54 protein-coding genes, 1 tRNA gene and 2 rRNA genes (2 of these 57 cut by a window edge) are annotated in these 55,207 nt (G+C 62.4%); 22 read left to right on the top strand and 35 right to left on the bottom strand.

Annotation, left to right across the window (positions count from 1 at the left end; translation table 11 throughout):
• Positions 1–700: the 3' portion of a DUF599 domain-containing protein gene (locus K3752_RS17195; protein WP_260063907.1), read on the top strand. 11 nt of this gene lie to the left of the window's left edge; 700 of the gene's 711 nt are visible here — the last part of the coding sequence; the start codon falls outside the window, past its left edge; it ends in the stop codon at positions 698–700.
• Between the two features lie 35 nt (positions 701–735).
• A complete protein-coding gene (locus K3752_RS17190) occupies positions 736–1,083 on the top strand; it encodes a hypothetical protein (RefSeq protein WP_260063905.1) in 348 nt (115 codons plus the stop codon).
• Between the two features lie 3 nt (positions 1,084–1,086).
• On the opposite strand, the gene K3752_RS17185 is transcribed toward K3752_RS17190, so the two are convergent.
• From K3752_RS17185 to K3752_RS17170, 4 genes are all read right to left on the bottom strand, one after another.
• The gene (locus K3752_RS17185) at positions 1,087–1,572 is read right to left on the bottom strand and encodes a flavodoxin family protein (protein WP_260063904.1); all 486 of its coding nucleotides are present in this window, start codon (positions 1,570–1,572) and stop codon (positions 1,087–1,089) included.
• A gap of 5 nt (positions 1,573–1,577) precedes the next feature.
• On the bottom strand, positions 1,578–2,048 hold the full coding sequence (gene rlmH, locus K3752_RS17180; protein WP_170343173.1) for a 23S rRNA (pseudouridine(1915)-N(3))-methyltransferase RlmH: 471 nt from the start codon (positions 2,046–2,048) through the stop codon (positions 1,578–1,580).
• Positions 2,049–2,092: 44 nt separating this feature from the next.
• On the bottom strand, positions 2,093–2,452 hold the full coding sequence (gene rsfS / locus K3752_RS17175; protein ID WP_093963679.1) for a ribosome silencing factor: 360 nt from the start codon (positions 2,450–2,452) through the stop codon (positions 2,093–2,095).
• 164 nt (positions 2,453–2,616) lie between these two features.
• The gene (locus K3752_RS17170; protein ID WP_170343174.1) at positions 2,617–3,978 is read right to left on the bottom strand and encodes a mechanosensitive ion channel family protein; all 1,362 of its coding nucleotides are present in this window, start codon (positions 3,976–3,978) and stop codon (positions 2,617–2,619) included.
• 116 nt (positions 3,979–4,094) lie between these two features.
• Between K3752_RS17170 and K3752_RS17165 the strand changes: the two genes are divergently transcribed.
• From K3752_RS17165 to K3752_RS17140, 6 genes are all read left to right on the top strand, one after another.
• Positions 4,095–4,193, top strand: a complete 99-nt coding sequence (locus tag K3752_RS17165; RefSeq protein WP_141138497.1) for an isopropylmalate isomerase — start codon at positions 4,095–4,097, stop codon at positions 4,191–4,193.
• A gap of 51 nt (positions 4,194–4,244) precedes the next feature.
• Entirely contained in the window at positions 4,245–5,648 is a 1,404-nt protein-coding gene (gene leuC / locus K3752_RS17160; protein WP_170343175.1) for a 3-isopropylmalate dehydratase large subunit, read from the top strand.
• Positions 5,649–5,686: 38 nt separating this feature from the next.
• Positions 5,687–6,241 carry an HdeD family acid-resistance protein gene (locus K3752_RS17155; protein ID WP_170343176.1) on the top strand — a complete coding sequence of 185 codons (555 nt, stop codon included), beginning with the start codon at positions 5,687–5,689 and terminating at the stop codon, positions 6,239–6,241.
• A 43-nt stretch (positions 6,242–6,284) separates the two neighbouring features.
• Positions 6,285–6,890, top strand: a complete 606-nt coding sequence (gene leuD / locus K3752_RS17150) for a 3-isopropylmalate dehydratase small subunit (RefSeq protein ID WP_170343177.1) — start codon at positions 6,285–6,287, stop codon at positions 6,888–6,890.
• Positions 6,891–7,222: 332 nt separating this feature from the next.
• A complete protein-coding gene (locus tag K3752_RS17145; protein WP_260063903.1) occupies positions 7,223–8,053 on the top strand; it encodes a hypothetical protein in 831 nt (276 codons plus the stop codon).
• Positions 8,050–9,096, top strand: a complete 1,047-nt coding sequence (locus K3752_RS17140) for an endonuclease/exonuclease/phosphatase family protein (protein ID WP_260063902.1) — start codon at positions 8,050–8,052, stop codon at positions 9,094–9,096. Before K3752_RS17145 ends, K3752_RS17140 begins: the two co-directional genes overlap by 4 nt.
• On the opposite strand, the gene K3752_RS17135 is transcribed toward K3752_RS17140, so the two are convergent.
• Complete coding sequence (locus K3752_RS17135) at positions 9,091–10,002, bottom strand: sugar nucleotide-binding protein (protein WP_260063901.1); 912 nt, start codon at positions 10,000–10,002, stop codon at positions 9,091–9,093. The two genes, K3752_RS17140 and K3752_RS17135, sit on opposite strands and share 6 nt — an antisense overlap.
• 95 nt (positions 10,003–10,097) lie before the next feature.
• On the opposite strand from K3752_RS17135, the gene K3752_RS17130 reads away from it, so the two are divergent.
• Positions 10,098–10,991 (top strand): LysR family transcriptional regulator, encoded by an 894-nt coding sequence (locus tag K3752_RS17130; protein ID WP_260063900.1) that lies wholly within the window; start codon positions 10,098–10,100, stop codon positions 10,989–10,991.
• A 143-nt stretch (positions 10,992–11,134) separates the two neighbouring features.
• A complete protein-coding gene (leuB, locus tag K3752_RS17125) occupies positions 11,135–12,238 on the top strand; it encodes a 3-isopropylmalate dehydrogenase (RefSeq protein WP_260063899.1) in 1,104 nt (367 codons plus the stop codon).
• Between the two features lie 48 nt (positions 12,239–12,286).
• Here leuB and K3752_RS17120 read toward each other — a convergent pair whose 3' ends face one another.
• Positions 12,287–14,473 (bottom strand): transglycosylase domain-containing protein, encoded by a 2,187-nt coding sequence (locus tag K3752_RS17120; protein WP_260063898.1) that lies wholly within the window; start codon positions 14,471–14,473, stop codon positions 12,287–12,289.
• A 255-nt stretch (positions 14,474–14,728) separates the two neighbouring features.
• On the opposite strand from K3752_RS17120, the gene K3752_RS17115 reads away from it, so the two are divergent.
• Together K3752_RS17115 and K3752_RS17110 are read left to right on the top strand one after the other, a co-directional pair.
• Positions 14,729–15,067: a P-II family nitrogen regulator gene (locus K3752_RS17115; RefSeq protein WP_093963790.1), complete on the top strand. Its 339-nt coding sequence runs from the start codon at positions 14,729–14,731 to the stop codon at positions 15,065–15,067.
• Positions 15,068–15,101: 34 nt separating this feature from the next.
• The gene (locus tag K3752_RS17110; protein ID WP_170359834.1) at positions 15,102–16,430 is read left to right on the top strand and encodes an ammonium transporter; all 1,329 of its coding nucleotides are present in this window, start codon (positions 15,102–15,104) and stop codon (positions 16,428–16,430) included.
• 68 nt (positions 16,431–16,498) lie between these two features.
• On the opposite strand, the gene K3752_RS17105 is transcribed toward K3752_RS17110, so the two are convergent.
• The 4 genes from K3752_RS17105 to K3752_RS17090 form a co-directional block, all read right to left on the bottom strand.
• Positions 16,499–17,683, bottom strand: a complete 1,185-nt coding sequence (locus tag K3752_RS17105) for an amino acid aminotransferase (RefSeq protein WP_260063896.1) — start codon at positions 17,681–17,683, stop codon at positions 16,499–16,501.
• Positions 17,683–18,537: a 3-mercaptopyruvate sulfurtransferase gene (gene sseA, locus K3752_RS17100; RefSeq protein ID WP_170365657.1), complete on the bottom strand. Its 855-nt coding sequence runs from the start codon at positions 18,535–18,537 to the stop codon at positions 17,683–17,685. The genes K3752_RS17105 and sseA overlap by 1 nt, the downstream gene beginning before the upstream one ends.
• Before the next feature lie 80 nt (positions 18,538–18,617).
• The gene (locus K3752_RS17095; RefSeq protein WP_005979445.1) at positions 18,618–18,887 is read right to left on the bottom strand and encodes a CBU_0592 family membrane protein; all 270 of its coding nucleotides are present in this window, start codon (positions 18,885–18,887) and stop codon (positions 18,618–18,620) included.
• Between the two features lie 22 nt (positions 18,888–18,909).
• Entirely contained in the window at positions 18,910–19,473 is a 564-nt protein-coding gene (locus K3752_RS17090; RefSeq protein WP_222458078.1) for a helix-turn-helix domain-containing protein, read from the bottom strand.
• A gap of 105 nt (positions 19,474–19,578) precedes the next feature.
• On the opposite strand from K3752_RS17090, the gene ilvD reads away from it, so the two are divergent.
• Positions 19,579–21,411: a dihydroxy-acid dehydratase gene (ilvD, locus tag K3752_RS17085; RefSeq protein WP_170436372.1), complete on the top strand. Its 1,833-nt coding sequence runs from the start codon at positions 19,579–19,581 to the stop codon at positions 21,409–21,411.
• Between the two features lie 199 nt (positions 21,412–21,610).
• Here the strand turns inward: ilvD and K3752_RS17080 are convergent, their stop codons facing one another.
• On the bottom strand, positions 21,611–22,429 hold the full coding sequence (locus K3752_RS17080; protein WP_170359822.1) for a sulfotransferase family protein: 819 nt from the start codon (positions 22,427–22,429) through the stop codon (positions 21,611–21,613).
• Positions 22,430–22,572: 143 nt separating this feature from the next.
• On the opposite strand from K3752_RS17080, the gene K3752_RS17075 reads away from it, so the two are divergent.
• Complete coding sequence (locus tag K3752_RS17075; RefSeq protein WP_260063895.1) at positions 22,573–24,150, top strand: beta-1,6-N-acetylglucosaminyltransferase; 1,578 nt, start codon at positions 22,573–22,575, stop codon at positions 24,148–24,150.
• A 44-nt stretch (positions 24,151–24,194) separates the two neighbouring features.
• Here the strand turns inward: K3752_RS17075 and K3752_RS17070 are convergent, their stop codons facing one another.
• Positions 24,195–25,694: an aldehyde dehydrogenase family protein gene (locus tag K3752_RS17070; protein ID WP_409233622.1), complete on the bottom strand. Its 1,500-nt coding sequence runs from the start codon at positions 25,692–25,694 to the stop codon at positions 24,195–24,197.
• 17 nt (positions 25,695–25,711) lie between these two features.
• Positions 25,712–26,818, bottom strand: coding sequence for a saccharopine dehydrogenase family protein (locus tag K3752_RS17065; protein WP_260063893.1), 1,107 nt, complete (start codon positions 26,816–26,818; stop codon positions 25,712–25,714).
• Between the two features lie 245 nt (positions 26,819–27,063).
• On the opposite strand from K3752_RS17065, the gene K3752_RS17060 reads away from it, so the two are divergent.
• Positions 27,064–28,062 (top strand): LacI family DNA-binding transcriptional regulator, encoded by a 999-nt coding sequence (locus tag K3752_RS17060; protein ID WP_260063892.1) that lies wholly within the window; start codon positions 27,064–27,066, stop codon positions 28,060–28,062.
• Here K3752_RS17060 and K3752_RS17055 read toward each other — a convergent pair whose 3' ends face one another.
• Both K3752_RS17055 and K3752_RS17050 read right to left on the bottom strand, forming a co-directional pair.
• Positions 28,063–29,196, bottom strand: coding sequence for a Gfo/Idh/MocA family protein (locus K3752_RS17055; protein ID WP_170589220.1), 1,134 nt, complete (start codon positions 29,194–29,196; stop codon positions 28,063–28,065).
• A 43-nt stretch (positions 29,197–29,239) separates the two neighbouring features.
• Complete coding sequence (locus K3752_RS17050; RefSeq protein ID WP_260063890.1) at positions 29,240–30,343, bottom strand: Gfo/Idh/MocA family protein; 1,104 nt, start codon at positions 30,341–30,343, stop codon at positions 29,240–29,242.
• A gap of 96 nt (positions 30,344–30,439) precedes the next feature.
• Here K3752_RS17050 and K3752_RS17045 point away from each other — a divergent pair, with 96 nt between their 5' ends.
• The 3 genes from K3752_RS17045 to K3752_RS17035 are packed head-to-tail and all read left to right on the top strand — an operon-like array spanning position 30,440 to position 33,126.
• Positions 30,440–31,444: a PfkB family carbohydrate kinase gene (locus tag K3752_RS17045; RefSeq protein WP_260063889.1), complete on the top strand. Its 1,005-nt coding sequence runs from the start codon at positions 30,440–30,442 to the stop codon at positions 31,442–31,444.
• A 9-nt stretch (positions 31,445–31,453) separates the two neighbouring features.
• A complete protein-coding gene (locus K3752_RS17040; RefSeq protein WP_260063888.1) occupies positions 31,454–32,290 on the top strand; it encodes a 5-deoxy-glucuronate isomerase in 837 nt (278 codons plus the stop codon).
• The gene (locus K3752_RS17035; RefSeq protein ID WP_260063887.1) at positions 32,287–33,126 is read left to right on the top strand and encodes a class II fructose-bisphosphate aldolase; all 840 of its coding nucleotides are present in this window, start codon (positions 32,287–32,289) and stop codon (positions 33,124–33,126) included. The genes K3752_RS17040 and K3752_RS17035 overlap by 4 nt, the downstream gene beginning before the upstream one ends.
• 42 nt (positions 33,127–33,168) lie before the next feature.
• Here the strand turns inward: K3752_RS17035 and K3752_RS17030 are convergent, their stop codons facing one another.
• The 10 genes from K3752_RS17030 to iolG form a co-directional block, all read right to left on the bottom strand.
• On the bottom strand, positions 33,169–33,585 hold the full coding sequence (locus tag K3752_RS17030; RefSeq protein ID WP_260063886.1) for a VOC family protein: 417 nt from the start codon (positions 33,583–33,585) through the stop codon (positions 33,169–33,171).
• Positions 33,586–33,675: 90 nt separating this feature from the next.
• Complete coding sequence (locus tag K3752_RS17025) at positions 33,676–34,434, bottom strand: SDR family NAD(P)-dependent oxidoreductase (protein ID WP_260063885.1); 759 nt, start codon at positions 34,432–34,434, stop codon at positions 33,676–33,678.
• On the bottom strand, positions 34,431–35,237 hold the full coding sequence (gene iolB / locus K3752_RS17020; RefSeq protein ID WP_260063884.1) for a 5-deoxy-glucuronate isomerase: 807 nt from the start codon (positions 35,235–35,237) through the stop codon (positions 34,431–34,433). The genes K3752_RS17025 and iolB overlap by 4 nt, the downstream gene beginning before the upstream one ends.
• A gap of 43 nt (positions 35,238–35,280) precedes the next feature.
• The gene (locus K3752_RS17015) at positions 35,281–36,462 is read right to left on the bottom strand and encodes a phytanoyl-CoA dioxygenase family protein (RefSeq protein WP_260063883.1); all 1,182 of its coding nucleotides are present in this window, start codon (positions 36,460–36,462) and stop codon (positions 35,281–35,283) included.
• Between the two features lie 42 nt (positions 36,463–36,504).
• Positions 36,505–37,404 carry a myo-inosose-2 dehydratase gene (iolE, locus tag K3752_RS17010; RefSeq protein ID WP_260063882.1) on the bottom strand — a complete coding sequence of 300 codons (900 nt, stop codon included), beginning with the start codon at positions 37,402–37,404 and terminating at the stop codon, positions 36,505–36,507.
• Positions 37,401–39,233 (bottom strand): 3D-(3,5/4)-trihydroxycyclohexane-1,2-dione acylhydrolase (decyclizing), encoded by a 1,833-nt coding sequence (iolD, locus tag K3752_RS17005; protein WP_260063881.1) that lies wholly within the window; start codon positions 39,231–39,233, stop codon positions 37,401–37,403. Before iolD ends, iolE begins: the two co-directional genes overlap by 4 nt.
• A 158-nt stretch (positions 39,234–39,391) precedes the next feature.
• Positions 39,392–40,213: an ATP-binding cassette domain-containing protein gene (locus K3752_RS17000; RefSeq protein ID WP_093963708.1), complete on the bottom strand. Its 822-nt coding sequence runs from the start codon at positions 40,211–40,213 to the stop codon at positions 39,392–39,394.
• 1 nt (position 40,214) lies between these two features.
• Positions 40,215–41,321, bottom strand: a complete 1,107-nt coding sequence (locus K3752_RS16995; protein ID WP_170365688.1) for an ABC transporter permease — start codon at positions 41,319–41,321, stop codon at positions 40,215–40,217.
• 62 nt (positions 41,322–41,383) lie between these two features.
• Positions 41,384–42,304 (bottom strand): sugar ABC transporter substrate-binding protein, encoded by a 921-nt coding sequence (locus K3752_RS16990; protein ID WP_170343203.1) that lies wholly within the window; start codon positions 42,302–42,304, stop codon positions 41,384–41,386.
• A gap of 122 nt (positions 42,305–42,426) precedes the next feature.
• Positions 42,427–43,440: an inositol 2-dehydrogenase gene (gene iolG, locus K3752_RS16985; RefSeq protein WP_170359791.1), complete on the bottom strand. Its 1,014-nt coding sequence runs from the start codon at positions 43,438–43,440 to the stop codon at positions 42,427–42,429.
• A gap of 300 nt (positions 43,441–43,740) precedes the next feature.
• On the opposite strand from iolG, the gene K3752_RS16980 reads away from it, so the two are divergent.
• Genes K3752_RS16980 through K3752_RS16970 form a run of 3 tightly spaced genes read left to right on the top strand, consistent with a single transcriptional unit; the run spans position 43,741 to position 46,768 of the window.
• Complete coding sequence (locus K3752_RS16980; RefSeq protein WP_254429954.1) at positions 43,741–44,703, top strand: HlyD family secretion protein; 963 nt, start codon at positions 43,741–43,743, stop codon at positions 44,701–44,703.
• On the top strand, positions 44,700–45,626 hold the full coding sequence (locus K3752_RS16975) for an ABC transporter ATP-binding protein (protein ID WP_260063879.1): 927 nt from the start codon (positions 44,700–44,702) through the stop codon (positions 45,624–45,626). The genes K3752_RS16980 and K3752_RS16975 overlap by 4 nt, the downstream gene beginning before the upstream one ends.
• The gene (locus K3752_RS16970) at positions 45,623–46,768 is read left to right on the top strand and encodes an ABC transporter permease (RefSeq protein ID WP_260063878.1); all 1,146 of its coding nucleotides are present in this window, start codon (positions 45,623–45,625) and stop codon (positions 46,766–46,768) included. The genes K3752_RS16975 and K3752_RS16970 overlap by 4 nt, the downstream gene beginning before the upstream one ends.
• 64 nt (positions 46,769–46,832) lie before the next feature.
• Here the strand turns inward: K3752_RS16970 and K3752_RS16965 are convergent, their stop codons facing one another.
• Genes K3752_RS16965 through mgtE form a run of 4 tightly spaced genes read right to left on the bottom strand, consistent with a single transcriptional unit; the run spans position 46,833 to position 50,644 of the window.
• Positions 46,833–47,876, bottom strand: coding sequence for a succinylglutamate desuccinylase/aspartoacylase family protein (locus tag K3752_RS16965; protein WP_170343207.1), 1,044 nt, complete (start codon positions 47,874–47,876; stop codon positions 46,833–46,835).
• Between the two features lie 4 nt (positions 47,877–47,880).
• Entirely contained in the window at positions 47,881–48,786 is a 906-nt protein-coding gene (rimK, locus tag K3752_RS16960) for a 30S ribosomal protein S6--L-glutamate ligase (RefSeq protein WP_170436414.1), read from the bottom strand.
• Entirely contained in the window at positions 48,783–49,268 is a 486-nt protein-coding gene (locus tag K3752_RS16955; protein ID WP_170343208.1) for a RimK/LysX family protein, read from the bottom strand. The genes rimK and K3752_RS16955 overlap by 4 nt, the downstream gene beginning before the upstream one ends.
• Before the next feature lie 2 nt (positions 49,269–49,270).
• Complete coding sequence (mgtE, locus tag K3752_RS16950) at positions 49,271–50,644, bottom strand: magnesium transporter (RefSeq protein WP_170343209.1); 1,374 nt, start codon at positions 50,642–50,644, stop codon at positions 49,271–49,273.
• A gap of 82 nt (positions 50,645–50,726) precedes the next feature.
• Here mgtE and K3752_RS16945 point away from each other — a divergent pair, with 82 nt between their 5' ends.
• The gene (locus K3752_RS16945; RefSeq protein WP_170343210.1) at positions 50,727–51,014 is read left to right on the top strand and encodes a hypothetical protein; all 288 of its coding nucleotides are present in this window, start codon (positions 50,727–50,729) and stop codon (positions 51,012–51,014) included.
• Between the two features lie 48 nt (positions 51,015–51,062).
• On the opposite strand, the gene K3752_RS16940 is transcribed toward K3752_RS16945, so the two are convergent.
• The 6 genes from K3752_RS16940 to K3752_RS16915 all read right to left on the bottom strand — a co-directional run.
• Positions 51,063–52,292, bottom strand: coding sequence for an RNA polymerase sigma factor (locus K3752_RS16940; RefSeq protein WP_260063877.1), 1,230 nt, complete (start codon positions 52,290–52,292; stop codon positions 51,063–51,065).
• Positions 52,293–52,412: 120 nt separating this feature from the next.
• A complete protein-coding gene (locus K3752_RS16935) occupies positions 52,413–52,655 on the bottom strand; it encodes a YciI family protein (RefSeq protein ID WP_254432984.1) in 243 nt (80 codons plus the stop codon).
• 28 nt (positions 52,656–52,683) lie between these two features.
• Positions 52,684–53,076, bottom strand: a complete 393-nt coding sequence (locus tag K3752_RS16930; RefSeq protein WP_260063876.1) for an MAPEG family protein — start codon at positions 53,074–53,076, stop codon at positions 52,684–52,686.
• 222 nt (positions 53,077–53,298) lie between these two features.
• A tRNA-Met gene (locus tag K3752_RS16925) sits at positions 53,299–53,375 on the bottom strand.
• Positions 53,376–53,460: 85 nt separating this feature from the next.
• Positions 53,461–53,575, bottom strand: a 5S ribosomal RNA gene (gene rrf / locus K3752_RS16920).
• Positions 53,576–53,762: 187 nt separating this feature from the next.
• A 23S ribosomal RNA gene (locus tag K3752_RS16915) occupies positions 53,763–55,207 on the bottom strand; it runs 1,382 nt beyond the window's last position.

Genomic DNA, 55,207 nt, shown 5'->3' with positions numbered 1-55,207 from the left:
CGAACGCACCCTGCTGTTTTCGCCCCTGGACTACGCCGCCGTCCTGCTGTTGCTGATCGCCTGGCAATGGATCGGATGGCGGATCGAGAACCCCGCGCCGGGCAAGCGTTCGGTCGCGGTGATGATGGACGAATTCCGCCGCTGCTGGATGCGCGAAATGGTGACCCGTCAGCCCCGCATGTTCGACGCCCAGGTCGTGGGCACGATGCGTCAGGGCAGCACGTTCTTTGCCTCGACCACGATGATCGCCATCGGGGGCGGGCTGGCCCTTTTGGGCAATACCGAGCGGCTGTCGGGCGTCGCCAAGGATCTGGCCATCGGCAGCGCACCCGCCATGGTGTGGGAGGTCAAGATCCTGATCGTGCTGCTGTTTCTGTCGAATGCCTTTCTGAAATACGTCTGGGCGCATCGGCTGTTCGGCTACTGCGCGGTGCTGATGGCGGCGGTGCCCAACGAGCCCGAGGATCCGCAGGCCTATCCCCGCGCAGCGCAGGCGGCCGAGATCTGCGTGACCGCCGCGCGCAGCTTCAATCGTGCCCTGCGCGCCACCTATTTCGCGCTGGCGTCGCTGGCGTGGATACTGGGCCCGATCACTTTGATCATCGGCACGCTTTTGACATTGGGGGTTCTTTATCGGCGCGAGTTTGCCTCGCATTCCCGCGCGATCCTGCTGAGCCTGCCGCCGGACACGCAGACGTGATCGCGCCCCGCCCGATCAGACCCTAGACTGGCGCAATGCGACACCTGATCCCCTACCTGTTTCTGGCCGCCCCGGCCCTCGCCGACCCGCCGACGGTCGAAAATGTCACCGCGACGCGCACGGGCGAGACCTGGCGATTCGACGTGACCATCCGCCATCCCGATACCGGGTGGGACCATTATGCCGATGGCTGGCGCGTTCTGGCGATGGACGGGACCGAGCTGGGGATGCGGGTGCTGCATCACCCGCACGAGACCGAGCAGCCCTTTACCCGGTCGCTGGGCGGGGTCGCGATCCCCGAAGGCGCGAGTCAGGTTCAGGTGCAGGCCCGGTGCAGTGTCGACAGCTGGAACGCGGACACTACGCTTGTGACGCTAGACTGATCGTCAGAACACGCCCAGCGACAGCCCGGCACCCAGCGCCGCGCCGATCTCGCGGCATTTGTCCAGTTCATCCTCGGGGATGGTCTTTTCCGCCAGTATCGCCTCGGACGTCTGCGCGTGGGTGCAGACGATGAGGGGCGGCTGCACCTCTTTCAGGCGCCAACCGGTGGCGATGCGCGCCAGTTGCCGCGCCGCGTTCTGACCGTCGGACCCGGCGCAGATCATCTGCGCGTAGGGCCGCCCCTCGATCCGGCCCAGAACCGGGTAATAGCAGCGATCGAAGAAGTCCTTCATGACGCCTGACAGCGCCGCGAGGTTCTCGGGCGCGCAAAAGATGTATCCGTCGGCCGCCAGCAGATCGTCGGGCCCCGCCTGCTCGGCGGGTTTCAGGCTGACCTCGGCCTCGGCGCTGGCCGCCTGTGCGGCCGCATCTGCCATCTGCCGGCTGCCGCCGGTACGCGAATGATAGACGATCAGCAGACGGGCCATGGTGGTCAGGCCCGGTGATACGGGCCGCCCGACAGGATCGTCGCGGCGCGATAGAGTTGTTCGGACAGCATCACCCGGACCAGCATATGCGGCCAGACCATCGCGCCGAAAGAAATCGAAAAATCAGCCTCGGCCCGCAGCGCCGGGTCGATCCCGTCGGCGCCACCGATGACAAAGGCCAGATCCTGCCGGCCCATGTCTCGCCACCCGGCCAGCTTCCGCGCGAAATCGGGGGAAGCAATCACCTTTCCCCGCTCGTCCAATGTGCAGATCACCGCGCCAGCGGGCAGCGCCTTGCGCAGCAAGCCGGCCTCGGCGCCCATACCGGCGTTTTTCTTGTCTTCGACCTCGATCACGCGCGCAGGCCCAAGGCCCAGGCCGCGGCCGGTCCGGTCGAAGCGGGTCAGATAGTCGTCAAGCAGGGTCTTCTCCGGTCCGGCACGCAATCGCCCGACCGCACAAATGCTGATACGCATGTCGCTCTCGCCGCCGGCCCTTTAATACGGGCCGGGATGGCGCCTCAGTTCGCCGAAGCGCTGCCGCCCTGAGGCAGCCACATCTTTTCCAGCTGGTAGAATTCGCGCACTTCGGGGCGGAAGATATGGACGATCACATCGCCCGTATCGATCAGCACCCAGTCACCGGCATCCTTGCCTTCGACCTTCGAGGTGAAACCGAATTCCTGCTTGATGCGATCCGTCAGCTTTTCTGCCATCGCCGACACCTGACGCGTCGACCGGCCCGAAGCGATGACCATGTAGTCGGCCACCGAAGACTTGCCCTGCAGGTTGATCTGCACAACATCTTCGGCCTTGTCATCGGAAAGTGAGGAAAGGATGCGTTCAAGCAGCTTGTCGCTGATTGACTGAGAGCGGGCCATCACAGCGGCCCCTTCATCGGCGGGCAAACCCGCCTGTGTGTGTAGAGACAGGACATGGTCCTCCTTGCTAAAGCGCCGTGTAACCCCGGCGCCGGGGTACTATTAAGGTAGCAAGGCAATTGCAACATTTCAATGAACGGCAACCGCTGATGGCACGGGGTTGATCAATCCGTGTCCAGATGTGGCACAGCGGTGTCGGTGGCACCCTGCCCCAGCAGGCGCACTTCGCGCTGCGGGAAGGGGATCGAGATGCCCTCGGCCTGGAATGCATCCCACAGCGCCAGATAGACATTGCCGCGGATGTTGGTCAGGCCGGCCGTCGGGTCCCGGATCCAGAACCGCAGCACGTAATCGACGCTGCTGTCTCCGAACCCGGTGATATGGCAGACCGGTTCGTGCTTGCCGCCGCTCAGAACGCGTTTGACTGATTTCACCGTTCGCACGGCGGTCTCGCGCACCTTGTGCGGGTCGTCGCCGTAGCTGGTGCCGAAGGTCAGATCTAGGCGGACGAACTCGTCGGAATGGGACCAGTTCACCACCTGCCCGGTAATCAGATCCTCGTTCGGGATCAGGTATTCGCGCCCGTCGCGGGTGACGACCGAGACGTAGCGGGCGCCCAGCGCGTTGATCCAACCGAACGTGTCGCCCAGCGAGATCACGTCGCCCGGCTTGATCGACCGGTCCATCAGGATGATGATCCCCGAGATCAGGTTCGACACGACCTTCTGCAGGCCGAAGCCGATACCGACGCCAACCGCACCGGACAACAGCGCGATCCCGGTCAGGTCGAATCCCAGCGTCCGGATCCCGACCAGAAAGACCAGCCCGTAAAACGCGACCTGGATCCCCTTGGCCAGCAGCACCTGCATCGAGGGCGAGATGTCGTCATTGCTTTTCAGCCCGCGTTCAGCCGCCCGGGTACCAAGCCGCGCCAGCACCAACAACGTGCCGATCAGCAGAATGGCCTTGAGAATCCCCAATGCCGAGATGTGAAGGCTGCCGATCGAAATCGCCACGCCGTCCAGAAACTCGGCGACGTCATCGGTCAGACTCAGCGCGACCAGCGTGGCGTAGATCCACATCGACCAGCGGAAGATGCGCCGAATCGTCCGGTTGCGGACCAGTCGCGAAATCAGCGCGATCGCCAGCCACGCGGTTGCCAGCGTTGCCAGAACACCGATGATGTAACTGCGCGATGGCCAGGTGACCTGCTGCATCACCAGATAAACGCCCCAAGCCAGCACGACGAAGTAGACCAGCGTCATCCGCTGCATCAGCTGAACCAGAACCCGCAACCGCCATTTGGGCCATCCGCTGCGCGCCCGCGCCCAGGCTTCCCACCGGCCTTTTGTCAGCAGAGTCAAAAGGAAGGACAGCGCCACCAGCCCCAGGATGATGGCGATCTGATACTGCCGCCACCCCGGAGTCACGATCAGCTCGACCAGGTTCCCAAGCTGCAACAGAAAGGCCTCGGCCATGTTGTCGAACAGCTCTGAAATCGAACTTGGTATCAAATCATTGTCCATGCGCGTCTCCTGCCGCCAGATTGAACAGCAATGTGGCGGCTTGCAAGGCCCACCGACCTGTCGCGGGACGCGGATTGAGCCTTGATTGACGAGGGGGCGCGATATATCTGGATCGCATGAGATTCCATCAGGCCCCTGCTCCCAACCTGCAAGACCGCGCGCGCCTGCGTGAACGGTTCTTCGGGGCCGCCCGCACGGTTCTGGCCCGCCTATAATCGGCGCCCAGCCACTCGCCAGCATTTCTCAATACAGACGGGAGAGGACCGATGTCCCCCAAAACACTCTATGACAAGATCTGGGATGCCCATGTCGTGCACGAAGCCGACGATGGCACCTGCCTGCTTTATATCGACCGCCACCTGGTGCACGAAGTCACCAGCCCGCAGGCGTTCGAAGGCCTGCGCATGGCAGGCCGCAAGGTGCGCGCGCCGGAAAAGACCATCGCCGTGCCGGACCACAACGTACCCACCACGCCCGACCGCGTGAACGGGATCGAAAACCCCGAGTCGCGCATTCAGGTCGAAGCGCTGGACAAAAACGCCCGCGAATTCGGCATTCACTACTACCCGGTGAATGATATCCGTCAGGGCATCGTCCACATCGTCGGCCCCGAACAGGGCTGGACCCTGCCGGGCATGACCGTGGTCTGCGGCGACAGCCACACCGCCACCCACGGCGCGTTCGGCGCGCTGGCCCACGGCATCGGCACCTCCGAGGTCGAGCATGTTCTGGCCACCCAGACGCTGATCCAGAAGAAGTCCAAGAACATGAAGGTCGAGATCACCGGCAAACTGCAGCCGGGCGTGACCGCCAAGGACATCACTCTGGCCGTAATCGGCGAAACCGGCACCGCCGGCGGCACCGGCTATGTGATCGAATATTGCGGCGAAGCGATCCGCGACCTGTCGATGGAAGGCCGCATGACCGTCTGCAACATGGCCATCGAGGGCGGCGCCCGCGCCGGCCTGATCGCGCCAGACGAAAAGACGTTCGAATACGTCAAGGGCCGCCCGCATGCCCCCAAGGGCGCGCAGTGGGAGGCCGCCCTGGCCTGGTGGAAGACGCTCTATTCCGATGACGACGCCCATTGGGACAAGGTCGTCACCATCCGCGGCGAAGAAATCGCCCCCGTGGTTACCTGGGGCACCAGCCCCGAAGACGTTCTGCCGATCACCGCGACCGTGCCCAACCCCGAGGATTTCGAGGGCGGCAAGGTCGAGGCCGCGCGCCGCTCGATCGAATACATGGGGCTCAAGCCGGGCCAGAAACTGAGCGACATCGAGATCGACACGGTCTTCATCGGCTCCTGCACCAACGGCCGGATCGAGGACCTGCGCGCCGCTGCCGAGATACTGAAGGGCAAAAAGATCAAGGACGGCATCCGCGCCATGGTCGTGCCCGGCTCGGGCCTTGTCCGCGCGCAGGCCGAAGAGGAAGGCATCGCCGACATCTTCAAGCAGGCCGGCTTCGAATGGCGCCTTGCGGGCTGTTCGATGTGCCTGGCCATGAACCCCGACCAGCTGACCCCGGGCGAGCGTTGCGCCGCCACCTCGAACCGCAATTTCGAGGGTCGTCAGGGCCGCGGCGGACGCACCCATCTGCTGAGCCCTGCGATGGCTGCCGCTGCGGCAATCACGGGAAAGCTGACAGATGTGCGCGAATTGATGTAAGGTCCCCTCATATCTAGATATTTGAGGGAGAGACTGAAATGAGTGAATGGGTCAAATGGCTCCTGATGGGGCTTCTATCGATAGTGTTCGGCATCTTCGTGCTGGGCGCACCAGTCGTGGCATCCGTGGCAGTGACCGTGGTCACCGGCGTCCTTTTGCTGGTATCCGGCGTTCTGCAGGTTGTCGGCGGTTTCACCGTCGAAGGAACCGGCAACAAGATCCTGGCCTTCATCATGGGTGCGGTCATGCTGTTCCTGGGCTGGTCGTTTCTGGACCATCCGCTGGCAGGCACTCTGACGCTGGCAACAGTGGTGCTTATCCTGTTCATGGCAGGCGGGATCGCACGGATCATTCTCTCGTTTCAGATGCGAGGCACGTCATTTTTCTGGCCAACCCTGATCTCGGGCATCTTGTCGATCATCCTGGCAGGCATCATCTGGTCTTATGCAAGCTCGGAACCGGCGGTGCTGTTCCAGTTGCTGGGCATCCTGCTGGGCATCGAGATGCTGTTCAACGGGTTCGGGTTGGTCTTCATGGCGTTCTTCGTCAAGAACGCGCCCAAAGACGAAACTACAGAAGCTCAACAAGCTTGAAACGCGGGGCATGGGGCCTGACCTCTCCCGCAGGAGTGTGAACATGGAAAAGTTTGAAAAAGTCCACGGTGTGGCAGCCCCCATGCCCCTGATCAATATCGACACCGATATGATCATTCCCAAGGTGCATCTGAAAACGATCAAACGGTCCGGCCTCGGCGTCGTCCTGTTCGACGAGATGCGATATCACGATGACGGGCGCGAGAACGAAGAGTTCGTCCTGAACAAACCCGCTTATCGCAACGCCGAGATTTTGGTGGCTGGCGACAACTTCGGGTGCGGCTCATCTCGGGAACACGCGCCCTGGGCGATCAAGGATTTTGGTATCAAGGTGGTCATCTCGACCAGCTTCGCCGACATCTTCTTCAACAACTGCTTCAAGAACGGCATCCTGCCCATCGTCGTCGAAGAACACCACCACGTCATTCTGATGGAGGATGCCCACAAGGGCGAGAACGCGCGCATGACCGTTCACCTGGAAGATCAGCAGATCGTCACCTCTGACGGAGTCGTGATCGAGTTTGATATCGACCCCCACCGCAAGCATTGCCTGCTGAACGGTCTGGACGATATCGGCCTGACGATGGAAAAAGATCACCACATCGACACGTTCGAATCCCATGCCGGACAGGCGCGCCCTTGGGTGTGATTCTGGGGATGAACCTGTGGACACTCAACCTGACGGGGTCGCCGAGGCGGCCCCGCTCGCATTCTTGGGGTTAAAGTCAAAGCAACCACAACATGTAGAGAACCATTTCCATTACACGTCGAATTTGCGACGTGAATGATGCAAAGCCGCACCAGTTTCGCCATCTTTTTGCCCGAAATCACGTGTTTTCTGCACCTCGGCTTGAGCGAAATGCCGCTTATCGCCAATGATGGCGCTAAAGGGGCATCCGCCAAATATCGAGATTGGCGGGCATCAAGTTGGAACCAAGTCGGCAAAGAATCGACTGGTCCGGTTTGGAAAGGGTTCGGATAGTGATTGCTCGCACAACAGGGGCTGCGATACGGGGATTGTTGGTGGCACTTCTGGTGCTGACACCCGCATTGTATCTGCCCGCATCAACGTCCAACGGGACCGAGATCGTTGTCTTTCTGGCAATCCTCGCATTCATCCTGACCTTCGCCGAATACAACTCGGCCTTTCCCAGCTTTATCGAATTCCGCGATGCGCCGCCCGTGAACAGACTGCGCTTTGTCGGCCTGATGTCGATGATCTCGTTCCTGACCTTGATCTGCAAGAACGCCTATGCGCCGACGGAACTGACCAGCACCGTGTATTCGGTCGGTTGGGTTGTTTCCGACGTTCTAGACTTTCCCTACTCGCCTGTCCGCCTGGTGGTATTGATGCTGCCCGCCGACGCGAGCCAGAACCTTGTTGAGTTGGTCCGAGTGTCCGCAAGCATCGCTTATGTCGCCGCGTTGGTAACTGTTGCCAGCTTTGCGTATGCGGTCAAACTGCGCAAATGGCCGACTGGCAACGGGGCGTTCAATGTCTGGACAAACCTGCCCCTGTTCGACCCCACCAAGGGCGGAGACGTGGTGACTCGCCTGCAGCGCGACGGTCGGTTGAACATCTCGGTCGGCGTTCTGCTGCCGTTCCTGATTCCGGCCCTGATCAAGCTGCTCACGGATTTCATTGATCCGCTGTCGTTGTCCAATCCGCAGACGTTGATCTGGACCATGAGCGCGTGGGCCTTCCTGCCGGCCAGCATGATCATGCGCGGGATGGCAACCCTGCGCATTGCCGGGCTGATCGTGGAAAAACGCCGCGCCTACTCGACCACCGAGACGACCCAAACCGCATGATCCGTATTCTTGTTCTGCTGTTGCTGCCGTTTGTGGCGCAGGCAGAGCCAGTGCGCGTTGCCAGCTTCAATGCTGAGCTGGGCCGGAAAGGTCCGGGCCTGCTGCTGCGGGATATTCGGCATGATGATCCCCAGGTGCAGGCCGTGATTGACGTTCTGACCGCCACTGCCCCCGATGTTCTGGCCCTGCAAGGCATCGACTGGGACCATGACAACCTGGCCCTGTCCGCTCTGGCTGATCGGTTGCGCGCGGCAGGGCTGGATTACCCGCATCTCTTCGCTGGTCAGCCCAACTCGGGGCTGATGACGTCGCTTGATCTGGACGGAGACGGAGAACGGGGCGGACCCGGAGATGCCCAGGGATGGGGCCGTTTCACCGGAAATGGCGGGCTGGCCGTGCTGTCCCGTTATCCGATCGCAAAGGATGAGGTTCGTGACCTCTCGGCGCTGCTGTGGAAGGATCTGCCCGGCGCGACGCTACCCACCCGTGGCGGGTTGCCTTTCCCGTCCGAACAGGCCCACGCTGTTCAGCGCCTGTCGTCGACCGCCCATTGGATCGTGCCGGTGGAGACACCTCAAGGCCGCCTGAACCTGATGACCTTTCACGCCACCCCTCCTGTCTTCGACGGGCCTGAGGATCGCAACGGATTGCGCAATCGCGATGAGATCCGGCTGTGGTCGGTGTTGCTTGACGGCGGGCTGGGTCCAGCCCCGAAAAGTCGTTTCATCATTGCCGGTGACGCCAATCTTGACCCGAGCCTGGGCGAGGGGCGCAATGAAGCCATCCGCGATCTGTTACAGCACCCCAGCCTGCAGGATCCGCGACCCGTGGATGGCGCAGGCTCGGCTGTAACGGTGGTCTGGAAGGCGGTGGGTGAACGGCGTGTTGACTATCTGCTGCCATCGGTCGACTGGGTGGTTGAAAACGCCGGCATCCGCTGGACTGACGCCAAAGGCGCGCCCCTTGCCGCGGCCCGCAAGGCCAGCCGACATCGCCTGATTTGGGTTGACTTGTCACACCCTGACATGCCGCCGGGCCTATGACAGGCCCTGAACTCGATCCACGTCTGTGGTTCGCGGGCTATCATGCGACAGGTCAGACACAGCGGTTTTCAATGCCTCGTGCAGCGGCGTGGATGCGAAATCGCTGATCAACGAGTCGAAGAACGAGCCATCCAAGCGGTGCGGCGTGTCCCACAGATAGCGCATCTCAAGCAGATGCGGGGCCAGTTTCCAGAACGGCTGGGCCAGAACAATTGGCCACCAGTTCATCTGCTTCAGGCGCACCGGAGCCCCGGTCACTTCCGACAAGGCCTGTGCCAATTGGCGGCCGGTCAACGTGTATCCGGCAAAAGGAATGTCGCAATAGCGCGGCAAGTCATGCCGCATCCCGGCCAACTGAACCGCAGCGCGGGCCAGATCCGGCAGGTAGGCCCAGGCATGGGCAATGTCAGGGTCACCGGGATAGACGAAACGCCCTTTGGCCAGGGGCTTGATCATGATCTGGTCGAACCAATTGCCGGAGGCTTGCGTGTCAAGGAAATCCCCGGCGCGCAGGATCACGGTGCGCACGCCCGACGACCGATAGGCCTCCTCCATACGGATCCGAATCTGGCCCAGAGGGTTGGTTGCAAGATGCGGCGTATCTGCCGCCCACGGCCCGGGCGTGTCGGCCCCAAAAACATAAACGTTACCGGGCACGATCACGGTCGCGCCGGTTGCCTTCGCCGCACCGATGACCTGAGCGTGCAAATCCGGCACCTGCCGCGCCCACTCTGTATATGGCGGGTTCCAGCCATTCACGATGGCATCCGCACCCCGGGCTGCGGTGGACAGATCATCCCTCGCGCGGTCAAATCCCCGCACCGTCCATCCGGCCGTTTGAAACGCGTCTGCGGCATTGCGGCCAAAACGCCCCGAAGATCCCAGGATCAGCACCTTTCCCGTCATCACAACTCCTGTCAGCCCTGGCGGTTGAACAAAAGATATCCATTCACTCACCTTTGGGAATTGCCGAAAAACGCAGAGCATGTATTCATCTGCGAATGGATAAAACCTTGGCACTTTCTGATTGGTCTTTGGTGCAGAGCTTTCTGGCAGTTGCGGAAACGGGATCGTTGTCGGCGGCTGCGCGGGAACTGGGGCGCAGTCAGCCGACGCTTGGTCGCCAGGTGCAGGCGCTCGAGACGGATTTGGGCGTGTCGCTGTTCGATCGCCATGCGCGAGGCCTCAAGCTCAGCGCAGCCGGCCAGCAATTGCTGCCGATGGCGCAACAGATGCACGCGGCCATGCGTCAGCTGAGCCTGGCCGCCGCCGGGCAGTCGCAACAGCTGAGCGGTACGGTCCGCATCACCGCGTCGGTCTTCGCATCGCACCATATCCTGCCGTCCATTCTGGCGGACATCCGCAGGCAAGAACCTTCAATCCAGCTAGAACTGGTCGCCACCGACACCAGCGAAAACCTGCTGTTCCGCGAAGCTGATATCGCAGTTCGCATGTATCGCCCCGAGCAGGTCGATATCGTGACCCGGCATCTGGGCGACGTACCGTTGTGTTTCTGCGCAGCCCGGTCATATCTGGACCGCGCCGGTCGGCCCACCACCCCCGAAGAGTTGTTTCGGCATGACTTGGTGGGTTTCGACTCCAACGACCTGATCATCTCTAAAATGCAGGCCAAGGGTTGGCCTGCCAGCAAGGAAAACTTTGCCACCCGTTGCGATCTTCAAAGCGCCTATTGGGAGTTGATCCGTGCGGGTTGCGGCATCGGTTTTAGCCAGGTTCAAGTGGCCGAGGCTGATCCTGCGGTCGAAATTCTGCCGTTGGATGTGGACATCCCGGTCCTGCCGGTCTGGCTGGCTGCGCCGCAGGCCATGCGGCAGACACCGCGCATTCGCCGGGTCTGGGACCTTCTGGCAGAAGGGCTGAAAGCCAGCCTGTGACCCAGATCGGGTGCCCGGCGCATGTTCAGCGGCGTTTTTCGCGCTGTACGGCCCTGATTCCGCGCATTTTGACCAGAACGCCTCATTGACCAGATGCACCGCAAACGCTAGGCCCGATGCTGAAAAACGCAAGGAGACCGTTCATGTCCAACCCCTCGCTCCTCATCCTGCCCGGAGACGGAATTGGCCCCGAAGTTATGGCCGAAGTGCGCAAGATCATCGGCTGGTTCGGCGCCAAGCGCGGCCTTGAATTCGACGTGAGCGAGGATCTGGTCGGCGGTGCCGCCTATGACGTGCACGGCAAGCCCCTGTCGGACGAGACGATGGCCAAGGCGCAAGAGGTCGACGCTGTTCTGCTGGGCGCGGTGGGCGGCCCGAAATACGACGATCTGGATTTCAGCGTGAAGCCCGAGCGCGGCCTGCTGCGCCTGCGCAAGGAGATGGACCTGTACTCGAACCTGCGCCCGGCCCAGTGCTTTGACGCGCTGGCCGATTTCTCGTCGCTGAAAAAGGACGTGGTTGCCGGCCTCGACATAATGATCGTGCGCGAACTGACCTCGGGCGTCTATTTCGGCGAGCCGCGCGGCATTTTCGAGGAAGGCAACGAGCGCGTGGGCATCAACACCCAGCGCTACACCGAATCCGAGATCGAACGCGCCGCGCGCTCGGCCTTCGAGCTGGCGATGCGCCGCAACAAGAAGCTGTGCTCGATGGAAAAGGCCAACGTGATGGAATCGGGCATCCTGTGGCGCGAAGTCGTGACCCGCGTGGGCAAGGACTATCCCGAGGTCGACCTGAGCCACATGTATGCCGACAACGGCGCCATGCAGCTGGTGCGCGCGCCCAAGCAGTTCGACGTGATCCTGACCGACAACCTGTTCGGCGATATCCTGTCGGACTGCGCGGCGATGCTGACCGGCTCGCTGGGCATGCTGCCCTCGGCCTCGCTGGGCGCGCCGATGGCCAATGGCCGACCCAAGGCGCTGTATGAACCCGTCCACGGCTCGGCCCCCGACATCGCCGGTCAGGGCAAGGCCAACCCGATCGCCTGTATCCTCAGCTTTGCGATGGCGCTGCGCTACAGCTTTGACCAAGGCGCCGAGGCCGATCGTCTGGAAGCCGCGGTCGAAAAGGTTCTGGCCGATGGTGTCCGCACGGCTGATCTGCTGGCCGAAGAAGGCGTTCAGCCGGTTTCGACCAGCGAAATGGGCGATGCGATCGTCGCCGCGCTGGACGAAAGCCTGTAACGACCGATCCGGGCGGCGCCCAGCGCCGCCCGCCCGATCATCTGCGGTCTAATTGCCGCCAAAAAGATCCTTCAACAGACTGTCGACGGCCTTGGCAAAGCCACCCTGCTGCCTGCGGCGTGGCTGGGATTGCTGAGTCGTCTGGACCGGAGCGGCCGGAGCCAGCATCGGCAGCGGTGTCGGAGTCATACCTTCGGTGACCCGCACCATGGTTTCCTTCCAAATCTCGGCTGGCAGCCCACCACCGGTCACGCCCGACAACGGCGTGTTGTCGTCATAGCCCATCCAGACACCGGCCACATAATCCGCGGTAAAGCCGATGAACCAAGCATCCCGGGCGGCCTGGGTCGTGCCTGTTTTGCCTGCAACCTGCCATCCCGGCAACTTGGCGCGTTGTCCGGTTCCCTCGGATACCACGCGCTCCATCATCCAGGTCAGTTGCTTGGCAGCTTCGTCTCGGATTACTCGCTCGCCGATTCCGGTTGTCGTCACCATCATCGGGGCATCATCGCCCAGCAGTTTCAACTCGGTCAGGCCGTAAGGTTCCACGGACGAGCCACCATTCAGGATACCGGCATAGGCGCCGGTCATTTCGATCAGTGTGCTTTCCGAGGCGCCCAGCGCCAGGGCTGGGCCCGCCGCCAGATCGCTTTCGATGCCAAACCCGCTGGCAACGGTGCGCACATTGTCCAGCCCAGCAACCTCGGCCACCTTGACGGCCGGGATGTTCAACGAGTTCTTCAGCGCATCCGCGAGGGTCACGCGACCGTAGAACTTGTTGGTGTAATTCTTTGGGCACCACTGGCCGGACCCCGGGATGTCGATGCAATATGGCTCGTCCACTACCGTGGCCAGCGGCGAATAGCCCAGTTCCAGCGCGGTGGCATAAACAAAGGGTTTGAACGAGGACCCGGTCTGGCGCAGCGCCTGCGTCGCGCGGTTGAACGCACCCGACACCTTGGTCTTGCGCCCACCCACCATGGCCCGGACCGCACCATCGGCCGACATCACCACGATCGCGGCCTGCGCTTTTGAGCCTTCACTGACCTTTTCGTCGAACACCTGTTTCAGCGCCGCCTCGGCCGCCTGCTGGATCCGCTGGTCCAGCGTGGTCTTGATCACCACGTCCTCGGTGGTGTTGCGGGTAAAGAACTCGGGGCCGCTGGCCATGACCCAGTCGGCAAAATAGCCTCCGGCGCGGGCGGCGGCGGCCTCGGACAACTCGGCCGGGTTGTTGCGCGCCGCGGTTGCCTGTGCCGTGGTCAGGTAACCCTGATCCTCCATCAGGCTGATGACCACCTTGGCCCGGTCCTGCGAGCGTTGCAGGTTGTTGGTGGGTGCATAGCGCGTGGGCGCAACCAGCAGCCCCGCCAGCATCGCCGCCTCGGCCGGGTCCACCTCGGCTGCGGATTTGCCGAAATAGCGCTGGCTGGCCGCTTCGAACCCGCGGGCCCCGGCCCCCAGAAACGCCCGGTTCAGATAGATGGTCAGGATCTCGTCCTTGGAGTATTTGGCCTCCATCGCCATCGCGTAGATCGCTTCCTTGGCCTTGCGCCACAGCGAGCCCTGACGACAGTCAGCCTCGTACGCCGCTTCCGATTCCCACTCGGTCGGATCGTACGGCACGCCCAGACACAGCAGCTTGGCCGTTTGCTGGGTGATGGTCGAACCGCCATGCCCCGACAGTGGGCCACGCCCCTCGGACAGGTTGATCTTCACCGCACTGGCAATGCCGCGCGGGCTTACGCCGAAGTGACGGTAAAACCGCTTGTCCTCGGTCGCGACAACCGCATTCTTCAGATGCGGCGACACGGTGTCGGTGGTGATAACGCCGCCGAACTGATCACCCCGCCATGCAAAGACCTTGCCGTCCCGATCCAGCAGGGTGACCGACCCGCGCGCGCGCCCGTCCAGCAGCGCATCGACCTCGGGCAGGGTCGAGTACACAACCCCAACGGCAAGCGCCAGCAGCAGAGCGGCTATCGCACCCACCCGCCAGGTCAGCCCCCAGATCAGGCGCCCTATCCAGCGAAACAGCCTGCGAAAGAAGCCGCCCTGCCCGCCTCCCGAACGTTTGCGCCGGGCCTTGCGGCTGGTCTTTCGGGTCGTGGTCTTGCGCGCCGTCGCCTTCTTGCCCGCCGGTTTCGCCGACCGCTTGGCGGACGAGGTCTTGCGGCCTCCGGACGGATACCGTTTGTCCGCCACCAGCGGTTTTCGACGCTTGGACTCAGTCATGCTCAAACTCTGCCCGTTTTTACTTTTGTGGCACCATACCGCGCTGTCGCGCCCATGTAGAGGTGTGAAATAGCGCGAATTCCCCTCTCACACTTGCGCATTTTTTAATCACTTTGCCGTTTTTGTGCAAAAAATGTGCAACATTGCCCCTCTTCCCCAGCGTCTTTTTGCCGAAATCGTTCCTTGCGCGGCCATGTCGGGCTCTTTTTCTGCAGGTGCAAAGCCGGACCCACCGGAACAGAAGAGGGGAAAGACGTGAAACTGATCATTGCGACAATCAAGCCGTTCAAGCTCGAGGAGGTGCGCGAGGCACTGACCGAGGCGGGCGTGCGCGGCATGATGGTGACCGAGATCAAGGGCTTCGGCTCGCAATCCGGTCACACCGAAATCTATCGGGGCGCCGAATACGCGGTGAACTTCGTGCCCAAGATCAAGCTGGAAATCGTGGTGCCCGCCGCGATGACCGACCAGATCGTCGAGACCATCACCAAAACCGCCAAGACCGGCAAGATCGGCGACGGCAAGATTTTTGTCCTCGATGTCGAGCAGGCCCTGCGCGTGCGGACCGGGGAACTCAACGAGGAGGCGCTGTAAGGCGCCGCGACCGACAATCATTCGAGGACTGAACATGAACCTGATGAAATCACTCATCCCTGCCGCCGCGATCGTCGCGCTGCCGCAGATGGGCCTGGCGCAGGAGGCCGCCGCATCCGGCGAAACCGCGCAGCATACGCAATACATCCTGACTTCGCTGCTGTTCCTGATGGGCGGCTTCCTGGTGTTCTGGATGGCCGCGGGTTTTGCAATGCTCGAGGCCGGTCTGGTGCGTTCCAAGAACGTGGCCATGCAGTTGGTCAAGAACATCGGCCTGTTTTCCTTTGCCGCCATCATGTACTGGCTGGTCGGCTTCAACCTGATGTATCCGGGCGACGGCTGGACCATAACCGGCATTCTGGGCGCCTTCTCGCCCACCTCGCTGGAACCGGTCGGCCTTGATGGTGTCGAAACCGATCTTTCCTATGCGTCGGTCGGTTCGGACTTCTTCTTCCAGTTGATGTTCTGCGCCACCACGGCCTCGATCGTGTCGGGCACCATGGCCGAGCGGGTCAAGCTGTGGCCCTTCTTCATCTTCGTGATCGTCCTGACCGGTGTCATCTACCCGATCGAAGCCTCGTGGCAGTGGGGCGGCGGCTGGCTGTCCGAAATGGGCTTCAGCGATTTCGCGGGCTCGACCCTGGTGCATGCCGCAGGTGGCTTTGCCGCACTGGCCGGTGCCATCGTGCTGGGCCCCCGGATCGGCAAATACAGCAAGGACGGCAAGGTCGTTCCGATCCCCGGCTCGAACCTGGCGCTTGCCACCCTGGGTACGTTCATCCTGTGGCTGGGCTGGTTCGGCTTCAATGGCGGCTCGCAGCTGGCCATGGGCACGATCGGCGACATGGCTGACATCAGCCGCATCTTCGCCAACACCAACATGGCCGCAGCCGCCGGCGCTGTCGCTGCCCTGATCCTCACCCAGGTGATGTACGGCAAGGTCGACCTGACCATGGTACTGAACGGTGCACTGGCCGGACTGGTCTCGATCACCGCCGAACCGCTGGCACCGTCGCTGTTCCAGGCGCTGATCATCGGCGGCATCGGTGGCGTGATCGTGGTCTACACCGTGCCGCTGCTGGACAAGATGAAGATCGACGACGTGGTCGGCGCCATCCCGGTTCACCTGATCGCGGGCTTCTGGGGCACCTTCATCGTGGCCTGGACCAACGGCGACGCGTCCTTCGTGACCCAGATCATCGGCTTCGCGGCCATCGGGATCTTCGTCTTCGTGGTCAGCTACATCCTGTTCTCAATCCTCAAAGCCACCGTCGGCCTGCGGGTGGGCGAGGAAGAAGAGATCAACGGCCTCGACATGGGCGAGCTGGGCATGGAAGCCTATCCCGAGTTCTCGAAGGGCTAAGCGCCCTTCAATCCAAACAAAAAACCCGGGCATTCGTGCCCGGGTTTCTTTTTTTGAAATGCCCGATCTCAGACGCCAACGTCGATGATGGCCTTGGCGAGGATCGGCACGGTGGCCTCGTTCAACCCGGCGATGTTCATGCGGCTGTCGCCGACCATGTAGATGCCGTGCTCGACCCGCAGCTTCTCGACCAGCTCGGGCGCGGCGCCAAGGCGCGAGAACATGCCGCGATGCTGGGCCAGGAAGCCGAACCGGTCCGATCCGCTCAGCCGCTGCAGTTCGTCCGCCAACTGGCGGCGCAGGCCGAGCATCGACAGGCGCACCTCCTCCAGTTCGGCCATCCAATCGGCGCGCAGGCCCTCATCCATCAGGATCGTGGTCACCACGCGCGCGCCGTGATCCGGCGGGAACGAGTAGTTCTGGCGGTTCAGAAAGGCCAGCGTGCCTTGGTTCAGTGCGGTCTGGCCCGCATCGGCGCTGACGGCCATCAGCAGGCCGGTCCGCTCGCGATAGACACCGAAATTCTTCGAACAGGACGCCGCGATCAGGCATTCCTTGACCGACGAAGCGACAAGCCGGGTCGCCTGCGCATCCTCATTCAGACCGTCACCAAAGCCCTGATAGGCGATGTCGATCATCGCCACCATGCCGCGATCATTGATCAGGTTCACCACTTCTTGCCACTGGACCATGTTCAGGTTGGCGCCGGTCGGGTTGTGGCAGCAGCCATGCAGCAGCACCACGTCGCCGGCCTTGGCGGTCTTGAGGTCCTCGATCATGCCATCGAAATCGACGCCACGGGTTTCCTCGTCGAAATAGCGGTAGGCGACGGTTTCGATGCCCAGGTAGTTCAAGATCGAGATGTGGTTCGGCCAGGTCGGGTTCGACACGAACACCCGGGCCGAGGGGTTGGCCATACGGATCAGCTCGAATGCCTGACGGCAGGCACCGGTGCCGCCCGGGGTAGCCACGGCGGCGATGCTGGCGCGCGGCACGCTGGTGCCGAGGATAAGGCTGATCATCGCATCGGCATAGACCGGATCACCGGCCAGCCCAGTATAGGCCTTTGAGTCCTGCTCTTCCCAGATCCTATGCTCGGCGGCCTTGACCGCCCGCATCACCGGGGTCACCCCATTGGCGTCTTTGTAGACGCCGACACCCAGATCAATCTTCTGTTCGCGGGGGTCCTCGCGATACATCTGCATCAGGGCCAGAATCTTGTCGGCGGGCTGCGGCTTGAGGTTTTCAAACATCAGGAGTCTCCGGTTGCGACGGGCAGGGTCGGGAAGGCGCCCCATTCGGCCCAGCTGCCGTCATAAAGCGAATGGTCTTTCTTGCCCATGCGCTCGAGCGCAAGGCTGAGGATCGCGGCGGTCACGCCCGACCCGCAGGTGGTGATGGCAGGCTTCGACAGATCGACGCCTGCGGCTTCGAACACCGCGCGGCAGTCCTCGGGCGATTTCATGGTGCCATCGGCATTTAGCAATTGTCCGAATGGCACGTTGCGCGAACCGGGGATGTGCCCCGCCCGCAAACCCTCGCGCGGTTCAGGCTGGGATCCGGCAAAACGGTCGGCGGCGCGGGCATCGATGATTTCGTGATCGGCCAGCTTGGCGGCGGCTGAGACCTGGGTCACGTCGCGGACCAGGTGGTTCTGCACGCGCACGGTCATGTGGCGATCGCGGATGACGGGGGGCAGATCCTCGATCTCGCGCCCTTCGGCGACCCATTTGGGCAGGCCGCCGTCCAGAACGGCGATGTTCTCTTGCCCCATCAGGCGGAACAGCCACCAGACCCGCGCCGCCGAAAACAGGCCCGCGCCGTCATAGACCACGACCTGGTGGCCGTCGCCCACGCCCATGGCCCGCAGGCGCGACATGAATTTCTCGACCGGAGGCGCCATGTGCGGCAGGTCCGAACGGTGGTCCGAGATCTCGTCGATATCGAAGAACCGTGCGCCGGGAATGTGGCCAGCCTCGTATTCGGCGCGGGCGTCGCGCCCCTGCTGCGGCAGGTACCACGAGGCGTCGAGGATCCGCAGATCCGGGTCCTTGAGGTGGGCGGCAAGCCACTCGGTGGAAACCAGGGTTTTTGGATCGTCCAGCATCAAAGCCTCCCCTTTACGCGCAGGGATTTCCCTATACGCGCAAGGGTGCGGGTTCAAGGCTGGATCGGGTCCCTGCGGCCCTATCGCGCCCGTCGCAGTCGGAAATGCTGGATGATGCCGATCACGCTGATGGCGATCCAGAAACTTTCGATCAGCATCGATGCAAGGTTGAAGTTCTGCAGCAGCGAATAGACGATCAGAACCGACCCCACCAGGTTCACGACCGGAAAGGCCAGATCGTCGGAATTCATCATCCGCATCTGGGTGGCGAAATAAGCCGCGACCACGATCAGCGCCCCGAAGGACCCGATGCCATCGGCCAGCGTCAGGCCGTTCAGGAATTCCGTCATCGGGTTGCCTCCTTCTGCCGTATCAACCGGCCGCGGCGGTCGCGGGCCGGTGCCCGTAGTGATGCATGTTCAAGAATGCCGCGCCCTCGGGACCGGCGCGATAGCCATGCGGCAGGTCGGCCGGAAAGCGCAAACCCTGGCCCGCGCTCAACGGCACCCATTCGCCGTTCCGCAGCACCTCGAGCGCGCCGCTCAGCACAAAAACTTCCTCGGTCACGCCGGCGGCATGGGCGGGGGATTCGTGGCATTGGTTGCGGTCCAGTTCGACGTGAAAGGTCTCGGCCCCCAGAACCGGGTCGAAGGGAAAGACGATCTTGACCTTCAGACTGCCCGGAAAGGTCACGGTGCGGAACCGGGCCGCATCCGCCGGATCGCGCAGGGCGCTGGTTCCGATCAGCGCGCTCAGCGGCATCTGGAACCCCTTGGCGATCTTCCACAGCGTCGCGATGGTGGGGCTTGATTCGCCGCGCTCGATCTGGCCCAGCATGGCCTTGCTGACTCCGGTCAACTTGGCCGCTTTGGCCAGGCTCAGCCCCGATGCCGCCCGGACGTCTCTGAGTTTCAGGGTGATGTCGTCCGAGTCCATGGCCACGTCCCGCGATTTACCTTGTGCGTTATAACGCACATGTGCTACGTGCGCTATAACGCACGCAACACTAGTTTTGCAACCGGGCAAAAGGGAAACAGCATCATGCCAATGTACCGATCCAGAACTTCGACCCATGGCCGCAACATGGCCGGTGCCCGCGGCCTGTGGCGCGCCACCGGGATGGGCGACGACGATTTCGGCAAGCCGATCATCGCCATCGTCAACTCGTTCACGCAATTCGTGCCGGGGCACGTCCACCTCAAGGATCTGGGTCAGATGGTCGCCCGCGAGGTCGAGGCCGCAGGCGGCGTGGCCAAAGAGTTCAATACCATCGCCGTCGATGACGGCATCGCCATGGGCCATGACGGGATGCTGTATTCGCTGCCCTCACGCGAGATCATCGCCGACAGCGTCGAATACATGGTCAACGCACATTGCGCCGATGCGATGGTCTGCATCTCGAACTGCGACAAGATCACCCCGGGCATGCTGATGGCGGCGATGCGCCTGAACATCCCGGCCATCTTCGTCTCGGGCGGGCCGATGGAGGCCGGCAAGATCGACATCGCCGACCTGGACGTGAAGAAGATCGACCTGGTCGATGCCATGGTCGCCGCTGCAGACGACAAATACACCGACGAGCAGGTCAAACATATCGAGGAAAACGCCTGCCCCACCTGCGGATCGTGCTCGGGCATGTTCACCGCGAACTCGATGAACTGCCTGGCCGAGGCGCTGGGTCTGGCGCTGCCGGGCAATGGCTCGACCCTGGCCACCCATGCCGACCGCAAGGAGCTGTTCCTGGAGGCCGGCCGCCGCATCGTCGAAATCACCAAGCGCCACTATGAGCTGAACGAGAAGGGCTTCCTCCCGCGCGAGATCGCGACCTTCGAGGCCTTCGAAAACGCCATGAGCCTGGACATCGCCATGGGCGGCTCGACCAACACGGTGCTGCACCTGCTGGCCATCGCGCATGAGGGCGGGGTGGATTTCACCATGTCCGACATGGATCGGCTGAGCCGCAAGGTGCCCTGCCTGTGCAAGGTCGCGCCCAACACCGAAAACGTCCACATGGAGGACGTGCATCGCGCGGGTGGCATCTTCTCGATCCTGGGTGAGCTGAGCCGCGCCGGCCTGCTGCATGACGACTGCTGCACGGTGCATTCGGCCAGCATGGCCGAGGCCATCGCCAACTGGGACATCACGGTGACCAACAACCCCAAAGCGCAAGAGCTGTTCAAGGCCGCCCCCGGTGGCGTGCGCACGACCCAGGCGTTCAGCCAGTCGAACCGCTACAAGGAACTGGACACCGACCGGGCAAACGGCGTGATCCGGTCCAAGGACCATGCGTTCAGCCAGGATGGCGGTCTGGCCGTTCTGTTCGGCAACATCGCGCGCGACGGGTGCATCGTGAAGACCGCAGGTGTGGATGAGAACATCCTGAAATTCACCGGCACCGCCTATGTCTGCGAAAGTCAGGACCAGGCGGTGAACGACATCCTGACTGGCAAGGTCAAGGAAGGCGACGTGGTCGTGATCCGGTATGAAGGCCCACGCGGCGGGCCTGGTATGCAAGAGATGCTGTACCCGACCTCGTACCTGAAATCCAAAGGTCTGGGCAAAGCCTGCGCGCTGCTGACCGACGGTCGCTTCTCGGGCGGCACTTCGGGTCTGTCGATCGGGCACGTCTCGCCCGAGGCGGCCGAAGGCGGTGAGATCGGTCTGGTGCAGAACGGGGACACGATCGAAATCGACATCCCAAACCGCTCGATCCACCTGGCCGTGTCCGACGAAGAGCTGGCAGCCCGCCGGGAAGTCCAGGACGAAAAAGGCTGGGTTCCCGCTGCACCGCGCAAGCGCAAGGTGTCCACAGCACTGAAGGCCTATGCCAAGCTGGCCACCAGCGCTGCAAAAGGCGCGGTGCGTCAGGTCTGAACGCTGACGGCCCGCGCCATGCGGGCCGGTCCGTTGCCTGAAACCGAAGTGCTCCCGCGCCTGACAGGACCCATCGGCTGCGCCGCTGCCTCCTTCAGTCTTGGGCCGGGCGCCGCGCTGTGCGCGGCGCCCGGCCCAACCAGAGGAGATGTCTCGCCAGAGATCTCGACGATGGGCGGGAGCGCCCCTGCCTGTGGGATCAATCACCCAGCTTGGCGTGAATCTCATCCAGGTCGATTTCACCTGTCGGCATCTTGTTGGCCGGGTTCTCGAAATCGTATTTGAACAGTTCGAAATCCTGTTTGTAGATCTCATAGACCAGGTGCATCGACAGGTCGTCGAAATAGTCCTCGACCGGGTGCGCACGTTTGGGGCCGTGGCCCTCGGATTCGTTGAAGCGCGGAATTTCGGACAGGGTCACGGGATGCGGGGTTTCCAGCGCGTCCAGCACGCCTTGCATCCCGTCGTTGAATTTCTCGGTCCAGAAAACCCGGTCATAGCGTCCCCCATTCACGATGAAGGTCGACACATGCCCCGACATGGCCGACCAGTGAATGTCCGGGTCCATTGGCCGCCGCCAACGGATCGTGTCGCGGGCAAACAGAAGAAACCGGCGGAAACTGGCAATCTGGTCGAATTCGCCCTTGCCGTCCTCGCCCCCGACCTCGATCCCGTAATTGTAGATCAGCGTCGGCACCAGATTGCCCCGGTACCGTTTCCCGTTGCGCTGAATGCCGCAGATCTTGTCGAAGAACGAACTGAGGATCCGCGTGTAGGGGTTGCGCACACAGGTGAAGGCGAACGACTTGTGCCCGCGCACATTGGCCGAGATCACATCCTGGCTGTGGTCAAACGCCCATTTGTGCATCCCGTCTTTGGCGTCGTGGATATCGCCGTCAAAGAACCGACCGTGATCGGAGTAATACATGATCTGCCCGATGGTCGAGCAGGCGCATTTGGGCACGACGCGATAGACCATGCTTTCGCTTTCGGTCATCCATGTACCGGGAAATCCCATCTGCCATGCCTCCTTAGCCGGCCGAGTCTCAAGGCGATGCGCCAGCTTTTGACGCCAGAGAAGCAAAAATATTCTGTTTATTCAATCGCTCATCCTCAGTATCACGGTTGGAACCGGGCAGTAACGGACTTCATGCAACGCCAATGGCCAAGATCGCCTACATTCTGCTGTGTCACAAAGACCCTGACGCGATTATCGCACAGGCCGAACGGCTGACGGCCGCAGGGGACTGCATGGCCATCCATTTCGACGCCAGCGCATCCGCAGGAGACTTTGACCGGATCCAGACGGCCCTGAAAAGCAATCCCAATGTGACCTTCGCGGCCAGGCGGATCAAATGTGGCTGGGGGGAATGGTCGCTGGTGCAGGCAACACTGAACGCGGTGCAAGCTGCGGTCGAGGCCTTCCCGCGAGCGACCCATTTCTACATGCTGTCGGGCGACTGCATGGCGATAAAGACCGCGGAATATGCGCATCGGTTTCTGGATGAAACCGACAAGGATTTCATCGAAAGCCACGACTTTTTCGAAAGCGACTGGATCAAGACCGGCATGAAGGAAGACCGGCTGATCTATCGCCACTATTTCAACGAACGCACGCAGAGCAAACTGTTCTATGCCGCCTACGAGGCCCAGAAACGTCTCGGCCTGACCCGCGAGATCCCGGAGGATCTCCAGATCATGATCGGCAGCCAGTGGTGGTGCCTTCGCCGCCGGACAATCGAGATGATCCTGGATTTCCTGCGCCAGCGCCGGGACGTGGTCCGTTTTTTCTCGACCACCTGGATTCCGGACGAGACGTTCTTTCAGACCCTCGTGCGCCACCTGATCCCGAAAATCGAAATCGAAAACCGTACGCTGACTTTCCTGATGTTCTCGGACTACGGGATACCGGTGACGTTCTACAACGATCACTACGACCTGCTGCTGACCCAAGATTACCTGTTCGCCCGCAAGATCAGCCCCGAGGCGCAGTTGCTGAAGCAGAAATTGGGTGCGCTCTATGCCAGCGAAGGGGTCGAATTCCAGATATCGAACGAGGGTCGGAATCTACACGGATTTCTGACCGGCCGTGGCCGCGTGGGACGCCGGTATGCGCCCCGCTTCTGGGAGACGGCCAACACGCTGGGCGCCGATCGCGATCTGTACATGGTCGTCTGCAAGAAGTGGCATGTGGCCAAGCGGCTGATCGACCAGATCGCCTCTGAGACCAACCTGCCCTGCATCGAATACCTGTTCAACGAAGAAGCCGCCCCCCTGCCCGATCTGGGGGGCTTGGAGGCCACGCTGGTCAAACGATCCCGGCATCGCAGGGCGGTCACCCGGATGCTGTACGATCACTTCGGCGCCGACCGGCTGCTGATCTGCCTCGATCCCGCCAGTCTGGATATCGTACAGGATTTCTGCTCGGACAAGGCGCGCACCCATGTGCTTGAAATCGAGTGCACTTATTCAGACGCGTATCTTGTCGGCCACGCCCACAGGGTCGGGTTGGCCGGAGAAAACAGCCCAGCCGCAACCGTCGAACGCCTGTTACCGACGATCCGCAGCGATCTGGCCTATGAATCCGAACAGCTGCGCGGTGCGGGGATCGAGAGGTTCTTCCGATTGCGCGAAACCGCTGACCCGGCCGAGAACGTGGCCGCGATCGCGGGGTTCCTTGGGGTTTCGGAGGAAACCGCCCAGTCAATCATGCAGCTTGACTACCTGTTCACGGACTGAACGCAAGTGTTGGCCCGGCCGCACTATGCCGCCGGGCCGGGTTTTCAGATGTCGAACTTCACGCCCTGCGCCAATGGCAATTCGGCCGAGTAGTTCACGGTGTTCGTCTGGCGCCGCATATAGCCCTTCCAGGCGTCCGAACCGCTTTCGCGTCCGCCACCGGTTTCCTTCTCACCGCCGAACGCGCCACCGATCTCGGCGCCCGAGGGGCCGATATTCACGTTGGCGATGCCGCAATCGGACCCGGCGGGCGACAGGAACTGTTCCGCCTCGCGCATGTTCAGCGTGAACACGCAAGACGACAGGCCCTGCGGCACGTCGTTCTGCATCTCAAGCGCCTCGTCGAAACCGTCATAGCCCATGACATAGAGGATCGGCGCAAAGGTTTCGGTCTTTACGATCTCGGTCTGGCCCGGCATTTCGACGATCGCGGGCTGCATGTAGACACCGCCCTCGGGCACGCCGTCCATCACGCGCTTGCCGCCAAAGACGGTGCCGCCCTCGGCCTCTGCCGCCTTCAGTGCGGCCTCCATCGCCTGACCCGAGGCCACATCCACCAGCGGCCCGACCAGCGTGCCGTCAGCCAGCGGGTCACCGATGGGCAGACCGGCATAGGCCTTTTTCAGCCGTGCAACCAGATCGGCACGGATCGAGTTGTGCACGATCAGCCGCCGAAGCGAGGTGCAGCGCTGACCCGCGGTGCCCACGGCCGAGAACACGATGGCCCGCACCGCCATTTCCAGATCGGCCGAGGGGCCCACGATCATGGCGTTGTTGCCGCCCAGTTCCAGGATGCACTTGCCGAACCGCTGCGCCACGATCGGCGCGACCGCGCGGCCCATTCGGGTCGAGCCGGTAGCCGAAATGATCGGCACCGCCTCGCTGGCCACAAGCGTCTTGCCCAGATCGGCACCGCCGATCAGCAGTTGCAGCAGCCCGTCGGGCGCATCGCCGAACCGGGCCACGGCCTTTTCAAAGATCTTCTGACAGGCCATCGCGGTCAGGGGCGTTTTCTCGGACGGTTTCCAGATCACCGGGTCGCCGCAGACCAGCGCCAGCGCCGCGTTCCACGACCAGACCGCGACCGGGAAGTTGAAGGCCGAGATCACGCCGACCGGACCGGCCGGGTGCCAGGTCTCCATCATCCGGTGGCCGGGGCGTTCCGAGGCGATGGTCAGGCCATACAGCTGGCGCGACAGGCCCACGGCAAAATCGCAGATGTCGATCATCTCCTGCACTTCGCCCAGACCTTCCGAGGTGATCTTGCCGGCCTCCCAGCTGACCAGCGCGCCCAGGTCTTCCTTGGCAGCGCGCAATTCCTCGCCCAGCAGGCGGATCAGCTCGCCCCGGCGCGGGGCGGGCACGGTGCGCCAAGCCTTGAAGGCCGCCGTGGCGCGGGCCAAGACCGCATCCATGTCGGCAACGGGTGTTTCATGCACCCGCGCCAGGAAGCGGCCGTCGATGGGCGAGCGGACCTCCAGCGTCCCGCTGGTCAGCTCGGCCGCCGTCAGGCCCAGTTTTTCGAGTGTGTGTTCTGCAGTCATGACTACGTCTTTCATGTTCAGGCCGCCTTGTTCTGGGGGGTCACTTCGCCAGCGCGGTACAGCTGGCCGAATTCGGTGTTCAGGAAGTCATCCAGCCCGACCTGCTCTTGCCGGACAAAGCCTTGGGTGGGCAGCGCGCCGGTGCGCATCAGGTCGACCACGCCCAGAACGCCGGCGGCGGTGGTGATCTGGATCGCGCTCCAGACCTGGCCGTCGATGGTGCGGGCAAAGGATTTGTTGATCAGGGATTTCTCGCGCAGGGCCCCGTCGATCATGCCCTTGGCCGTGCAATAGACCAGAACCACATCCTGATCGGTGCGCGGCAGCGCGGTTTCAAAGATGTCCTTCAACAGGTCGCGGCGCTGGCCCAGGCCCAGATCGGTCAACAGCAGCCTCAGGATGTCGCGATGGCCGGGATAGCGGATCGAGCGATAGGACACCGCCCGCGCCTTGCCGGCCAGCGTCTCGGGCAAGGTGCCGAGGCCGCCCGAAGTGTTGAAGCATTCGTATTCCACACCGTCATGGCCGATGATCTCGTAATCCTCGAGCGGCGCGGTCTTGACCCGTTCGCCATTCACGATGGCATCGCAGGGGTTGCAGTATTCGTTGATCAGTCCGTCAGTGGACCAGGTCAGATTGTATTTCAGCGCATTGGTCGGATAGAGCGGCAGCGCGCCCACCCGCATGTGCAGGCTGTCCAGCGTGTCGAAGTCGGCCGCCAGTGCGGCTCCCGCTATGCCGACGAAACCCGGGGCCAATCCGCATTGCGGCATGAAGGCGGTGCCGCTGTCGCGGGCCAGTTCGCGCACGGCGTTGGTCGCGGCGACATCCTCGGTCAGGTCGAAATAATGCGCACCCGCGGCCTTGGCCGCCTTGGCGATGGCAGGCGTCAGGAAAAACGGTGCGGCCGAGATCACCGCATCGAACCCCGCAAGCCCCTGTGCCAGCCCGGCTTCGTCGCCCGCGTCGATCTGGCGGGTGGTGATGCCCTGCCTGTTCAACGCCGACAAGGCCGTCAGGTCATGGTCGGCCACGGTTACGGTATAATTGTGCGATTTCTTCAACAGGGCGGCGATCATCTGTCCGATCTTTCCGGCCCCGACGACGCAGATGTTCCAACTCATTGCGCGCCTCCTCCTCTGCTCTGGTTCCAGTATGACCGCGCCGCCGTCCGGGCACAGCAATCGAGTTGACGAAACGGGCGGCTTTTCCGCCATAATGACGAAAATTGAATCATAATGTCGGATCACGGCCGCAGCGTCTTGGAACCTGACGTCAGGGGTGGAAATGCCTTGCAACCGATTGCACCATTTTTGCAATGATGCGACATTCAACAGACCCGATCGACCGAACAAAGGAGACCAGGCAGGTGGGCGTTACGCTGAAGGAAGTTGCGGCCTTGGCCGGGGTGTCGCGGTCGGCGGTGTCGCGCACCTTCACGCCGGGCGCCTCGGTCTCGGCCAAGACCCGCGCCAAGGTGGAAAAGGCCGCCAAGGAACTGGGCTACAGCCCCAACGCGCTGGCCTCGTCGCTGACGACGGGGCGGACCAAGCTGATCGGGCTGATCTCGAACAACTTCCACAACCCCATCTTTCTTGAGGTTTTCGACCAGTTCACCCGCGCGCTGCAGGAACGCGGGCTGCGCCCCCTGATCGTGAACCTGACCGACGAGACCGAGCCTGCCAATTCCGTGCGCATGCTGCGGCAATATTCGGTGGATGCGGTGATCGTCGCCTCGTCGACCTTGCCGCCCAGCTTTGCCAAGGCGTTCCACGATGCCGGCGTGCCGGTGGTGCACACCTTCGGGCGCTCGGCGACCTCGCCCGAGGTGCATGTGGTGGGCATCGACAATGTGGAATGCGGACGCATGGCCGCGCGCGAGCTGGTCGCGCGAGGCTATGCCAGCGTCGGCTATCTGGGCGGGCCGATCGATGCGACCTCGGCGCGGGATCGGCAACGGGGCTTTACCGAGGAAATGGCAAACCACCCGCAGATTCCGGTCAGCCACTCCTTCGCCGGGGCCTACTCCTTCGAGGCAGGCCGGGCCGAGATGCTGCGCCTGCTGGCGGGTGACCCGGCGCAGGCCTATTTCTGCGGCGACGACATCCTGTCGATCGGTGCGCTGTCGGCGCTGGCCGACCACGGGCTGAAACCGGGTTCCGACATCGGGATCATCGGCCTGAACGACATGGAGATGTCGCGCTGGGAATACATCAACCTGACGACCATCCATCAGCCGATCAAGCAGATCATCACCGCCTCGGTCGATCTGGTCGAAGAGATGCTGAAGACCCCCGATCGTTACCCCGAGGCGCGGATCTTCCCCTGCCGGGTGATCGAGCGGGGCACGTTGCGGCCCCGCCCCTGATCAGCGAAACATCGGCGGGCGCGCGTCCTGCCAGGCGCCCTCGGCCCGGGCCGAGGCCACGGCCGCGTGCACCGCGGCAATCGAACGGACGCCATCGGCGGCATCGGGCAGACCATCACGGGCCTCGCCCCGGATCGCGTCGGCCAGATCGCAATAGATATTGGCCACGGCCAGCGGAAAGCCCTCGGGATGGGCAATCGCCACCCGCGACAGGCGCATCGCGTCTTCATGCAGGCCGCCCTCGCCCTTTTCGATGATCTGGGTTCGTCCACCGACCGGGGTGTAGATCAGCTGGTTGGGGTGTTCGGACGCCCAGCGCAGCCCGCCGGTCTCGCCGAACACCTGGATGTCGAACCCGTGCTGCCGCCCGATCGCCACGGACGAGGTCCACAACCGGCCCACGGTGCCGCCCTCCATGCGGAAATTGACCATCGCGTCGTCTTCCAGCTGGCGGCTGGGAATGGTCGAGGCCATGTCGGCCGACAGCGTCGCGACCTCGTCATCGCAGATGAAGCTGGCCATGTGCAGCGCGTGGATGCCGCAATCGGCGAATTGCCCCGACACGCCCGCCATGGCCGGATCATAACGCCAGCGCACGCGCGGATTGTCCGCGTCAGTGGCATCCCCATGGTGGCCGTGACTGAAATTGGTGACGACCAGACGCACCTTGCCGATCTCTCCTGCGCGGACCATGGCGCGGGCCTGCCGCACCATCGGATAGGCCGAATAGCAGTAGTTGACCGCACAGATCTTACCCGACTCCCGGGCCACGCGCACGATCTCTTCGCCCTCTTCCACGGTCATGGTCATCGGCTTTTCGCACAGCACGTTGAACCCGGCCTCAAGATAGGCCTTGGCGATCTCGAAATGGGTGGCGTTCGGGGTGGCGATGGTTACAAGGTCGATCCGGTCGGGCCGGTCCTTTTCGCCGGCCAGCATTTCCTGCCAGTCGCCATAGGCGCGGTCGGCGGGCACACCCAGCCGCTGCGCATAGGCGCGCCCCGCCTCGGGGCGGTGATCCAGCGCGCCGGCGGCGAATTCGAACAGGCCGTCTGCCTGTGCGCCCAGACGGTGGGCGGGTCCGATCTGGCTGCCTTCTCCGCCCCCGATCATGCCCCATTTCAACTTTGCCATGGTCTTGGTCTCTCTGCGAACGATGTTGGAAAACGTGCCGGGCCTAGAACGCGCCGACGTCCTGCCAGCCGCGACTGTCGGCCGAGGCCAGCGCCGCCGCCAGCACCCGGTTGACCTCGTGCCCGTCCCGGAAGGTGGGCCAGTTGCTCCGGCCGGAATGAATGGCGGTCAGAAAATCCTTGGCTTCGATGATGATCTGATCCTGATATCCGGTGCCGTGGCCGGGACCCTGGCAAAAGGGCTCATAATCGGGATGCTCCGGACCGGTCAGGATCTTGGTGAAACCGCGCTGGGCCTCGGGGCCTTCGCGGCGATAGAGCCACAGGGCGTTCTGATCCTCCTGGTCAAACCGGATCGCGCCCTTGGTGCCCGAAATCTCGTAGGCATAACCCATCTTGCGGCCGGTCGCGATACGGCTGAAATATAGGTTCCCCATGACGCCGTTTTCAAACCGACACATCATCTGGGCGTGGTCGTCATTGGTCACTGCACCGCCCGGGCGGGTGTGGTGAACGGTTTCCACATCGGCCATGACCTGCGCGATCGGCCCCACCAGAGCCAGCGCGCCATTGACCATGTGCGGCGCCAGATCGCCGATGGTGCCGTTGGCCATGCCGGTCGTGCGCCAGGTCGCCGGGGCCTCGGGGTCGGCATAGAAATCCTCGGTATGTTCACCGCGGAACCATGTGATGTCGCCAATCGCGCCGTCGGCGATCAGCTGGCGGGCAAACTGGCTGGCCGGGGTGCGGATATAGTTGAACCCGACCATGTTGACGGTGCCCGAGGCCTCGGCCGCCGCCACCATGGCACGGCTGTCCTCAAGCGACGCGCCCAGCGGTTTTTCGCACAGCACCGGCTTGCCCAGCGCCAGCGCCACCTCGGCGATCTGCCGGTGCGTGGACTGGGGCGAGGCGATCACGACGGCCTCGACCACCGGATCTTTGACCAAGGCCTGCCAGTCGGCGGTGGCGCGTCGGAAGCCGTAGGCGGTGCGGTAGCGTTCGGCGCTTTCGGGGCTTGAGGCGCAGATCATCTCGAGCCGCGGTCTGAGCGCGGTGTCGAACACGGCGCCCACGGCGGACATGGCCACCGAATGAGCCTTGCCCATATAGCCGCCTCCGACGATTCCAATTCCGATTTCTGGCATTTTGGGCGGCTCCGAACATACTGATTGCAACCGGTTGCAAAATCAGTATCGTGAGAATCGATCCAATGCAAGGTCCATCGGATCGATGGGATCAAAATGCCTGGGAGGAACAGTTTGAGTCACTTGATCGACGGCATCAAAGGAAACCGGTTTGCCGTTTTCGGCCGCGCCGGCATGGACCTGTTCGCCGATCCGGTCGGTGTCAAAAGCGAACATGCCGACATGTTCCGCGCCGATCTGGGCGGCTCGTCCGCAAATATCTGCGCAGGTCTGGTCAAGCTAGGCAGCCAGGCGTCGCTGATCACTTCCGTCTCGGATGACGCGGTGGGGCGTTTTTGCCTCAACAAGTTGCATCACTATGGTGTCGACACCTCTTTCATTCGCGTCGTCGGCGGTGAATACCGCATGTCCTTGGCGGTCTATGAAAGCTGCATCGAGGACTTTCAGAACGTCATCTACCGCAACGGCGCCGTCGATTTCCAGGTCACCGAAGATGACATGGACCAAGTCGACTATGGACGCTTCAGAGCGGCGATCTCGGCCGGAACCGTGTTTGCCGCCGAACCGTCGCGCAGCGCCACGTTCCGCGCCTTCGACAATGCGCGCAAGGCCGGTCTGCCGGTGATCTTCGACATCGACTACCGGCCCTACAGCTGGCCCTCGGCGCAGGTCGCGGCCGACGTGCTGTCGCGCGCGGGCGAGGCCAGCGACATGATCGTCGGCAATGACGAAGAATTCGGCTTCATGGCCGGCGGGATCGAGAAAGGCTTCCATAAAGCCTGCGATCTGGCCGAGAAACCCGGCCGCATCGTCATCTACAAGATGGGCGAAAAGGGCGCCGTCACCCTGACCGACGGGCAAGAGATCCACACGGGCATCTACCCGGTCACCGCCGTCAAACCCAACGGCGCGGGCGACAGCTTCATGGCCGGGCTGCTGGCCTCGATCGCGGCGGGCCATTCGCTGGAACAGGCGGTGTTGCGCGGATCGGCCTGCGCCTCGATCGTCGTGTCCAAACCGGGCTGCGCGCCCGCCATGCCAACCACCGAAGATCTGGACGCTTTCCTAGCGTCCCACCCCGGCCCCACCGCGGCCGGATAGGAGAGCCAAATGCACATCCCCCCGTTCGACAACCAGAACAAACCCATCGTCGATGTCGATGACCCGACCGTGCCGCTGAACTATTTCAACATCGTGAAGTTGAAGCGGGGCGAAGCCTTTGAATACCAGGTCCCGGGGTACGAGACCTGCATCGTGCCCGCCACCGGCAGCGTCGACCTGGATGTCGAGGGCGTGCGCTTTGCGCAACTGGGCAACCGGGGCGAGGATGTCTGGGATGGCGAGCCCGAGGGCGCCTATGTCCCGTCGGGGGCAAGGGCGCAGATGGTCTGCGTGTCGGAGACGGCCGAGGTGTTCGTGGCCGGCGCAAAGTATGACAAGGTGCTGGATCCGTTCGACGTGCGCGAGCACGATCTGGTGCAATATGGCAGCGACGACACCAAGACCCATCGCAAGATCAAGCATATCTTGGGCCAGAAACAGCATGACAAGGTCGGCCGCCTGCTGGTGAGCGAGCTGTTCACCGTGGGTCAGGGCGGCTGGTCAGGCTTTCCCAGCCACAAGCACGACACCAACCGCCTGCCGGACGAGACCCGGCATGACGAGACCTACAATTTCCGCTTCAAGCCCAACTGGGGCTCGGGCCTACAGATGCTGCAGCGCGAGGACAACGAACCGGGCGATGCCTATCACATCGTCGATGGCTCGACGATCTGTATCGACAAGGGCTATCACCCCTGCTGCGTGCTGCCGGGATACGAGATGTATTACTTCACCATCCTCGGCGGGCTGACCCAGCGGTCGCTGGTACAGTATTTCCAACCCACCCATGCCTATCAGATCGAGACGATCCCAGGCATCAAAGACATGATCGCCAAGTTCAAATGACCCTCGTTACGCTCAAAGACGTCCTGCAACCCGCCTATGAACAGGGCTATGCCGTCGGCGGTCTGGTAACGCTGGGCTGGGAGGATATGCGCGCCTATGTCGCCGCGGCCGAGGCCGAGAACGCCCCGGTGATCCTGCAGGCCGGACCCAGCTGCCGCGAGCACACACCGCTGCCGATCCTGGGCAAGATGTTCCGGTATCTGGCCGAAAACGCCTCGGTGCCTGTCGTGGCGCACCTGGACCACGGCTATACCTTTGAGGAGTGCAAGATCGCGCTGGACAGCGGGTTCACCTCGCTGATGTTCGACGGGTCGCGCAAGCCCTTGCAGCAAAATATCGACGAGACCGCCGCGATTGCCGAAATGGCCCACGCCGCCGGGATTTCGTGCGAAGGCGAAATCGGCTTCGTCGGCTATTCCGGGGGCGAAGGCTCGGCCGGGACCGATCCGGACGAGGCAGCCACCTTCGCCGCCCAGACCGGCGTGGACGCGATGGCGATCTCGGTCGGAAACGTCCACCTGCAGCAGAACAAGGAAGGCGGGCTGGATGAGGACCGCATCCACCGGATTCAGGCCGTGACCAACGTGCCGCTGGTGATCCATGGCGGATCGGGTGTGCCGGTCGAACAGCGCGCGCGGCTGGCGCGTGAAACCGCGATCTGCAAGTTCAACATTGGGACCGAGCTGCGCATGGCCTTCGGTGCCGCCCTGCGCGAGGCCGTGAACCGCGACCCCGACCGGTTCGACCGGGTGACGATCCTGAAGGAAACCCATGACCCGGTCGTTGCTGCCGCCCGCACCGTGATCCGCGCCTTTGGTGCGCCGCCGCAGCGATAACCGTCCCGACCTGTGCCATTCTGCAAAATGCGCTGGCGGGTCCTAGTCGTCGCGCCCCGGTTCGTTCGGATTGCTGGAAAACAGGGCGATCTTGTTGCCCTGTGGGTCCCGCAGATAGCCGACATAGAAACGTGGCCCGTACATGGCGCGAAAGCCCGGCTGACCTTCGTCCGATCCGCCGGCCCGCAGCGCGGCGGCGTGAAGGTCTCGTACCTGCTGCTGACTGCGCGCCTCGAAGGCGACCATCGCACCATTCCCGGCCGAGGCCGCGGCCCCGTCAAAAGGCGGTTTGACATAAAATTCCGGCAAAACCGGTTGCTGGCCCGGCGGGACCGGCAGGGCGAAACTCAGCCCTTCGGGACCCTCCTCCAGCGCATAGCCGAGATCCGGCAGAAAGGCGCAGTAAAACCGTTTAGCACGCGCGATGTCGTTCGCGCCGACCGTGACGTAGGAAATCATCCCGCATCTTTCCTTGCCGGGTGTCGATCCGTCAACCGGCCCCAGCGTATCGACGCACGCTCATTCCGGACGGGAACGATCCCATGGCCGTCAGATCGAGCCGCCCTCGACCATGAAATTCCCGGCACTGCACATGGCCGCGTCGTCCGAGGCCAGAAACAACACCATCCGCGCCACATAGACCGGGTCGATCGGGTCGGGCAGGCATTGGCGGTCGATCTGTTTGGCCAGCGCTTCGGGGGTGACCCAAAGGTCTTTCTGGCGCTGGGTCATGATCCAGCCGGGCACGACCGTGTTGACCCGGATCCGGTGATCGCCCAGTTCCCGCGCCATGGTGCGGGTCAGGCCGTGCACAGCGGATTTCGCGGTGGCATAGGCGGGAAAGCCCGCGCCGGCCTCCCACCAGGAATTCGAGCCGATATTGATGATCGACCCCGCGCCCTTGTCGATCATGCCGGGCGCCACGGACTGGATGGCGAAGAACATGTGGCGGAGGTTGGTCGCCATGCGCTCGTCCCAATAGTCCGGCGTCACCTCGCGCCAGTCGTGCCGGTCGTCATGTGCGGCGTTGTTGACCAGAACGTCCGCTGTGCCCAGCGCGCCCGCCAGCTCGTCAAAAGCGGACCGCAGCGCCGCGATGTCGCGCAGGTCGCAGGCGGCAAAGGCTTGGGTTCCGTCCAGTTCTTCCAGCAGCGCGTTTCCGCCCTCGGCGTTGATGTCGACAAAGCCGACCTTGGCCCCCTGCTCGGCAAAGCCGCGCACGATTTCGCGCCCGATGCCCGAGGCCCCGCCGGTCACGAATACGGTGCGCCCTTTCAGGCTGGGATAGATGGCAAAGGCCTTGGTCATTTGTCGCGCTCCATGATCCATTCCACTTCGGGCGCCGGAACGAAACGCCATTTGCGCAGCGGCCCGGCCATGACGTTCAGATAATACATCTCGAACCCGTAGGGCGCCCCGCAAGGGTGGTGCCCGCGCGGCACCAGTACCACATCGCCATCGGACACGGCCATGGTTTCGTCCAACTGACAGTCATCGGTATAGACGCGCTGGATGCCGAACCCGCTGGCCGGGTTCAGGCGGTGGTAATAGGTCTCTTCCAGATAGGTGATGCGGGGATAGTCATCCTCGTCATGCCGGTGACTGGGGTAGGATGACCAATGGCCGTGGGGGGTGAAGACCTCGGTCACCAGCAGGCTGTCGGCGCAATCCTCGGCCTCCATCGCGATGTTGTTGATGTGGCGCGTGTTCGTTCCCTTGCCGCGCTCGGTCAGGGTGATGCCCTCGGGCCCGATCCGGCGCGGGGCATGGCCGCCCTTGCCCGGGGCCGAGCACACGGCGATCACGCAATCGGTTTCGGCTGTTGCCTCCCACTCGGTGCCGTTGGGCAGGTACAGGCAATGCGGCGGGGACTTTTCGAACACGTTCATCCGGTCGCCCAACACGCCCCAATCCTGCCCGGCGCCGGTAATCCGGGCCTTGCCCTCGACCATCACCAGAATGACCTCGCGGTCGCCGGTGACCTCGGCGGCGCGGTCGCCGGCCCGCAGGTGATAAAGGCCAAAGCCCACATAGCGCCAGCCGGCGCTGGCCGGTGTGATGTCATGCACCTTGCCATGGGTTCCGAACGGTTTTCTCAGCAGTTCTGCCATCGGTTTCACCTGTGTTGGGGCAGCACCGGCCGCCCGGGTTCCGTCATGCCGTCTGCCGCGCCTGCCGCGCGTCCAGTGCCTGCTCCAGCTGCGCCTGCGTCCAGCTTTCCGACACCGCCCGGCGCAGGATATCGGCCTGGCTGGGCGGAGCGTTTCCACCTTCCGGCGGATCGGTATCCAGATTGGTCGGAAAGGGATAGCCTTCGGCCGTGGCCGCGATCGCGGCGCCGATGCGGGCATCATCCAGATCGCCGCGCTGGCTCAACGCCATCAGTGCCGGGAATACGGCCAGACACATCGCCTTGCGGTCCACCGCCTCCATCGCCCGCCCGAAGGCCGACGACACCTGCAGCAGGTTGGCCATCCGGTGGATGTCGGCGCTGCTGTTTTCGCCGGCTGCATGGAACAGCGCCGGGTTGAAGAACACCGCATCGCCCTTGGCCAGCGGCAGCTGGATGCAGGCCCGTTCGAAATGCGCCCGATGCGCGTCGTCGTGAAAGGCGACATAGCCAGGGCCATACAGCTGCGAGAAGGGCAACAGCTTGGTCGGGCCGCTTTCAATGGGCATGTCGCAATGGGCAACCGCGCCCTGCAGAGTCAGCGCGGCGGTGGCCATATGGGCGTGCGCCGGGAACTGGGCCGCCTTGTCGGCGGTCTGGAACCCCAGGTGATAATCGCGATGCGCCTGCTGCGCCTTGCCGCCCGGCCGCACCTGGTTGATCTGCGCGGTCATCTGGTAATCGGGGCCCACCCAGGCCTCGCAGGCGGCGGCAATCGCCGTGTTGCCGAAATAGAGCGCAAAGCCCTCAGGGTCGCGCAGGCATTGCTTTTGCAGCGCGTTCCACACCCTGTCATTCGCGCCCGAGGCCGCAAAGTGATCGCCCTCGCCGCCCCCGGCCTGACGCTCATCTTCGATGATCCGGCGAAACACCTCGGTCGCCCGGTCGATGACCGCGGTATCCGCATAGGCGCCTTTCAACGCGATCACCCCGGCAGATCGGCCCAGAACCCAGCCCCATTCAGCCAGCAGGGCGCGCCGGGTGTTGGGGGTTTCCAAGGCGGGCCGCAGCGCGTGCATGTCATAGACCGGCACGTTCTTCTCCACAGCGGCCGCGTGGCGCACCTGCTCGGGCCGCAGGCTCTGCGAGGTCAGCACCTTGAATTCGTCCAGATCACAGGACTCGGGGCCGAAATAGCCGGCGAAACCAGGTTGCTGACGGACCATGAAACGCTCCTTTCCCATGGCGGCGCCCCGGGGGGCGAAAGATCAGGCCGTGATCGTCAATCCGGCCTGACCGCAGACCTCGACGATGTGGTCATAGCCCATCTTCGAGTATTCATAGGGCGGGGCCTTGGCCGGGTCCTGCTCGGCCTCGACCACGATCCAGCCTTCGTAATCCATGGCTTTCAACGCATGGGAGACCTCCTGAAAGTCGATGCAGCCATCGCCGGGCACCGTGAAGGCCCCTGCGATCACCGCGTCCAGGAAACTGCGCCGGTTGCCGCGCGTGTCGCGCACGATGCCGGGGCGGATGTCCTTGAAATGCACATGATGCGCCCGGTCACCCCAGCGGTTCAGCGTGGCCAGCACATCACCGCCGCCGAACAGCAGATGCCCGGTGTCAAAGCACAGCTTCACCTCGGGGCCCGACCCCTCCATCAACCAGTTCACGTCATCTTCGCTTTCGATGATCGTACCCATGTGATGGTGATAGGCCATCGGCATGCCCTGATCGGCCATCCACTTGGCCAGTTCGGTGATCTTGGCGCCATAGGCCTTGATCTCGTCTTTCGACAGCTGCGGACGGTCATTGACCGGGGTGCCGATCTGGCCCTGAACCGTGTTCGAGCATTCAGCATAGACGATGCAGGGGCTGTTCAGGGCCACGAACTGCTCGACCTGCGCGCGCACCGCGTCGCGTTCGGCGGCGAAATCATTGACCAGCGAATTGCCGGAACACCAGCCGCCGCACAGGGCAAGGTCATTTTCTTCCAGATAGGCGCGCAGCCCCTCGGTATCGGCGGGCATACGTTGCCCGCGCTCGACCCCGGTATAGCCGATCTGACGCGCCTCTTTCAGGGCCTGTTCCATGGTGAACCCAGCCGTCAGGTCGGGCAGGTCGTCATTTTGCCACGCAATCGGAGAGATGCCGATCTTCACGCTCATTTGGTGTTTCTTTCCTTGATGGCAGCCTCGTAGGCCGCACGTTGTTCATTCACTGCCGGGCGGACACTGACCTCGGGCACCGCCACTTCCCACCACGTGCCGCCATATTCGGTCGAGGGGTACGGGTCGGTGTCGATGACGATCACATAGGGGCCTTTGACTTCGCCGCGTTTGGCCAGCGCCTCTTCCAGCTCGGCGATCGAGCCGACCTTGACCGAGGTCGCCCCCATCGCCGCCGCATGGGCCGCAAAGTCGATGGCCGAGGGCGTCTCGTGCACCGCATGGTCCAGCAGGTTGTTGAACTCGGCCCCGCCGGTGCCCATCTGCAGCCGGTTGATGCAGCCAAAGCCCCGGTTGTCGGTGATCACCACGGTGAAGGACACCCCCATCATCGCCGCCGTCGCCATTTCCGAGTTGGCCATCATGTAGGTGCCGTCCCCGGTGAAACAGATCACGTCGCGGTCGGGCTGGGCCATCTTGATACCCATGGCGCCCGCGATCTCGTAGCCCATGCAGCTGAAGCCGTATTCCATGTGATAGGCCCCCGGACGCGGCGCCTTCCACAGCTTGTGCAGCTCGCCCGGCATGGTGCCGGCGGCGCACATCACCACCGTGTCGCCATGCGCCGCGCGCTGCACCGCACCCACCACCTGCATGTCGGTGGGCAGCGCGTTGGCGTCACCCGGCGCATCGGTCAGCGCGTCGACCTTGGCAAACCACTCGGCCTTGAGCGTGTCGGGAACCGGATCGGCGCGATAGCCCTGCAGGGCCGCGCCCAATTCCTCGATCCCGACCCGCGCGTCGGCCAGCAGCGGCATCGCGCCGTGTTTCGCGGCGTCATAGGCGGCGGTGTTCAGGCAGACCATCTTGCGCGCTGGGTTGGAAAACAGCCCCCAGGACCCGGTTGTGAAATCCTGAAACCGCGTGCCGATACCCAGGATCAGATCCGCCTCGGCGCACACGGTGTTGGCGGGTTCGCCCCCGGTCACGCCGACCGGGCCCAGGTTCAGCGGGTGATCCCAGGCCAGGGCCGATTTGCCGGCCTGCGTCTCGGCAACAGGAATGTTGTGGGTCTCGGCAAAGGCCTGCAGCGCGTCGGTCGCGCCGGAATAATGGACACCGCCGCCGGCCACGATGATCGGGCGTTTGGCCGACCGGATGGCCTCGGCCGCGCGGGCCAGCTCACCTTCGTCGGGGCGGATGCGGCGCTGGTGCCAGATGCGCGGCTCGAAGAAGCTGAGCGGATAGTCATAGGCCTCAGCCTGCACGTCTTGGCAAAAACCCAGGGTCACCGGCCCGCAATCGGCCGGGTCGGTCATGGTGCGGAAGGCGCGCGGCAGGGCAGTCAGCAGATGTTCGGGCCGGGTGATCCGGTCGAAATAGCGGCTGACCGGGCGGAAACAGTCATTGGCGCTAACGGTGCCGTCGGTGAAATCCTCGGTCTGTTGCAGCACCGGGTCGGGGCCGCGGGTGGCGAAAACGTCCCCCGGCAACAGCAGCACCGGCAGGCGGTTCACATGCGCCAGCGCGGCGGCGGTGACCATGTTGGTCGCCCCCGGCCCGATCGACGAGGTGACCGCCATGGCGCGGCTGCGCCGCATCTGCTTGGTATAGGCGATCGCGCAATGGGCCATGGTCTGTTCATTGTGACCGCGATAGGTGGGCAGGCTGTCGCGCACACCGTGCAGCGCCTCGCCCAGACCGGCCACGTTGCCATGGCCGAAAATCGCCCAGACACCGGCGATGAAGGGCTCGCCGTTCTCGTTCATCTGCGCGCCAAGGTAGCGCACCAAGGCCTGCGCCGCGGTCAGTCGGATTGTCTTGCTCATCATGATCCCTTTCAGAACGAGGCCGCTATGGGCAATCCGTTGCAATCATTCTGTCGTTAAAGGATCCGACACGCCCACCACCCAGGCCGGGTGGCCCGGCCTGCCGGACCCTGGTGATATTGGTGCCCCGCACGATACGGGACACCGGGGAGAAACCTTCAGACGGTACCGCCCAGCGACCCTTCCAGCTCGGCCATCTCCTGCCCGCCGGCCATCATGTCCTGCAGCTCTTCGGGCGAGATCTCGCCGCGCCGGGCGGTGCCCAGCGTCTTGCCGCGGTTCAGAACCGTGAACCGGTCGCCCACGGCCAACGCGTGCCGGACATTGTGGCTGATGAAGACCACGCCGATGCCCTGGTGGCGCACCTTGTCGATGGTGGCCAGCACGTTCGATGTCTGCCGCACGCCCAACGCCGAGGTCGGTTCGTCCAGGATCAGGATCTTGGCGCCGAAATAGACCGCACGGGCAATCGCCACGGTCTGACGCTCGCCCCCCGACAGGGTGCCTACCGCCTGATCGGGGCCACGCAGGTTGATGCCCATCTTGCGCATCTCTTCCATGCAGACCTCGTTGGCGTGCTCGATGTCGAACCGTTTCAACAGGCCTTTCCCCTTGGTCGGCTCGCGCCCCATGAAGAAATTGCGCGTGACGCTCATCAGCGGGATCATCGCCAGGTCCTGGAACACGGTGGCGATGCCCGCCTCCATCGCGTCGCGGGGCGTGTCGAAGGACATCGGCTGGCCTTCGAAATAGATCTCGCCCTTGGTGGGTTTGTGCACCCCGGACATCGTCTTGATGAAGGTCGATTTGCCCGCCCCGTTGTCACCCAGCAGGCAGTGGCATTCACCCGGCTTGACGTCGAAGCTGACGCCCGCCAACGCGATGATGTTGCCGAAATGCTTTTCGATCTCTTTCATTTCGACGACCGGGGCCACGTCCTTGACCGCATCGCCGTGGTGGAACTTGGTGTCTTCGGTCATGTCAGCGCTCCCCGGTTACGCGTTTGCGGATCGCGTTGTTGAACAGAACGGCGATCAGCAGCATCGCCCCCAGGAACACCTGGAACCAGTCCTGATCGAAATCGGTATAGGTCAGGCCGATGACTACCATGCCGAAGATGATCGCCCCGAAAAACGCCCCGATGGCCGAGCCATACCCGCCGGTCAGCAAACAGCCACCGATCACCGCGGCGATGATCGCCTCGAATTCCTTCTGGAAACCGCGCCGCGCGTCGGTCGAGCCTGCGTCGATCACGGTGATGATCGCCACCAGCGCGGCACAACAGGCAGTCAGCATGAACAGTGAAATCTTGACCCGGTTCACCGGTACGCCCGAGTTCGACGCCGCAACCCGGTCGCCGCCCGAGGCGAAGATCCAGTTGCCGGCCGGGGTGCGCAGCAGAACATAGGTGGCGGCAATGGCGAAGGCCACGAACCACAGGATTTCAACCGGGACACCCGGCACTTTGGGCGCGCCGCTTTTGAACGTGTCGATCAAGCCTTTTTCGGCCAGCCAGGTGAACAGGCTGGCAAAGGCTTCGCCGGAAAAGAACGGCGCGAGCCAGTCATTTTCGACCTGATCGCGCACGCCGCGCAGCTGGGTCGATCCGCCGGTGGCGGCCTTGAGCCCCACCAGAGACAGGCCGCGCAGAATGAACAGAAACGCCAGCGTCACGATGAAGGACGGCAGACCCGAGCGGATGACGATGGTGCCGTTGATTGCCCCGACAAAGGCGGCAAAAACAAAAGTCATCGGGATCGCGGCCACCAAGGGCAGCTGCCAGGTCACCACGCAGACCCCGAAGAACAGGCCGGCAAAGGCCACCATGGAGCCGATAGACAGGTCAAACTCGCCCCCGATCATCAGCAGCGCCGCGCCAATCGCCAGAATACCCAGTTGGGCGGCGGGGGTCATGAAGTTCATGATACCGGCAAGCGTGAACATTGATTCATCGGCCGTGATGGCGAAGAAGATGAAGACAAGGATCGCCCCTGCGATGGCCCCCAGTTCGGGCCGCTTCATCAGCTTGGTCAGGAACGGTTCCTTCTTGATCCGTTCGTCCACCGCCACTTGTGCAGACTCGGTCATGGTTTCCTCCCGTTTGGCAGGGGCGGCGCCCTGACGCCGCCCCGATTTTCAGCCCGCCGGTATCAGCGGATGCCCTGAGCGGACAGCTCGACCACCTGACCGGCCTTGTCGGCGGTGATCAGGTTCGGACCCGAGGGCACGTTGCCGCCCGGCATCAGGCCGTACTTGGCGTTCAGCGCCATGAACACGACCGGCAGGTAACCCTGCAGATACTGCTGCTGGTCTACCGCAAAGGCCGCGTCACCATCGACGATCGACTGCAGGAAGTTGGCCGACAGGTCGAACGAAGCCACGTTCACGTCGCGCCCCGACCCTTTGACGGCGGCCACTGTGGGCTCACCGGCCGAGCTTGCACCCAGCGCCATCACGGTATCGACGCTTTCATCCGAAGCCAGAGCCGCCGACACTTTCGACTCGATCTCGGACGGATCGTTGGACGTCGGCAGAACGGTCACATTGCCGCCAAAGCCTTCGGCAAAGCCCGCGCAGCGCAGGTCCAGCGCGACGTTTCCGACCTCGTGGTTCACACAGATCGCGTTCTTGCCGCCCATTTCGGCCAGCTTCTCACCGGCGGCCTTGCCGGCGTCGAACTCATCCTGGCCGACATGCAGCGCCGCGCCCAGTTTCTTGGACACGTCCGAGCCCGAGTTCATCGAGATCACCGGGATGCCTGCGGCGACCGCGCGTTCGATCGAGGGGCCAAGCGCGTCGGCGTCCGGGATCGAGACGATCAACCCGTCGGGTTCCTGGTTCACGGCGGCATCGATCAGCTGCGACATGGCAACCATGTCGAAGGTTTCGGGCGCACGGTACTCGACGTTTACGCCCATATCCGTGCCGGCCTGCTCGACCCCATTCTTGACCACGTTCCAGAACGCGTCATTGGCCTGGCCGTGCGATACCACGACGATGTCCTGCGCAAAGGCCGGAGTGGCCAGCGCCAGCGCGCCGGCGGCCAAAGCACCTTTGAAAAATTTGTTCATTACGTTTCCTCCCACTAGGACAGATTTTTGTCTTGTCCGGGTCCTGGACCCATTCATCCGGCAAGGCCGAATCTCTGTCGCACCGATACGCATCGGGGCCGTTTCAGTTTCAATACTTCACGTCATTTTGCAACCGGTTTCAAAATTTCCTCCAGCTTTACCGGAATACCCGTCCTGGCCGATCGGGTCGCAGCTTCGGCCAGGGCCAGCGCTGCGACGCCGTCTTCCAGCGTCACCGGCACGGCGGATCCGGTCTTGACCGCAGTCACGAACGCATCCCATTCCGCCCGATAGGCAGGCATGTAGCGTTCGAGGAAGAAGTAGGTCGGCTTGGCACTGATCACGCCGTCGGACGTGGATTTCACCAGGTTGTTCTCGAGCACGTTGCGCGCCTGCAGCAGCCCGCCGGACCCCAAGACCTCGACCCGTTGATCATAGCCGTATACGGCCCGGCGAGAATTCTTGATGACGGCGATCCGACCGTCCTTGTAGGTCATGGTGACGACGGCTGTGTCCACATCCCCCGCCTCGGCGATGGCGGGGTCCACGGTCGATGTGCCAACGGCCGAAACAGTGACCGGTAAGTCACCCATGATGAAATTGGCGAGGTCGAAATCATGTATCGTCATGTCCCGAAATAATCCGCCCGATACTTTGACATAGGAAATCGGGGGCGGCGCCGGATCAAAAGAAGTGATCGACAGCAATTCGGGGCTTCCGATCTCGCCGGACTGAACGGCGGATTTCAATGCGCCAAAGCCCGGATCGAAACGCCGATTGAACCCGATCATGACCGGTTGACCGGTACCTGCCACGGCTTGCTGGCAGGCGAGGGCGCGGTTCAGGTCCAGATCGACCGGCTTTTCGCACAGAACGGCCTTGCCCGCGGCGGTCGCCGCCTCGATGAGGTCCGAATGCGTATCCGTCGGCGTGGCGATCAGTACCGCGTCGATATCCGGGTCGGCGATGATGTCTTCCGACGTGCGCGCTACAGCTCCATGCGCTTGCGCCAGACGTGCGGCGGCGTCTTCCATTGCGTCCGAAACCGCAACAAGCGTGCTGTCCGGGTGGTCCGAAATGGCTTGCGCGTGGACGGTTCCGATGCGCCCTGCTCCAAGCAATCCGATTCTGAGCATTGTGACCTCTGGGTATATTTCTGGCGGGAGCATGTTCTTTTTTGCAACCGGTTGCAAGGATTATTTGCGCCCTGTATGTGCCCGCGCTCTTGCCCACCATTGCACCGCGGTCAGGACAGAACTCAGCCGGTCGTGGGCGGGGTCAATCGCTTGAATTTGCAGCCCGGGCATCCTTGGATGGCTTGGTATTGGCCCGTTTGGTTCTGCTTTTGTGATTTTTCAATCGTCTGTTAAACCTTTGAGTCGGGGCAGAAATTGACACCGATACCAAACCGCCCCGACCAAGGAGACGATGATTTGATGAATGTGTCCCTGCCGATTCCGCTGCTGGTCATGGCCATTCTCCCTGCTGCGTTGCTGGACCGATGTTCGGGCCAGAACACCGGCACCGCGCTGGGAGTTCTGGCGCGGGACCGGGTCGCACTGACGGCAACGGCCAATGAGATCATCGTGGAACTGCCTGTTGCAGAAGGGTCTCCGGTCAAAGTCGGCGACGTGCTGGTCAGGTTCGACACGGATCTGCAGACCGCGAAGCTGAACCTCGCGCAGGCGGAACTGGAAAAATCGCAGGCCACGCTACTGAAACTGGAAGTCGGCCCGCGCGAGGAAGAGATTGCGATCGCGCGCGCCAACGTCGCCGGTGCCGAGGCGCGTCTGCTGGACGCAGAGGCCGTGTATCAGAGGAATTCCCAGCTGGTCGTCAACTCGGTCGTCAGCCAGGCGCGCCTGGATCAGGATATTGCCGCACGCGATTCCGCTCGGGCGGCACTGGAAAGCGCTCGGGAATCCCTGAAAGAACTGGAAAACGGAACCCGCCCCGAAGATCTGTCGGTTGCCCGGGCCAATGTGCGGGCGGCCGAAGCGGCGGTTGCCGCCGAGCAGACCGTTCTGGATGACCTGACGGTTGTTGCGACACGGGACGGCATCCTGGATTCCCTTCCCTGGAACCTGGGGGAACGGGTCGCTCAGGGCAGCCCGGTCGCGGTGCTGGTGTCCGGCGCGGCCCCTTTCGCCCGCGTCTATGTCCCCGAACCCAGCCGGGTGGGCATCGCTCCCGGAGACTCTCTCGAGGTTCGGGTCGACGGGCTGGACCAACCTCTGACGGGCACCGTGCGATGGGTCAGCGACGACCCGTCCTTCACCCCCTACTACGGGTTGAACAAGGATGATCGGACGCGGTTGGTCTATCTGGCAGAAATCGACCTGCCGGAAACCGCCCGAGATCTGCCTGCGGGCGTTCCCGTCCAGGTGAAGATGCCATGAGCGATCTGGTGGTCTCGACCCAGGGTCTGACGCGCCGATTCAAGGAAAAGACAGCCGTCAGCAACCTAGACCTGGAGATACGCCAGGGTCAGATCTATGGGTTTCTGGGCCCGAACGGCTGCGGCAAGACAACGACGATGCGAATGCTGACCGGACTGCTGACGCCCAGCAGCGGATCCGTCTCGGTGCTGGGCCGACCAATGCCGCAATACGCCGAGCCGCTGAAGAATGAAATCGGGTACATGACGCAGATCTTTTCGTATTACCGCGACATGACGGTGCTGGAGAACCTGCGCTTTGCCGCCGAGATCTACGGAATGCCGCGCCGCAAATCCGCCGACCGGATCGACGAACTGCTGACAACCTACGACCTGACCGAAAACGCCAATCAACTGAGCGGAAGCATGAGCGGCGGGCAGCGGCAGAAACTGGCGCTGGCCGCGACGGTTCTGCACGGCCCCAAGCTGTTGTTTTTGGACGAGCCGACATCGGCCGTTGACCCCGAAACCCGCCGGTCTTTCTGGGAACAGCTGTTCGACCTGGTCGATCAGGGCGCGACGATGATCGTGTCCACGCATTTCATGGACGAGGCGGAACGGTGTCACAAGCTGGCCATTCTCGAGCATGGGGTCAAAAAGGCGGATGGATCGCCCCGGCAACTGATGGAAGACCTGAACGCCACCGTGATCGAGGTCGAGGGTGAGGGGCTGCGGCAGGTCAAACACCTACTGGATGACACGCCCAAGGTGATGTCGACGGCGCAGGTGGGTGCCCGATTGCGCGTTCTGGTGGACAAGTCGGAAACCGATCCGATGGCGATGATCACGTCGCGCCTGTCGGACTTTCCCAACGTGGAGATGTCCGTGCAGCGCCCCAATCTGGAAGACGTGTTCGTCAGCGCGACGAAGGGGCCCGCCCAATGAAATCGCTCCGCCGCATCACCGCCGTTCTCAAGAAAGAGCTGCTGCAACTGCGGCGCGACCGGATGACCTTTGCCATGGTCGTCATGATCCCGCTGATCCAGCTGCTGTTGTTCGGATACGCAATCAACACAAACATCCGCCATATTCCGGTCGGGATCGTGGATCAGGCCGACTCGTCGCTGTCCCGGACCTTGGCTCAGATCGTTCAAGCCACGCAGGTCGTGACCATCACCGAGGTCTTCGCGACCCCGGAAGAAGCCGAGCAGGCGATCACCGAATCCACCGTGCGCGCCGCGTTCATCATTCCGCCCGACGTCGATGACCGGCTTGCCCGAAGCCCGTCCATCGGACTGGGCCTGCCCAACGCCACCAACCAGACATCCAGCCGCCCCGTGGCTCATTGGATCGTGGACGGGTCGGACACCATGGTGGCCAGCGCCATCAAATCCCTGCGCAGCATGCCACTGACCGAATTGCTGCGACAGCCGGCAAACCGTCAGGTCCCGACCTTCGAGGTCACGCTGTATTTCAATCCCGAGCAACGATCGGCGGTGAACATCGTTCCCGGCCTTGTGGGCGTCATCCTGACCATGACCATGATCCTGTTCACCTCGGCCGCCATCGTCCGAGAGCGCGAGCGGGGGAACATGGAGATGCTGATCAACACCCCGGTCAAATCCATCGAGCTGATGATTGGCAAGATCATTCCCTACATCTTCCTGGGCTTGCTGCAGGTCGCGATCATCCTCGGGCTGGGACATTTCCTGTTCGATGTCCCCATAAACGGAGGGATGATCCCGCTGCTGGTGGTAACGCTTCTGTTCATCATCGCCAGCCTGTCGCTTGGCCTTGTGATCTCGACGCTGGCCCAGAACCAGCTGCAGTCCATGCAAATGACGATTTTCGTTCTGCTGCCCTCGATCCTGATGTCGGGGTTCATGTTCCCGTTCGACGGGATGCCCAAGCCGGTTCAGGTGATCGCCCAAGTGCTGCCGGCCACCCATTTCATGGACATGATCCGCGGCGTGGTTCTGCGGGATGCGACGCTTTACGCTCTGCGCGGTGACATTCTGTGGATGATCGGGTTTGCCGTCCTTGGGATGCTGGCTGCGACGCTCAGGTTCAAGAAACGCCTGGGATGAAAGAAGGGCGGCCAAGGCCGCCCCAAGTGTCTGGATTGCCAGTCTCTTATCCGTGTCGGACCGTTCAGATGATCTCGTCCTCGTCGAACATGGGATCATCTTCCAGCTGCGCGTTGATATCTTCCATCGAGTCTTCGGCCTTTTCCACGGACCCGACCCGCCCCAGGTGAAACACGGCATCGCCCTCATTCACCACAGGCATGACCGCACGCCCGACGATCAAGCCGTCGAACGGAGCGATGATGTCCTCGCTGGCTTCGCCGAACGGGTCCGATACGGCACCCAGCAGATCACCTTTGCGAACCAGTTCACCGTCAGCTTTGTAGATCCGAAGGATTCCGCCCATCGGGGCGCGCAACCACTTGCTGGACGAACAGAACTGCGGTGCCGCTTTGGGCTTGGAGATCCGCTTGGCGGGAACCATCCCCATGTGCCTCAGCACCCGCAGAATGCCCGCAAGGCCCGCGCGGATCGACAGTTCATCCAGGCGAAGACCCTCGCCCGCTTCGTACAACAGGATATCTTTCCCCTGCGCCTTGGCCGCGCCGCGCAATGATCCGTCGCGCAGGGGCGACTGGATGACGATCGGTGCTCCGAAAACGCTGGCCAGTTCCTTGGTTCGAGGGTTGTCGGGCGAGATCCGGATCTGCGGATAGTTCGTACGATGGATCGCCGCCGAATGCAGATCGATCCCCAGATCCGAGCGGGCGACGATTTCTGTCATGAACAGATGCGCCAGCCGCGAGGCCAGCGACCCGTTCTCGCTGCCGGGAAACACCCGGTTCAGGTCGCGGCGGTCGGGCAGATAGCGCGAATGGTTGATGAAGCCGAACGCATTCACGATCGGCACCGCGATCAGCGTGCCTTTCAATGTCGCCAGGTTGGGCGCACGCAACAGACGGCGTATGATCTCGACGCCGATCACCTCATCGCCATGCACCCCACCGCTGACAAAAACGGTGGGCCCGTCCTGTCGGCCGTGCACCACATGCGCTGACATGGTCACCGGGGTATGGTCCGACAGAACGCTGACCGGCAGATCCACGGTAAGCCGCGATCCCGGCGCCACAGTGGCCTGGCCGATCGTGAATGGCTGCCGCTTTGCCATGCCGTTACCCTTTGCCCTTGGTCTTGGTGGCCCCGGCTTTTGCGTTCTTTTCCAGGAACTCGATCATCTTTCCGGCAATATCCAGACCCGTGGCTTTTTCCACACCCTCCAGACCCGGCGAGGAATTGACCTCCATCACCACAGCGCCGTGGTTGGCGCGCAGCATGTCGACGCCACAGGCATTCAGGCCCATCGACTTGGCCGCGCGAACGGCCGTTGCACGCTCTTCCGGGGTCAGTTTGACCACCTTGGCCGAACCGCCACGGTGCAGGTTCGAGCGGAAATCGCCCTCGGCACCGGTGCGTTTCATCGCAGCGACAACCTTGCCGCCCACCACGATGGCCCGGATGTCGGTTCCGCCGGCTTCCTTGATGAATTCCTGCAGCAGGATGTTCACACCCGCGCCGCGGAACGCCTCGACAACCGATTTGGCGGACCGGTCCGTGTCGGCCAAAACCACACCGATGCCCTGCGTCCCTTCCAGCAGCTTGATGACGATGGGCGCGCCACCGGCCAGTCTCAGCACCTCGTCGGTCTGTTTGGGGTCATGGGCAAAGGTTGTGACGGGCAGGCCGACACCGTCGCGGGCCAGCAACTGCATCGACCGCAGCTTGTCGCGCGACCGGCCGATGGCGACGCTTTCGTTCAACGGGTAGACACCCATCATTTCGAACTGACGCAGCACTGCGGTTCCGTAGAAGGTGACCGAGGCACCGATCCGCGGAATCACCGCGTCATACCCCGACAGCTTTTCGCCGTTGTAATAGATCTCGGGGCGACGGGTTGCGATGTTCATGTAGCACCGCAGGGTGTCGATGATGTCGAGCTGATGCCCACGCTCCTCGGCCGCTTCCTTGAGGCGGCGGTGCGTGTACAGGTTGGCATTGCGCGCCAGCATGGCAATCTTCATGACAAATCCCCTTTGTCCTGGTGTTTTGGTTTGCCGCGCAACAGATGCGCGCGCTTGGTGTGAACGGCGATCGCGTGGTTCTTCAGCGCCGCCCGGCCTACGATCATCTGAAAGGTCATGTTCGTGCGATCGGTCAGAGACAGATCCAGCGGCCAGGTTTCGTCGCCCAACCGGATGGTGGTTCGGATGACGATCCTGTTTTCAGGAATTCCGCTGGTGTTCTTGATGTTGCGCCGTTCCTTGATCGGAGCCTCGATACGGACCATGCCTTCTCCACCCGGCACCTCCGTCAGGAAGGACACCCAATGATGTCCGTCCCGTTGAAACCGCCGAATGTCGGTTGCATGCAGCGCTGACGTGCGGGCGCCGGTGTCGATCTTGGCCTTGATGTCGTTCAAAGGCAGGTCGGGAAGGTCGATGTATTCCATCCAACCAATGACCTTCGGCGTCTGCGGCTGACCCTTGTCGGAAACGTTTGCCATAATCACACCAGCCAGGGCATCAGAAGGGTTGCAAGGCTGAGCACGAAGAAGAAGCCGGCCATGTCCGTAATCGTGGTCAACAGCGGGCCACTTGCGGCGGCCGGGTCCTGTCCGATCCGCTTCAGCAGCAAAGGAACAACACCGCCGATGGATACCGCCAGCATCGTGTTGAGTGCCAGCGCAGTACCAATCACCAGACCCAGAGCTGGATTGCCTTTCCAGAACCACGCGACCAGCCCGATCAGAATACCCAGCGCGATCCCATTGATGACCCCGACCGAAATCTCCTTGATCCAGACCCGCATGGCATCTTGCGGCCGTACCAATCCAAGGCTCAATTCGCGCATGGTGACGCCAACGGCCTGGTTGCCGGAACAGCCGCTCATGTCCGATACCATCGGCAGGAAGATGGCCAGCGCAATCACTGCGGCCAGTGTTTCTTCGTAGGCCGAGATCACGCTGGCCGCGATGATGTTGAGCACGATGTTGGCCGCAAGCCAGGCCAGCCGGCGACGGGACCGAACCGACAAAGGCATCGAGCGCAACTCGTCGCCAACCACACCCTGACGTTTGAGGCTTTCACTTTCCGAGCGTTCCAGAGTGGCTTCTGCCACCGCCGTGCGGGACACGACACCCGCCAGGACTCCGTCGGCATAAACCACCGGCACCCCCAGGAAAGGATGATCGTTGAACACGTCTTCCAGCTGTTCCAACGGGGTATCCACGGTCACGGTCAGTGGTGGAACCATGATGCTTGTCAGCTTTTCGCTGCGCTTGGCGGTCAGCAGGCTGCGCAGCGATACCACGCCCACGGCGCGCCCCTCGGAATCGACAATATAGGGGTGCTGCCCGCGATACCTTTCAAAATCTTCGTCGTCCGAAGCAAGTTCGCGCAGGACATTGCCAACGGTCTGCGTGTCGCGGAACTTGAACACCTCGGTCATCATCAGACCGCCGGCGGTGTCATCCTCGAACGTGCTTAGCAGGCGGACATCCGCAGCCTCTTCGGCGTCCATTTCGGACAGGATGGCCTCGGCATCCGGCGTATCCAACTCGCCGATAACGTCGGCCTGAATGTCCGAATCCAGCTGTTCGATGATCTCGGCAGCACGCTCGGGCTTGAGGCGTTCCACAAGCTCGACCGCCATCTCGTTTGGCGCTTCTTCGACCAGTTCCGCCGCAAGTCCAACGGGCACGATCTCCAGAACGGTATCGCGCTCAGCCGGTGTCAGCTGAAGAACTTCGCGCAGGGCTTCGCTGCTGGTCAGCGGATCCAGAAGCGCCTCAAGCTCGGACGCATTGGACTGCTCGACCGCTTCCTTGATCCGAAGCGAAAGCTCTTCGTCGGTTGAGGGAATGTCTACGTTTCCGTCCATGCCTTGGCCATTCAATTGGGTTGTCGCTCCTTTATATAAGTGATAAATTTTTGTCTATAGGCAAAATTACACGAGATATAGAATGTCTGACTTCACGAATGCCGCGGAAACCCTGGCCGGGCTGTATGCCCGGGAGTTCGGAGGAAAGGCCTCGGGCCGGTATCGCATCCCGCAGAAGCTGCTGCGTGAACTGTGTGGCCGGAGAAGGCTGTACCAGGAGGACATCACGGCTCTGACCCGTGAACTTCTGGAAATGGGCTATGTCATGATTGATTTGGACAGCTTCTTTGTCGTCATGAGCGCCAATTCCTTCGTGAACTATCGGCGAGTCGGCAAGGAAATGCTGGCCCACGCGGAAGGCACCAGCTGAGTCCCATTCCAGGCAATCGTCGCAATGGCGCCCGATCTTGTCAGATCCTCAGTGCGCGAGCCGCCGCAGTCTTTGTTGCAAAAACTTTCTGGACGCCAGGTTCGGTGCCGCTTCTATGGCCTGCCGATAGGCCGCGACCGCCGCGGCGGTGCGGCCCGTCTTCTGAAGAATATGCGCGCGGGCCGCGTGCCATGGCTGAAAATCGTCAAGATCGGGCCGCAGGCTGTCCAGCTTGTCCAAGGCCAGTTGGGCATGACCTGCCTCGGCCATCACGACGGCCCAGTTCAGGGCAACCACCGGGGTTGGCTCGCAGGCCCAAAGGGACTGATACAGCAGCGACATCTGCCACCAATCCGGGGCCGGCGCCATCATGTGGCAATCCGCAATGGCGGCCTTGAGTTGAAACGGTCCCGGTTTTCTCTGGTCGACCGCAGCTTGCAGGAGCCGCTGCGCCTGACGTATCTGACCCTGCCGCCAAAGTGTTCGGTCCTGATCCTCTACGGGCACCATAGCGCCATCAGCGTCGATACGCGCAGGGCGGCGGGCATCGGTCAATAGCATCAGGGCCAGCGCACCTTCGATCTCGGGCTCTCCCGGTCGGAGGTCTCGCAGAACCCGCGCAAGGTGGATGCCTTCGTGGCAGAGATCCCGCGGTCCCGTATCCTCGGTCACGTATCCGGTGGTGAAGATCAGGTAGAGGGTCGTCAGCACCGTATCCAAACGTTCCGGCCAGATTTCCGGATCGGGAACGGAGTACCCAATCCCCTTGGCGCGAATCTTGGCCTTGGCTCGGGACAGGCGCTGGCCCATCGTCTGGTCGTTGTCCAAAAATGCTGCGGCGATCTCCCGTGTGGTCAGGTTGCAGACCGTGCGCAAGGTCAGCGCGATGCGTGACTTCTGGTCCAGCGCGGGGTGGCAGCAGGTGAAGATCAGACGCAACCGGTCATCCGGTATCTGCTCAGACATATCGTCCGTCACAGAGTCCGGCAGGGTTATGGCCAGGGCTGCTGTTTTCCGTCCCTCCCTGTGTTGCGCTCGAATGCGATCGATGCCCTTGTTCAAACCAACCCGCATCAACCATGCGGTCGGGTTGTCCGGAACTCCGTTGCGGCTCCAGTGTTTCACGGCCGAGATTGCGGCCTCCTGCAGTGCGTCCTCGGCCAGTTGGAAGTCACCCAACCGGTTGATCAGACCGGCCAAAAGCAGCCCCCGATCCCGCCGCAACACATCATCAATGACATGTCCAACTGCGAACGCTTTGGGGGCGGCGTTCTTCATGGATTATCCAGCCGGATTGTAGTCCATCAGAGGCCGAACCTCGATTGTGCCGTAGTTGGCGGCCGGGATCAGTGCCGCGTATTTCAGCGCCGCATCCAAGTCAGCAACGTCAACCACATATTATCCGCCCAAATGCTCCCGCGTTTCGGCATAGGGCCCGTCCATGGTTTCAACTTTTCCGGAGCGGATCCGAAGGGTGGTCGCAGTTTCGATCCCTTGCAGGCCCTCGCCATCGCGAAGAACACCATCCGCTTTCATCCGCTCATTGGCGGCAAAGAAGCCACTCATCATCTCGTCAAATTCCGGGGTGCCATAGGCCGGTTCCTGCGCGGGGTCAGTGTAGATCAACATCATGTATTTCATAGCAACAATCCTTTGAAAAAGTTCTGGGTCAAAGCCTGGAGACCCGGGCTGCGATGCAAATCACCATGATCAGCGCAGCCAAAATATTGGTGCCATTACAGACATAGCGCAGCGGGTGGGCGGCATTGTCAATCTTCAGCCCGAAAGGATGCGCAACTTGTCCGGTCACCAGCAAGATGCCCGCCGCGTTGAGGTAAAGCGCTGGTGTTCCGCCCCCTTCGCCCAGCATCATCAATATCAATATGAAGGTCGCCCAGTCCTGGCAGATTCCGTGTTGGCGCACGCGCAACATCAGTGCCATGTCGCCGCCAACGCCGATGGATTGGCCCGTGGCCGACCGCATCCCCGAGACACGAAACCATAAGATGAGCCGGACCAGCGCCACAAGCAGCGCATAAATCGGTGTCGTTAAAAAAACCATCTATCGTCCTTCCGGTTTTCAGGTTCGTGCTCCAAGGACGCCGGGTTTTCTCAGATTTCGACAGGTGCTGAGATATTTTGGTGGCGCGCTGTAATTCTTGCGCATTTTGCGCGTTTCTTTTCTTTTGTATGTCGGCGATTGTTGGGTTGGTGCTGAACGAGCGGTGGAGAACGAGCAAAGCCGCCCTTGGGCGGCTCGTTCGGTGTTTTGATTTTGTGGATTTGGTTGCGGGAGCAGGATTTGAACCTGCGACCTTCAGGTTATGAGCCTGACGAGCTACCGGGCTGCTCCATCCCGCGACACTTTGGGTTGGTCTGCTGCCTATTTGGCTGTTTGAGACCTGGTCGTGTTTTTGATCGTTTTAGAGAGGGGGGATTTTTCTAGGTTTGGCGGTGACCTACTCTCCCGGGGCTTGAGCCCAAGTACCATTGGCGCTGCAGTGCTTAACTTCCGGGTTCGGGATGGGACCGGGTGTTTCACTTGCGCTATGACCACCAAACCGAGGAAAATCCCCGTCGCTCTTTTTGCTTTGCAAAAAGGCGGCGCGCGGGAGGCGGCGTATTCGCTTGCGAATGCGCGTTCCCGCACGGTTGTTGTGTCACCCCTTGCGGGGTTTCACATCAATCAACGTTGTCCAACTCAAGGTCAGTGTATGCTTCTGGTGATTTGTCTTTCTGTTACTGGATCAAATCAAGCCTATCGGGCGATTAGTACCGGTCAACTGAACGCATTGCTGCGCTTACATCTCCGGCCTATTGACGTGGTGGTCTTCCACGGCCCTCAGGGAGACCTTGTTTTGAGGGGGGCTTCCCGCTTAGATGCCTTCAGCGGTTATCCTGTCCGATCATAGCTACCCTGCACTGCCGTTGGCACGACAACAGGTCCACCAGTGGATCGTTCACCCCGGTCCTCTCGTACTAGGGGCAACTCCTCTCAAGTCTCCTACACCCACGGCAGATAGGGACCGAACTGTCTCACGACGTTCTAAACCCAGCTCACGTACCTCTTTAAACGGCGAACAGCCGTACCCTTGGGACCTGCTCCAGCCCCAGGATGAGATGAGCCGACATCGAGGTGCCAAACACTGCCGTCGATATGGACTCTTGGGCAGTATCAGCCTGTTATCCCCGGCGTACCTTTTATCCGTTGAGCGATGGCCCTTCCACTCGGGACCACCGGATCACTATGGCCGTCTTTCGACTCTGCTCGACTTGTCAGTCTCGCAGTCAGGCTGGCTTCTGCCATTGCACTCAACGAGCGATTTCCGACCGCTCTGAGCCAACCTTCGCGCGCCTCCGTTACGCTTTAGGAGGCGACCGCCCCAGTCAAACTACCCGCCACGCAGGGTCCCGGATCCGGATAACGGACCGCGGTTAGACATCAAGAATGCAAAGGGTGGTATCTCAAGGGAGGCTCCACAGGAACTGGCGTCCCTGCTTCGAAGCCTACCACCTATCCTGCACATTGCAGTCCTGATGCCAGTGCGAAGCTGTAGTAAAGGTGCACGGGGTCTTTCCGTCTAACCGCGGGAAGCCTGCATCTTGACAGGCAATTCAATTTCGCTGAGTCGATGTTGGAGACAGCGGGGAAGTCGTTACGCCATTCGTGCAGGTCGGAACTTACCCGACAAGGAATTTCGCTACCTTAGGACCGTTATAGTTACGGCCGCCGTTTACCTGGGCTTCAATTCAAGGCTCTCACCTCTCCTTTTAACCTTCAGGCACCGGGCAGGCGTCAGACCCTATACGTCGTCTTGCGACTTCGCAGAGCCCTGTGTTTTTAATAAACAGTCGCCACCCCCTGGTTTGTGCCCCCAGCCCCTAGTTGCCTAGGAACCGGGCCTCCTTCTCGCGAACTTACGGAGGTATTTTGCCGAGTTCCTTCAACATCGTTCTCTCAAGCGCCTTGGTATGCTCTACCAGTCCACCTGTGTCGGTTTAGGGTACGGTCTGATGGAGGGCTATTTCCAGGAACCACTCAGCAGCCCAATCAATCCGATAAGATTGAACTACACCTGTGATCCGTCACATCCTCCTGGCCCAGGAATATTAACCTGGTTCCCATCGCCTACGCCTTTCGGCCTCGGCTTAGGGGCCGGCTTACCCTGCTCAGATTAGCTTTAAGCAGGAAC

The organism is Ruegeria sp. B32 (assembly GCF_025141855.1).
GTDB lineage: Bacteria > Pseudomonadota > Alphaproteobacteria > Rhodobacterales > Rhodobacteraceae > Ruegeria > Ruegeria arenilitoris.
The sequence above is the reverse complement of the archived record's forward strand: the minus strand, read 5'-3'. Positions and strand labels throughout refer to the sequence as shown.

What these genes read in the sequence shown, in the direction of transcription:
- K3752_RS17190 (WP_260063905.1), top strand. Translation starts at nt 736, where the DNA reads ATGCGACACCTGATCCCCTACCTGTTTCTGGCCGCCCCGGCCCTCGCC.
- K3752_RS17185 (WP_260063904.1), bottom strand. Translation starts at nt 1,572, where the DNA reads ATGGCCCGTCTGCTGATCGTCTATCATTCGCGTACCGGCGGCAGCCGG.
- rlmH (WP_170343173.1), bottom strand. Translation starts at nt 2,048, where the DNA reads ATGCGTATCAGCATTTGTGCGGTCGGGCGATTGCGTGCCGGACCGGAG.
- rsfS (WP_093963679.1), bottom strand. Translation starts at nt 2,452, where the DNA reads ATGGCCCGCTCTCAGTCAATCAGCGACAAGCTGCTTGAACGCATCCTT.
- K3752_RS17170 (WP_170343174.1), bottom strand. Translation starts at nt 3,978, where the DNA reads ATGGACAATGATTTGATACCAAGTTCGATTTCAGAGCTGTTCGACAAC.
- K3752_RS17165 (WP_141138497.1), top strand. Translation starts at nt 4,095, where the DNA reads ATGAGATTCCATCAGGCCCCTGCTCCCAACCTGCAAGACCGCGCGCGC.
- leuC (WP_170343175.1), top strand. Translation starts at nt 4,245, where the DNA reads ATGTCCCCCAAAACACTCTATGACAAGATCTGGGATGCCCATGTCGTG.
- K3752_RS17155 (WP_170343176.1), top strand. Translation starts at nt 5,687, where the DNA reads ATGAGTGAATGGGTCAAATGGCTCCTGATGGGGCTTCTATCGATAGTG.
- leuD (WP_170343177.1), top strand. Translation starts at nt 6,285, where the DNA reads ATGGAAAAGTTTGAAAAAGTCCACGGTGTGGCAGCCCCCATGCCCCTG.
- K3752_RS17140 (WP_260063902.1), top strand. Translation starts at nt 8,050, where the DNA reads ATGATCCGTATTCTTGTTCTGCTGTTGCTGCCGTTTGTGGCGCAGGCA.
- K3752_RS17135 (WP_260063901.1), bottom strand. Translation starts at nt 10,002, where the DNA reads ATGACGGGAAAGGTGCTGATCCTGGGATCTTCGGGGCGTTTTGGCCGC.
- K3752_RS17130 (WP_260063900.1), top strand. Translation starts at nt 10,098, where the DNA reads ATGGATAAAACCTTGGCACTTTCTGATTGGTCTTTGGTGCAGAGCTTT.
- leuB (WP_260063899.1), top strand. Translation starts at nt 11,135, where the DNA reads ATGTCCAACCCCTCGCTCCTCATCCTGCCCGGAGACGGAATTGGCCCC.
- K3752_RS17120 (WP_260063898.1), bottom strand. Translation starts at nt 14,473, where the DNA reads ATGACTGAGTCCAAGCGTCGAAAACCGCTGGTGGCGGACAAACGGTAT.
- K3752_RS17110 (WP_170359834.1), top strand. Translation starts at nt 15,102, where the DNA reads ATGAACCTGATGAAATCACTCATCCCTGCCGCCGCGATCGTCGCGCTG.
- K3752_RS17105 (WP_260063896.1), bottom strand. Translation starts at nt 17,683, where the DNA reads ATGTTTGAAAACCTCAAGCCGCAGCCCGCCGACAAGATTCTGGCCCTG.
- sseA (WP_170365657.1), bottom strand. Translation starts at nt 18,537, where the DNA reads ATGCTGGACGATCCAAAAACCCTGGTTTCCACCGAGTGGCTTGCCGCC.
- K3752_RS17095 (WP_005979445.1), bottom strand. Translation starts at nt 18,887, where the DNA reads ATGACGGAATTCCTGAACGGCCTGACGCTGGCCGATGGCATCGGGTCC.
- K3752_RS17090 (WP_222458078.1), bottom strand. Translation starts at nt 19,473, where the DNA reads ATGGACTCGGACGACATCACCCTGAAACTCAGAGACGTCCGGGCGGCA.
- ilvD (WP_170436372.1), top strand. Translation starts at nt 19,579, where the DNA reads ATGCCAATGTACCGATCCAGAACTTCGACCCATGGCCGCAACATGGCC.
- K3752_RS17080 (WP_170359822.1), bottom strand. Translation starts at nt 22,429, where the DNA reads ATGGGATTTCCCGGTACATGGATGACCGAAAGCGAAAGCATGGTCTAT.
- K3752_RS17075 (WP_260063895.1), top strand. Translation starts at nt 22,573, where the DNA reads ATGGCCAAGATCGCCTACATTCTGCTGTGTCACAAAGACCCTGACGCG.
- K3752_RS17070 (WP_409233622.1), bottom strand. Translation starts at nt 25,694, where the DNA reads ATGACTGCAGAACACACACTCGAAAAACTGGGCCTGACGGCGGCCGAG.
- K3752_RS17065 (WP_260063893.1), bottom strand. Translation starts at nt 26,818, where the DNA reads ATGAGTTGGAACATCTGCGTCGTCGGGGCCGGAAAGATCGGACAGATG.
- K3752_RS17055 (WP_170589220.1), bottom strand. Translation starts at nt 29,196, where the DNA reads ATGGCAAAGTTGAAATGGGGCATGATCGGGGGCGGAGAAGGCAGCCAG.
- K3752_RS17050 (WP_260063890.1), bottom strand. Translation starts at nt 30,343, where the DNA reads ATGCCAGAAATCGGAATTGGAATCGTCGGAGGCGGCTATATGGGCAAG.
- K3752_RS17045 (WP_260063889.1), top strand. Translation starts at nt 30,440, where the DNA reads ATGCCTGGGAGGAACAGTTTGAGTCACTTGATCGACGGCATCAAAGGA.
- K3752_RS17040 (WP_260063888.1), top strand. Translation starts at nt 31,454, where the DNA reads ATGCACATCCCCCCGTTCGACAACCAGAACAAACCCATCGTCGATGTC.
- K3752_RS17035 (WP_260063887.1), top strand. Translation starts at nt 32,287, where the DNA reads ATGACCCTCGTTACGCTCAAAGACGTCCTGCAACCCGCCTATGAACAG.
- K3752_RS17030 (WP_260063886.1), bottom strand. Translation starts at nt 33,585, where the DNA reads ATGATTTCCTACGTCACGGTCGGCGCGAACGACATCGCGCGTGCTAAA.
- K3752_RS17025 (WP_260063885.1), bottom strand. Translation starts at nt 34,434, where the DNA reads ATGACCAAGGCCTTTGCCATCTATCCCAGCCTGAAAGGGCGCACCGTA.
- iolB (WP_260063884.1), bottom strand. Translation starts at nt 35,237, where the DNA reads ATGGCAGAACTGCTGAGAAAACCGTTCGGAACCCATGGCAAGGTGCAT.
- K3752_RS17015 (WP_260063883.1), bottom strand. Translation starts at nt 36,462, where the DNA reads ATGGTCCGTCAGCAACCTGGTTTCGCCGGCTATTTCGGCCCCGAGTCC.
- iolE (WP_260063882.1), bottom strand. Translation starts at nt 37,404, where the DNA reads ATGAGCGTGAAGATCGGCATCTCTCCGATTGCGTGGCAAAATGACGAC.
- iolD (WP_260063881.1), bottom strand. Translation starts at nt 39,233, where the DNA reads ATGAGCAAGACAATCCGACTGACCGCGGCGCAGGCCTTGGTGCGCTAC.
- K3752_RS17000 (WP_093963708.1), bottom strand. Translation starts at nt 40,213, where the DNA reads ATGACCGAAGACACCAAGTTCCACCACGGCGATGCGGTCAAGGACGTG.
- K3752_RS16995 (WP_170365688.1), bottom strand. Translation starts at nt 41,321, where the DNA reads ATGACCGAGTCTGCACAAGTGGCGGTGGACGAACGGATCAAGAAGGAA.
- K3752_RS16990 (WP_170343203.1), bottom strand. Translation starts at nt 42,304, where the DNA reads ATGAACAAATTTTTCAAAGGTGCTTTGGCCGCCGGCGCGCTGGCGCTG.
- iolG (WP_170359791.1), bottom strand. Translation starts at nt 43,440, where the DNA reads ATGCTCAGAATCGGATTGCTTGGAGCAGGGCGCATCGGAACCGTCCAC.
- K3752_RS16980 (WP_254429954.1), top strand. Translation starts at nt 43,741, where the DNA reads ATGAATGTGTCCCTGCCGATTCCGCTGCTGGTCATGGCCATTCTCCCT.
- K3752_RS16975 (WP_260063879.1), top strand. Translation starts at nt 44,700, where the DNA reads ATGAGCGATCTGGTGGTCTCGACCCAGGGTCTGACGCGCCGATTCAAG.
- K3752_RS16970 (WP_260063878.1), top strand. Translation starts at nt 45,623, where the DNA reads ATGAAATCGCTCCGCCGCATCACCGCCGTTCTCAAGAAAGAGCTGCTG.
- K3752_RS16965 (WP_170343207.1), bottom strand. Translation starts at nt 47,876, where the DNA reads ATGGCAAAGCGGCAGCCATTCACGATCGGCCAGGCCACTGTGGCGCCG.
- rimK (WP_170436414.1), bottom strand. Translation starts at nt 48,786, where the DNA reads ATGAAGATTGCCATGCTGGCGCGCAATGCCAACCTGTACACGCACCGC.
- K3752_RS16955 (WP_170343208.1), bottom strand. Translation starts at nt 49,268, where the DNA reads ATGGCAAACGTTTCCGACAAGGGTCAGCCGCAGACGCCGAAGGTCATT.
- mgtE (WP_170343209.1), bottom strand. Translation starts at nt 50,644, where the DNA reads ATGGACGGAAACGTAGACATTCCCTCAACCGACGAAGAGCTTTCGCTT.
- K3752_RS16945 (WP_170343210.1), top strand. Translation starts at nt 50,727, where the DNA reads ATGTCTGACTTCACGAATGCCGCGGAAACCCTGGCCGGGCTGTATGCC.
- K3752_RS16940 (WP_260063877.1), bottom strand. Translation starts at nt 52,292, where the DNA reads ATGAAGAACGCCGCCCCCAAAGCGTTCGCAGTTGGACATGTCATTGAT.
- K3752_RS16935 (WP_254432984.1), bottom strand. Translation starts at nt 52,655, where the DNA reads ATGAAATACATGATGTTGATCTACACTGACCCCGCGCAGGAACCGGCC.
- K3752_RS16930 (WP_260063876.1), bottom strand. Translation starts at nt 53,076, where the DNA reads ATGGTTTTTTTAACGACACCGATTTATGCGCTGCTTGTGGCGCTGGTC.